At 68.0% G+C, this 54,540-nt stretch carries 65 protein-coding genes and 3 tRNA genes (1 of these 68 only partly in view); 62 read left to right on the top strand and 6 right to left on the bottom strand.

Going from position 1 to position 54,540, the window contains the following annotated elements:
• The first annotated feature begins 179 nt into the window (after nt 1-179).
• The 7 genes from ACFXMF_RS18600 to ACFXMF_RS18630 all read left to right on the top strand — a co-directional run bounded on the left by ACFXMF_RS18600 (nt 180) and on the right by ACFXMF_RS18630 (nt 3,625).
• Nucleotides 180-1,031, top strand: coding sequence for a hypothetical protein (locus ACFXMF_RS18600; protein ID WP_380020691.1), 852 nt, complete (start codon nt 180-182; stop codon nt 1,029-1,031).
• A 65-nt stretch (nt 1,032-1,096) separates the two neighbouring features.
• Nucleotides 1,097-1,169, top strand: a tRNA-Thr gene (locus ACFXMF_RS18605).
• Between the two features lie 45 nt (nt 1,170-1,214).
• Nucleotides 1,215-1,290 (top strand) — tRNA-Met (locus tag ACFXMF_RS18610).
• A gap of 76 nt (nt 1,291-1,366) precedes the next feature.
• On the top strand, nt 1,367-1,531 hold the full coding sequence (gene rpmG, locus ACFXMF_RS18615) for a 50S ribosomal protein L33 (RefSeq protein ID WP_004571794.1): 165 nt from the start codon (nt 1,367-1,369) through the stop codon (nt 1,529-1,531).
• A 115-nt stretch (nt 1,532-1,646) separates the two neighbouring features.
• Nucleotides 1,647-2,108: a MaoC family dehydratase N-terminal domain-containing protein gene (locus ACFXMF_RS18620; RefSeq protein WP_360308722.1), complete on the top strand. Its 462-nt coding sequence runs from the start codon at nt 1,647-1,649 to the stop codon at nt 2,106-2,108.
• Nucleotides 2,109-2,110: 2 nt separating this feature from the next.
• Nucleotides 2,111-2,539 (top strand): MaoC family dehydratase, encoded by a 429-nt coding sequence (locus ACFXMF_RS18625; RefSeq protein ID WP_360308725.1) that lies wholly within the window; start codon nt 2,111-2,113, stop codon nt 2,537-2,539.
• A 33-nt stretch (nt 2,540-2,572) separates the two neighbouring features.
• On the top strand, nt 2,573-3,625 hold the full coding sequence (locus tag ACFXMF_RS18630; RefSeq protein WP_379991920.1) for a UDP-N-acetylmuramate dehydrogenase: 1,053 nt from the start codon (nt 2,573-2,575) through the stop codon (nt 3,623-3,625).
• A gap of 24 nt (nt 3,626-3,649) precedes the next feature.
• Here ACFXMF_RS18630 and ACFXMF_RS18635 read toward each other — a convergent pair whose 3' ends face one another.
• Both ACFXMF_RS18635 and ACFXMF_RS18640 read right to left on the bottom strand, forming a co-directional pair.
• Complete coding sequence (locus tag ACFXMF_RS18635) at nt 3,650-4,723, bottom strand: adenosine deaminase (RefSeq protein WP_360308731.1); 1,074 nt, start codon at nt 4,721-4,723, stop codon at nt 3,650-3,652.
• Nucleotides 4,724-4,836: 113 nt separating this feature from the next.
• Nucleotides 4,837-6,081 (bottom strand): pyridoxal phosphate-dependent aminotransferase, encoded by a 1,245-nt coding sequence (locus ACFXMF_RS18640; protein WP_379991921.1) that lies wholly within the window; start codon nt 6,079-6,081, stop codon nt 4,837-4,839.
• 205 nt (nt 6,082-6,286) lie between these two features.
• On the opposite strand from ACFXMF_RS18640, the gene ACFXMF_RS18645 reads away from it, so the two are divergent.
• The 48 genes from ACFXMF_RS18645 (at nt 6,287) to truA (ending at nt 43,867) form a co-directional block, all read left to right on the top strand.
• Nucleotides 6,287-6,359: transfer RNA gene (locus ACFXMF_RS18645), tRNA-Trp, on the top strand.
• A 35-nt stretch (nt 6,360-6,394) separates the two neighbouring features.
• Nucleotides 6,395-6,805, top strand: coding sequence for a preprotein translocase subunit SecE (secE, locus tag ACFXMF_RS18650; RefSeq protein ID WP_380017837.1), 411 nt, complete (start codon nt 6,395-6,397; stop codon nt 6,803-6,805).
• 67 nt (nt 6,806-6,872) lie between these two features.
• The gene (nusG, locus tag ACFXMF_RS18655; protein WP_379991923.1) at nt 6,873-7,727 is read left to right on the top strand and encodes a transcription termination/antitermination protein NusG; all 855 of its coding nucleotides are present in this window, start codon (nt 6,873-6,875) and stop codon (nt 7,725-7,727) included.
• A 172-nt stretch (nt 7,728-7,899) separates the two neighbouring features.
• Nucleotides 7,900-8,334: a 50S ribosomal protein L11 gene (gene rplK / locus ACFXMF_RS18660; RefSeq protein WP_020549250.1), complete on the top strand. Its 435-nt coding sequence runs from the start codon at nt 7,900-7,902 to the stop codon at nt 8,332-8,334.
• Between the two features lie 130 nt (nt 8,335-8,464).
• Entirely contained in the window at nt 8,465-9,181 is a 717-nt protein-coding gene (rplA, locus tag ACFXMF_RS18665; protein ID WP_360308740.1) for a 50S ribosomal protein L1, read from the top strand.
• A gap of 412 nt (nt 9,182-9,593) precedes the next feature.
• Nucleotides 9,594-10,157: a 50S ribosomal protein L10 gene (rplJ, locus tag ACFXMF_RS18670; protein ID WP_360308743.1), complete on the top strand. Its 564-nt coding sequence runs from the start codon at nt 9,594-9,596 to the stop codon at nt 10,155-10,157.
• Nucleotides 10,158-10,250: 93 nt separating this feature from the next.
• Nucleotides 10,251-10,628: a 50S ribosomal protein L7/L12 gene (gene rplL, locus ACFXMF_RS18675; RefSeq protein ID WP_380017838.1), complete on the top strand. Its 378-nt coding sequence runs from the start codon at nt 10,251-10,253 to the stop codon at nt 10,626-10,628.
• Nucleotides 10,629-11,300: 672 nt separating this feature from the next.
• Nucleotides 11,301-14,780: a DNA-directed RNA polymerase subunit beta gene (rpoB, locus tag ACFXMF_RS18680; protein ID WP_360308749.1), complete on the top strand. Its 3,480-nt coding sequence runs from the start codon at nt 11,301-11,303 to the stop codon at nt 14,778-14,780.
• A 138-nt stretch (nt 14,781-14,918) separates the two neighbouring features.
• Nucleotides 14,919-18,794 carry a DNA-directed RNA polymerase subunit beta' gene (locus ACFXMF_RS18685; RefSeq protein WP_360308752.1) on the top strand — a complete coding sequence of 1,292 codons (3,876 nt, stop codon included), beginning with the start codon at nt 14,919-14,921 and terminating at the stop codon, nt 18,792-18,794.
• Between the two features lie 148 nt (nt 18,795-18,942).
• Nucleotides 18,943-19,443 carry a DUF4190 domain-containing protein gene (locus ACFXMF_RS18690; protein WP_379988893.1) on the top strand — a complete coding sequence of 167 codons (501 nt, stop codon included), beginning with the start codon at nt 18,943-18,945 and terminating at the stop codon, nt 19,441-19,443.
• Between the two features lie 448 nt (nt 19,444-19,891).
• A complete protein-coding gene (gene rpsL, locus ACFXMF_RS18695; protein WP_020549242.1) occupies nt 19,892-20,266 on the top strand; it encodes a 30S ribosomal protein S12 in 375 nt (124 codons plus the stop codon).
• A complete protein-coding gene (gene rpsG / locus ACFXMF_RS18700) occupies nt 20,266-20,736 on the top strand; it encodes a 30S ribosomal protein S7 (RefSeq protein ID WP_161360661.1) in 471 nt (156 codons plus the stop codon). Before rpsL ends, rpsG begins: the two co-directional genes overlap by 1 nt.
• Nucleotides 20,737-20,778: 42 nt before the next feature.
• Nucleotides 20,779-22,908 carry an elongation factor G gene (fusA, locus tag ACFXMF_RS18705; RefSeq protein WP_360308760.1) on the top strand — a complete coding sequence of 710 codons (2,130 nt, stop codon included), beginning with the start codon at nt 20,779-20,781 and terminating at the stop codon, nt 22,906-22,908.
• Nucleotides 22,909-23,037: 129 nt separating this feature from the next.
• Nucleotides 23,038-24,231: an elongation factor Tu gene (gene tuf / locus ACFXMF_RS18710; RefSeq protein ID WP_360308763.1), complete on the top strand. Its 1,194-nt coding sequence runs from the start codon at nt 23,038-23,040 to the stop codon at nt 24,229-24,231.
• Between the two features lie 524 nt (nt 24,232-24,755).
• A complete protein-coding gene (gene rpsJ / locus ACFXMF_RS18715) occupies nt 24,756-25,064 on the top strand; it encodes a 30S ribosomal protein S10 (RefSeq protein WP_020549238.1) in 309 nt (102 codons plus the stop codon).
• A gap of 13 nt (nt 25,065-25,077) precedes the next feature.
• Complete coding sequence (rplC, locus tag ACFXMF_RS18720) at nt 25,078-25,722, top strand: 50S ribosomal protein L3 (RefSeq protein ID WP_360308767.1); 645 nt, start codon at nt 25,078-25,080, stop codon at nt 25,720-25,722.
• Between the two features lie 5 nt (nt 25,723-25,727).
• The gene (gene rplD / locus ACFXMF_RS18725) at nt 25,728-26,405 is read left to right on the top strand and encodes a 50S ribosomal protein L4 (protein WP_360308905.1); all 678 of its coding nucleotides are present in this window, start codon (nt 25,728-25,730) and stop codon (nt 26,403-26,405) included.
• Entirely contained in the window at nt 26,402-26,743 is a 342-nt protein-coding gene (gene rplW, locus ACFXMF_RS18730) for a 50S ribosomal protein L23 (protein ID WP_020549235.1), read from the top strand. Before rplD ends, rplW begins: the two co-directional genes overlap by 4 nt.
• A 34-nt stretch (nt 26,744-26,777) precedes the next feature.
• Nucleotides 26,778-27,614 carry a 50S ribosomal protein L2 gene (rplB, locus tag ACFXMF_RS18735; RefSeq protein ID WP_355532991.1) on the top strand — a complete coding sequence of 279 codons (837 nt, stop codon included), beginning with the start codon at nt 26,778-26,780 and terminating at the stop codon, nt 27,612-27,614.
• An 11-nt stretch (nt 27,615-27,625) separates the two neighbouring features.
• Nucleotides 27,626-27,907: a 30S ribosomal protein S19 gene (gene rpsS, locus ACFXMF_RS18740; RefSeq protein WP_020549233.1), complete on the top strand. Its 282-nt coding sequence runs from the start codon at nt 27,626-27,628 to the stop codon at nt 27,905-27,907.
• A gap of 43 nt (nt 27,908-27,950) precedes the next feature.
• Entirely contained in the window at nt 27,951-28,295 is a 345-nt protein-coding gene (gene rplV, locus ACFXMF_RS18745; protein WP_026217944.1) for a 50S ribosomal protein L22, read from the top strand.
• Nucleotides 28,295-29,170 carry a 30S ribosomal protein S3 gene (gene rpsC / locus ACFXMF_RS18750; RefSeq protein WP_355532993.1) on the top strand — a complete coding sequence of 292 codons (876 nt, stop codon included), beginning with the start codon at nt 28,295-28,297 and terminating at the stop codon, nt 29,168-29,170. Before rplV ends, rpsC begins: the two co-directional genes overlap by 1 nt.
• Before the next feature lie 5 nt (nt 29,171-29,175).
• Nucleotides 29,176-29,595, top strand: a complete 420-nt coding sequence (gene rplP, locus ACFXMF_RS18755; RefSeq protein WP_020549230.1) for a 50S ribosomal protein L16 — start codon at nt 29,176-29,178, stop codon at nt 29,593-29,595.
• Nucleotides 29,595-29,828 (top strand): 50S ribosomal protein L29, encoded by a 234-nt coding sequence (gene rpmC / locus ACFXMF_RS18760; RefSeq protein WP_020549229.1) that lies wholly within the window; start codon nt 29,595-29,597, stop codon nt 29,826-29,828. The genes rplP and rpmC overlap by 1 nt, the downstream gene beginning before the upstream one ends.
• Nucleotides 29,825-30,106, top strand: a complete 282-nt coding sequence (gene rpsQ, locus ACFXMF_RS18765; protein WP_355532996.1) for a 30S ribosomal protein S17 — start codon at nt 29,825-29,827, stop codon at nt 30,104-30,106. Before rpmC ends, rpsQ begins: the two co-directional genes overlap by 4 nt.
• Nucleotides 30,107-30,168: 62 nt before the next feature.
• Nucleotides 30,169-30,537: a 50S ribosomal protein L14 gene (rplN, locus tag ACFXMF_RS18770; RefSeq protein ID WP_078975728.1), complete on the top strand. Its 369-nt coding sequence runs from the start codon at nt 30,169-30,171 to the stop codon at nt 30,535-30,537.
• Nucleotides 30,538-30,552: 15 nt separating this feature from the next.
• Nucleotides 30,553-30,876 carry a 50S ribosomal protein L24 gene (rplX, locus tag ACFXMF_RS18775; RefSeq protein WP_355533077.1) on the top strand — a complete coding sequence of 108 codons (324 nt, stop codon included), beginning with the start codon at nt 30,553-30,555 and terminating at the stop codon, nt 30,874-30,876.
• The gene (gene rplE, locus ACFXMF_RS18780; protein WP_020549225.1) at nt 30,876-31,445 is read left to right on the top strand and encodes a 50S ribosomal protein L5; all 570 of its coding nucleotides are present in this window, start codon (nt 30,876-30,878) and stop codon (nt 31,443-31,445) included. The genes rplX and rplE overlap by 1 nt, the downstream gene beginning before the upstream one ends.
• Before the next feature lie 44 nt (nt 31,446-31,489).
• Entirely contained in the window at nt 31,490-31,675 is a 186-nt protein-coding gene (locus ACFXMF_RS18785) for a type Z 30S ribosomal protein S14 (protein WP_161360669.1), read from the top strand.
• A 188-nt stretch (nt 31,676-31,863) separates the two neighbouring features.
• Nucleotides 31,864-32,262 (top strand): 30S ribosomal protein S8, encoded by a 399-nt coding sequence (gene rpsH, locus ACFXMF_RS18790; protein WP_020549223.1) that lies wholly within the window; start codon nt 31,864-31,866, stop codon nt 32,260-32,262.
• Between the two features lie 18 nt (nt 32,263-32,280).
• Nucleotides 32,281-32,820 (top strand): 50S ribosomal protein L6, encoded by a 540-nt coding sequence (rplF, locus tag ACFXMF_RS18795; RefSeq protein WP_020549222.1) that lies wholly within the window; start codon nt 32,281-32,283, stop codon nt 32,818-32,820.
• Nucleotides 32,821-32,822: 2 nt separating this feature from the next.
• Nucleotides 32,823-33,206, top strand: a complete 384-nt coding sequence (rplR, locus tag ACFXMF_RS18800; protein ID WP_020549221.1) for a 50S ribosomal protein L18 — start codon at nt 32,823-32,825, stop codon at nt 33,204-33,206.
• A gap of 46 nt (nt 33,207-33,252) precedes the next feature.
• Entirely contained in the window at nt 33,253-33,858 is a 606-nt protein-coding gene (rpsE, locus tag ACFXMF_RS18805; RefSeq protein WP_020549220.1) for a 30S ribosomal protein S5, read from the top strand.
• Nucleotides 33,858-34,040, top strand: coding sequence for a 50S ribosomal protein L30 (gene rpmD, locus ACFXMF_RS18810; protein ID WP_020549219.1), 183 nt, complete (start codon nt 33,858-33,860; stop codon nt 34,038-34,040). The genes rpsE and rpmD overlap by 1 nt, the downstream gene beginning before the upstream one ends.
• A gap of 1 nt (nt 34,041) precedes the next feature.
• Nucleotides 34,042-34,500: a 50S ribosomal protein L15 gene (gene rplO / locus ACFXMF_RS18815; protein ID WP_355533000.1), complete on the top strand. Its 459-nt coding sequence runs from the start codon at nt 34,042-34,044 to the stop codon at nt 34,498-34,500.
• A 356-nt stretch (nt 34,501-34,856) separates the two neighbouring features.
• A complete protein-coding gene (gene secY, locus ACFXMF_RS18820) occupies nt 34,857-36,179 on the top strand; it encodes a preprotein translocase subunit SecY (RefSeq protein WP_360308780.1) in 1,323 nt (440 codons plus the stop codon).
• Entirely contained in the window at nt 36,180-36,833 is a 654-nt protein-coding gene (locus tag ACFXMF_RS18825) for an adenylate kinase (RefSeq protein WP_360308783.1), read from the top strand.
• 122 nt (nt 36,834-36,955) lie between these two features.
• Entirely contained in the window at nt 36,956-37,723 is a 768-nt protein-coding gene (gene map / locus ACFXMF_RS18830; RefSeq protein WP_379988888.1) for a type I methionyl aminopeptidase, read from the top strand.
• A gap of 70 nt (nt 37,724-37,793) precedes the next feature.
• Nucleotides 37,794-38,411 (top strand): DUF1707 domain-containing protein, encoded by a 618-nt coding sequence (locus ACFXMF_RS18835; RefSeq protein ID WP_379988887.1) that lies wholly within the window; start codon nt 37,794-37,796, stop codon nt 38,409-38,411.
• Nucleotides 38,412-38,459: 48 nt separating this feature from the next.
• Entirely contained in the window at nt 38,460-38,840 is a 381-nt protein-coding gene (locus ACFXMF_RS18840) for a DUF1707 domain-containing protein (RefSeq protein WP_360308791.1), read from the top strand.
• A 195-nt stretch (nt 38,841-39,035) separates the two neighbouring features.
• A complete protein-coding gene (gene infA / locus ACFXMF_RS18845) occupies nt 39,036-39,257 on the top strand; it encodes a translation initiation factor IF-1 (RefSeq protein WP_018382544.1) in 222 nt (73 codons plus the stop codon).
• Between the two features lie 116 nt (nt 39,258-39,373).
• Nucleotides 39,374-39,487, top strand: coding sequence for a 50S ribosomal protein L36 (gene rpmJ, locus ACFXMF_RS18850; RefSeq protein ID WP_009740505.1), 114 nt, complete (start codon nt 39,374-39,376; stop codon nt 39,485-39,487).
• A 182-nt stretch (nt 39,488-39,669) separates the two neighbouring features.
• Nucleotides 39,670-40,050 carry a 30S ribosomal protein S13 gene (rpsM, locus tag ACFXMF_RS18855; RefSeq protein WP_360308795.1) on the top strand — a complete coding sequence of 127 codons (381 nt, stop codon included), beginning with the start codon at nt 39,670-39,672 and terminating at the stop codon, nt 40,048-40,050.
• Between the two features lie 67 nt (nt 40,051-40,117).
• Nucleotides 40,118-40,519, top strand: coding sequence for a 30S ribosomal protein S11 (rpsK, locus tag ACFXMF_RS18860; RefSeq protein ID WP_020549211.1), 402 nt, complete (start codon nt 40,118-40,120; stop codon nt 40,517-40,519).
• A gap of 28 nt (nt 40,520-40,547) precedes the next feature.
• On the top strand, nt 40,548-41,174 hold the full coding sequence (gene rpsD / locus ACFXMF_RS18865) for a 30S ribosomal protein S4 (RefSeq protein WP_020549210.1): 627 nt from the start codon (nt 40,548-40,550) through the stop codon (nt 41,172-41,174).
• A gap of 113 nt (nt 41,175-41,287) precedes the next feature.
• Nucleotides 41,288-42,304: a DNA-directed RNA polymerase subunit alpha gene (locus ACFXMF_RS18870; RefSeq protein ID WP_020549209.1), complete on the top strand. Its 1,017-nt coding sequence runs from the start codon at nt 41,288-41,290 to the stop codon at nt 42,302-42,304.
• 98 nt (nt 42,305-42,402) lie between these two features.
• Nucleotides 42,403-42,924, top strand: coding sequence for a 50S ribosomal protein L17 (gene rplQ, locus ACFXMF_RS18875; protein ID WP_360308800.1), 522 nt, complete (start codon nt 42,403-42,405; stop codon nt 42,922-42,924).
• A 100-nt stretch (nt 42,925-43,024) separates the two neighbouring features.
• Nucleotides 43,025-43,867, top strand: a complete 843-nt coding sequence (gene truA, locus ACFXMF_RS18880) for a tRNA pseudouridine(38-40) synthase TruA (protein ID WP_360308803.1) — start codon at nt 43,025-43,027, stop codon at nt 43,865-43,867.
• Nucleotides 43,868-43,891: 24 nt separating this feature from the next.
• Here truA and ACFXMF_RS18885 read toward each other — a convergent pair whose 3' ends face one another.
• On the bottom strand, nt 43,892-44,947 hold the full coding sequence (locus ACFXMF_RS18885; RefSeq protein WP_360308806.1) for a hypothetical protein: 1,056 nt from the start codon (nt 44,945-44,947) through the stop codon (nt 43,892-43,894).
• A 358-nt stretch (nt 44,948-45,305) separates the two neighbouring features.
• On the opposite strand from ACFXMF_RS18885, the gene rplM reads away from it, so the two are divergent.
• The 3 genes from rplM (at nt 45,306) to glmM (ending at nt 47,805) form a co-directional block, all read left to right on the top strand.
• Entirely contained in the window at nt 45,306-45,749 is a 444-nt protein-coding gene (gene rplM / locus ACFXMF_RS18890) for a 50S ribosomal protein L13 (protein WP_360308809.1), read from the top strand.
• A gap of 41 nt (nt 45,750-45,790) precedes the next feature.
• A complete protein-coding gene (gene rpsI, locus ACFXMF_RS18895) occupies nt 45,791-46,276 on the top strand; it encodes a 30S ribosomal protein S9 (protein ID WP_020549204.1) in 486 nt (161 codons plus the stop codon).
• A gap of 161 nt (nt 46,277-46,437) precedes the next feature.
• Nucleotides 46,438-47,805 carry a phosphoglucosamine mutase gene (glmM, locus tag ACFXMF_RS18900; RefSeq protein WP_360308813.1) on the top strand — a complete coding sequence of 456 codons (1,368 nt, stop codon included), beginning with the start codon at nt 46,438-46,440 and terminating at the stop codon, nt 47,803-47,805.
• Between the two features lie 39 nt (nt 47,806-47,844).
• Here the strand turns inward: glmM and ACFXMF_RS18905 are convergent, their stop codons facing one another.
• Both ACFXMF_RS18905 and coaA read right to left on the bottom strand, forming a co-directional pair.
• The gene (locus ACFXMF_RS18905) at nt 47,845-48,819 is read right to left on the bottom strand and encodes a DUF389 domain-containing protein (protein ID WP_360308816.1); all 975 of its coding nucleotides are present in this window, start codon (nt 48,817-48,819) and stop codon (nt 47,845-47,847) included.
• Between the two features lie 34 nt (nt 48,820-48,853).
• Nucleotides 48,854-49,822: a type I pantothenate kinase gene (gene coaA / locus ACFXMF_RS18910; protein ID WP_360308819.1), complete on the bottom strand. Its 969-nt coding sequence runs from the start codon at nt 49,820-49,822 to the stop codon at nt 48,854-48,856.
• Nucleotides 49,823-49,915: 93 nt separating this feature from the next.
• Between coaA and glmS the strand changes: the two genes are divergently transcribed.
• Nucleotides 49,916-51,766, top strand: coding sequence for a glutamine--fructose-6-phosphate transaminase (isomerizing) (glmS, locus tag ACFXMF_RS18915; protein ID WP_360308822.1), 1,851 nt, complete (start codon nt 49,916-49,918; stop codon nt 51,764-51,766).
• Nucleotides 51,767-51,864: 98 nt separating this feature from the next.
• Here glmS and ACFXMF_RS18920 read toward each other — a convergent pair whose 3' ends face one another.
• Complete coding sequence (locus ACFXMF_RS18920; RefSeq protein WP_360308825.1) at nt 51,865-52,404, bottom strand: MarR family transcriptional regulator; 540 nt, start codon at nt 52,402-52,404, stop codon at nt 51,865-51,867.
• A gap of 112 nt (nt 52,405-52,516) precedes the next feature.
• Here ACFXMF_RS18920 and ACFXMF_RS18925 point away from each other — a divergent pair, with 112 nt between their 5' ends.
• From ACFXMF_RS18925 to ACFXMF_RS18935, 3 genes are all read left to right on the top strand, one after another.
• Nucleotides 52,517-53,488, top strand: a complete 972-nt coding sequence (locus tag ACFXMF_RS18925) for an EamA family transporter (RefSeq protein WP_379991123.1) — start codon at nt 52,517-52,519, stop codon at nt 53,486-53,488.
• Between the two features lie 128 nt (nt 53,489-53,616).
• A complete protein-coding gene (locus tag ACFXMF_RS18930) occupies nt 53,617-53,985 on the top strand; it encodes a holo-ACP synthase (protein ID WP_360308831.1) in 369 nt (122 codons plus the stop codon).
• A gap of 11 nt (nt 53,986-53,996) precedes the next feature.
• Nucleotides 53,997-54,540: the 5' portion of an NAD(P)H-hydrate dehydratase gene (locus tag ACFXMF_RS18935; RefSeq protein WP_360308834.1), read on the top strand. 920 nt of this gene lie beyond the right edge of the window; only the first 544 of its 1,464 coding nucleotides appear in the window; it begins with the start codon at nt 53,997-53,999; the stop codon falls past the right edge of the window.

Consider the following 54,540-nt stretch of genomic DNA (forward strand, 5'->3'; position numbering starts at 1 on the left):
CTTTTTGGGGGGCTTGCTACTTTTTTTTAAACCCCACCCCCCGCCCCACCTGGGGCGCCGGCCCCCCCGGCGCCCCCCCCCGGGGGGGCGCCCCCGCGACCCGCGCGATCCGGGTCGGCGACACCTCCATCGACCCGGTCGCGCTCACCCGCGCCGGCCTGGTCGTCTCCGGCGCCACCGTGTCCGCCGGCGGCCGGCTCGGCGCCGGCCAGGGGGTCCGCGCGGCCCGGGCCGGTGGCGCGGCCTGGACCGACGAGCCGCTCGGCGCGCTGTGGGACGTGCCGCCGGCCACCCAGGTCGACCGCGTCGTCGGCCACCGCGATCGGCCCGCCGACGACCGCCCCGCAGGCGCCGACCTGGTCTTCCTCGACGTCACCGTGCTCGGCCCGACCCCCGGCGCCCGGGACCGGGTCCACGCAGTCTGCGCCGGATTCGATGTGCACCTGCTCGTCGCGCACGCCGACCCCGCCTTCGCCTACCGCGACAACCTGCGCCTGCTGGCGACCTGTCCGGGCCTGCGCTTGCGGCTGATCGGCCGCCTCGAACCCGGCGCCGACCGTGCCGTGCGGGTGCTCGCGGTCGGCGTCCCGCTGGGCGAGGGACCGACACTGCGACTGGCCGAGGACCGGCTGGGCCGGGTCGACCTGGGCCTGGACCGGCTGCACCGCGCCGACCTCCCGGCCGCCGCGTCGACCCCCGCCGTGACCGTCGCGGCCGAGGAACTCCCGGCCGGCCCGCTGTACCTGATGCACCGTCACGTAGAGCGAGCGATCAGCGGCGGTCGGCCGGTGCTCGCGCTGGCCGGTTCCACCGCCGCCGACACCGCCCGACTGCGCCGGGTCGGGCTGGCCACGGGAGCGACCCTGGTCGAGCGCCTCGGGCAGGTCGCGGCGGGCCGCGAACGGGATGTTTTCGGGCGTCTTCGCGCGGGCGACAACGACCTTTTGTCCGCCGCGTGGCTGGCCGCCGCCGTCTACTCGCAAACCGTCGAAGGTGCTCTGACCAGGGCTGTTTGGTCCGCCGAGCAGTAGAGCCGGGGGCGTTGCGCCAATCGATTTCCGATCGGTGACGGGCAGCGTGTATGGTTTTCCTGCTCGCCCCAATAGCTCAGTCGGTAGAGCGTCTCCATGGTAAGGAGAAGGTCTACGGTTCGATTCCGTATTGGGGCTCAGACGATGGGATCCCCGCCTGGAAACAGGCGGGGGCCTCGTTGAGGCGGCGTAGCTCAGACGGTAGAGCAAGCGGCTCATAATCGCTGTGTCACCGGTTCAAGTCCGGTCGCCGCTACCAAGCGAGCCGATTCGGGGGAGACTCCGCATCGGCTGCTTTTGCTGTATTCACCCCTGACCGCAAGGAAGGCACTCCAGTGGCTGCCACCGACGTCCGCCCGAAGATCACGCTGGCCTGCGTGGAGTGCAAGGAGCGGAACTACATCACCAAGAAGAACCGGCGTAACGACCCGGACCGTCTTGAGATGAAGAAGCACTGCCCCCGCTGCAACGCGCACACCGCGCACCGCGAAACCCGCTAGGCGGTTCGCACCACGACACCGACGAGGCCACTCCCCATCAGGGGGGTGGCCTCGTTGTCGTATTCTCCGCAGCGTTGCCCACACCGGCCCGCCACCCACCAGGGAGAACCGCTACATGCCGCTGGACGCGAAGTTCATCGGGCGGACGTATCCGCCCACCGAGCCGTACGAGGTGGGTCGGGAGAAGATCCGCGAGTTCGCCGCCGCGATCGGCGACCCCGATCCCGCGTACAACGACCCCGAGGCGGCCAAGGCGCTCGGCCACCCGGACGTGATCGCGCCGCCGACCTTCGCGATCGTGGTCACCATGCGCGCCGCGGACCAGGTGGTCTACGACCCCGAGCTGGGCCTGGACTACTCGCGCGTCGTGCACGGCGACCAGAAGTTCACCTACACCCGCCCGGTCCGCGCCGGCGACCGGCTGACCGTGGTGACCACCGTGGACAACATCAAGTCCCTCGCGGGCAACGACATCCTCACCACGCGCGCCGAGGTGACCACCGTGGAGGGCGAGCACATCGTCACCGCGCTCTCGACCCTGGTGGCCCGCGCCGCGGCCGACGACTCGGAGGGCTGACCATGACCGCCAAGATCTCCTTCGACGACGTCGCGGTCGGCACCGAACTGCCCGCCCGCAGTTTCCCGGTCACCCGGGAGACCCTGGTCCGCTACGCGGGCGCCTCGGGCGACTTCAACCCGATCCACTGGAACGGCCGGTTCGCCACCGAGGTCGGCCTGCCGGACGTGATCGCGCACGGCATGTTCACCATGGCCGAGGCCGCGCGGGTGGTCACCGAGTGGCTCGGCGACCCGGGCGCGCTGATCGAGTTCGGCGTGCGCTTCACCAAGCCGGTCGTGGTCGCGGACACCGTCGAGGGCGCGACCATCGAGGTCACCGGCAAGGTCGCGGTGCTCCTGGACGATCGCCGGGCCCGGGTGGACCTGGTGGTCACCGCCGGCGGTGCCAAGGTCCTGGGTGTGCCCAGGGCCGTGGTCCAGCTCGCCTGAGTCCCGCCCCGGCCGGGATGCGAGAATCCAACGGTGCAGCCTGAAACCGACGCGCCTCTCGCCTCCCTGACCACCCTCCGCCTCGGCGGTCCGGCCCGTCGGCTCCACACGGCCACGACCACCGACGCGGTGCCGGCGATCGTTCGTGCCGCCGACGAGCAGGGCATCGCGTTGCTCGTGCTCGGCGGCGGCAGCAACCTGGTCGTCGGCGACGACGGATTCCCGGGGGACGTACTGCGGATCGCCACCACCGGGCTGCACCTGGCCGGCACCGACCTGAGCGTCGAGGCCGGCGTGCCGTGGGACGACGTGGTCACCGCCGCCGTCGCCGCGGGCCTGTCCGGCATCGAATGCCTCGCGGGCATCCCGGGCAGTGCCGGCGCGACGCCGGTGCAGAACGTCGGGGCGTACGGCCAGGAGGTCGCCGAGACGATCACCGCGGTCGAGGTCTACGACCGGACCGAGCGCGCCCTGCGCACGTTGACCGCCGCCGAATGCCGCTTCACCTACCGGCACAGCGTCTTCAAGGGCGACGACCGCTTCGTGGTGTTGCGAGTGCGCTTCCGGCTGCGCGACGACGCGGGCCGCTCGGCGCCGATCCGGTACGCCGAACTGGCTCGTACGCTCGGCGTCGAGCCGGGCGAGCAGGTCCCGGTCGAGGCGGCCCGGACGGCGGTGCTGAGCCTGCGGCGCGGCAAGGGCATGGTGCTGGACCCGGCCGACCACGACACCTGGAGCGCGGGCTCGTTCTTCACCAACCCGATCCTCACCCACGACGCCTTCGCCGAGCTGACCACCCGAACCTCGCGGCACCTGGGCCCCGACGTCACCCCGCCGCGCTACCCCTCCGGCGCCGACCACGTGAAGACCTCCGCGGCCTGGCTGATCGAGCGGGCCGGCTTCACCAAGGGCTACGGACAGGGCCGGGCGCGCATCTCCACCAAGCACACGCTGGCCCTGACCAACCGCGGCGAGGCCAGCACCGAGGACCTGCTCACCCTGGCCCGCGAGGTGCGCGACGGCGTGCACGAGGTGTTCGGCGTGACCCTGATCAACGAACCGGTCCTGATCAACGCCGAGCTCTGACCCGGGGCCGGCCGCGCCCTTCGGTCACCGAGCCGGCGGCCGGGCGGGCAGCAGATCCGCCCGCGCCGCGACACCGGGCGCCGCCAGCCACCCGTCCACCCCGTCCAGCAGCGCGCGCTGTACGTGCGCCGGCGCCACCGAGCCCAGGATCGACTGCCGGGCCAGCTCGGCCAACTCCGCGTCGTCGAAACCGTGATCGTCGCGAGCCGACTCGTACTGCGCGGCCAACCGCGAACCGAACAACAACGGATCGTCGGCGCCCAACGCGATCGGCACCCCCGCGTCGAACAACCTCCGCAGCGGCACATCCGCGGCCTTGTCGTAGACGCCGAGCGCGACGTTGGACGCCGGGCACACCTCGCACACGATCCGCCGCCGCGCGAGCAGCGCCATCAACTCGGGATCCTCCACCACCCGGATCCCGTGCCCGAGCCGGCGCGCGCCCAATATGTCCACGCACTCGCGGATGCTGCGCGGCCCGTCCAACTCGCCGCCGTGCGGGTTCGCGAACAGCCCGGCGTGCCGGGCGATCTCGAAGGCCCGCTCGAACGCGGGCGCCCGCCCCCGCCGCTCGTCGTTGGACAGCCCGAAGCCGACCACACCCCGGTCGGTGTACTGCGCGGCGAGCCGGGCCAGCGTGCGCGCCTCCAACTGGTGCTTGGTGCGATTCGCCGCGATCACCACGGCGATCCCGATCCCGGTCGCCTCCCGGGCGGCCTCCACCGCGTCGAGCACGATCTCGACCGCCGGCGTCAACCCGCCCAGGCGCGGCGCGTACGAGGTCGGATCCACCTGGATCTCCAACCAGCCCGAACCCTCGGACCGGTCGTCCTCCGCCGCCTCGCGGACCAGCCGGTGCATGTCGTCCGGCGTGCGCACACACGAGCGGGCGATGTCGTACAACCGCTGGAACCGGAACCAGCCCCGCTCGTCGGTGGCCCGCAATCGTGGTGGTCGACCCGAGGTCAGCGAGTCGGGCAGCCGCACTCCGTGCAGATCCGCCAGTTCCAACAGGGTTTGCGACCGCATGGATCCCGTGAAGTGCAGGTGGAGATGAGCCTTCGGGAGGGTGCGGACATCGCGTGCGGGACGATCCATCCACAGATCATGGACCACCGGCCCCTCGCACGTGAGGGGTACTGCGGATGATCCCCTGAAGGAGAGCCGAAACTTCGGCGGCCGGCACGTGAACGACCGCGCCGGCGCCGCGCCTACCGCTTCGCCTCGCCCAACAGCCGGGCGATCCGCTCGATCCCCTCGACCAGGTCCTCGTCCCCGAGCGCGTAGGACAGCCGCAGATAGCCCTGGGTGCCGAACGCCTCGCCCGGCACCACGGCCACCTCGACCTCGTCCAGGATCAGGGCCGCCAACTCGGCCGAGGTCGCCGGCCGCACCCCCCGGATCTCCTTGCCCAGCACCCCCTTGACCGACGGGTAGACGTAGAACGCGCCCTTGGGCTCGGGGCACCGCACGCCCGGGATCTCGTTCAGCATCCGCACGATCGTGCGCCGGCGCCGGTCGAAGGCGACCTTCATCGTCTCCACCGCGGCCGGATCGCCGGTCAGCGCGGCGAGCGCGGCGGCCTGCGCGATGTTGCACACGTTCGAGGTGGCGTGCGACTGGAAGTTGGTGGCCGCCTTGATCACGTCCTCGGGAGCGATGATCCAACCGACCCGCCAGCCGGTCATCGCATACGTCTTGGCGACCCCGTTGACGATCACGCAGCGGTCCGCGAGCTCGGGCACCAGCACCGGCATCGACACGAATTCGGCGTCGTCGTAGACCAGGTGCTCGTAGATCTCGTCGGTCAACACCCACAGCCCGTGTTCGAGGGCCCAGCGCCCGATCGCCTCGGTCTGCTCCCGCGAGTACACCGCGCCGGTCGGGTTCGACGGCGAGACGAACACCAGCACCTTGGTGCGCTCGGTGCGCGCCGCCTCCAACTGCTCGAGGGACACCAGGTAGTCGGTGCCCTCGTCGGCGACCACGGCCACCGGGACCCCGCCCGCGAGCTTGATCGACTCCGGGTAGGTGGTCCAGTACGGCGCCGGCACGAGCACCTCGTCGCCCGGGTCCAGGACGGCCGCGAACGCCTCGTGGATCGCCTGCTTGCCGCCGTTGGTCACCAGGACCCGGGCCGGGTCCACCACCAGGCCCGAGTCACGCAGCGTCTTGGCCACGATCGCGGCCTTCAGCTCGGGCAGCCCGCCGGCCGGCGTGTAGCGGTGGAACCTCGGCTCGCGACAGGCCGCGACCGCCGCCTCCACGATGTGCTCGGGCGTGGGGAAATCCGGCTCGCCCGCGCCGAAGCCGACCACGGGTCGACCGGCGGCCTTGAGCGCCTTGGCCTTGGCGTCGACCGCGAGCGTCGCGGACTCGGCGATGGCACCGACGAGGGCCGAGACCCGGCGCTTGGCGGTGGGCCCGGACGGGGAGCTGGGGGTGGGAGCCGTCATGCCGGCCATGGTCGCATTTCCGCCTCGGCGCGGGCCTGTCGATTTCGCGCCGGCGCGTCGATCCGGCGGACCCGCGCGGCACGGGTTCGACCTGACGCACCGGACCCCGTACACTCGACGCTTGGCGGTCCCAACCTGCATGCTGCCGCGCCCGAAAATGTTGTGTTCTCGGGTCGGTGTCTCCGCTAGGTTGATGACCACGTGAAGGGCACTAGCTCAATTGGCAGAGCACCGGTCTCCAAAACCGGGGGTTGGGGGTTCAAGTCCCTCGTGCCCTGCGATGTGCGAACCGCTGTCGATCCTCGGATCGGCCGTGGCTCGTACGCAGTCAGCGCAAACTGTCGGCGCCGACAACCCCGTCGGTGATCACGGTCGGACCGGATCAGGTGAGGACGAGTTGACGGAGGCCCACGGCTCCACGGCTACGCCTGAGCACAGCAGCTCTGATGGCCGCGGCTCCGACGACGAGCCCCCCGGCGGTCGCCGGGCGAACCGCCCGAAGGGTTCTTCGGGCAAGCCGGAGCAGAAGAAGAAGAACCTGTTCGCGCGGGCGGCTCTTTTCTACCGGCAAATCATCGCCGAGCTGCGCAAGGTCGTTTGGCCGACCCGCAACGAGCTGAGCACGTACACCACGGTGGTCATCGTGTTCTGCCTGATGATCATCGGCATCGTCTACGGACTCGACCTCGGCTTCGCGAAGGCCGCGCTCGCCATCTTCGGCTGAGCCTCACCCCTTTTCGCAGCGCGCCTGCAACGACCGTTCGACCCCCAGCCAGGAAGAAGTACCCAACGTGTCTGACCCGAACCTGTCCGCCGACAACTCCGCCGACGAGACGGTGGCCCTGTCGGAGCAGGCGGAGGCCGCAGCTTTCGAGGACGCAGACCTCGAAGACGCGGCCGAGGCCCCGGCCGTCTCCACCGATGACGAAGTGGAAGACACCGAGGCCACCGAGGACGACGACGCCGAGGACGCGGACGACGAGTTCGAGGACGACGCCGAAGCCGCCGAGGCCGAGGACGACGACGCCGAGCTCGAGGACGCCCCCGAGGGCGACCCGGTCGAGGACTTCAAGGACGCGCTCCGCCGCGCCCCGGGCGAGTGGTACGTCATCCACTCGTACGCGGGCTACGAGAACCGCGTGAAGGCCAACCTCGAGTCCCGCACCACCTCGCTCAACATGGAGGAGTACATCTTCCAGGTCGAGGTGCCGCAGGAAGAGGTCGTCGAGATCAAGAACGGCCAGCGCAAGACCGTCAAGCGCAACAAGTTCCCCGGCTACGTGCTGGTCCGGATGGACCTGACGAACGAGTCGTGGGGCGCGGTCCGGAACACCCCCGGGGTGACCGGCTTCGTCGGGAACGCGCACGAGCCCTTCCCGCTCACCCTCGACGAGGTCGTCAAGATCCTCGCCCCCGAGGAGGAGAAGGCGGCCGGCGGCGGCAGCGGTGCCAAGAGCACGACCGAGGTCAAGGTGCTCGACTTCGAGGTCGGCGACTCGGTCACCGTCATCGACGGTCCCTTCGCGACGCTGCAGGCGACGATCAACGAGATCAACGCCGACTCGCAGAAGGTCAAGGGTCTGGTGGAGATCTTCGGGCGCGAGACGCCGGTCGAGCTCTCGTTCAGCCAGATCCAGAAGAACTGATACTTCCCCCAGGTGGGACCCCGTTTCGCCGGGGTCGCATCCGGGTGGTGGACAAGGCGCCCTCACAACGGTGGTTATCGTTGAGGGGGCGCCGCACCGCGTGGCGGGCCCGAACACGTCCGCGCTCCGCGTGGTGATCGGGACGTACATCTCGTCGAAGGACCCGGAAAAAATGCCTCCCAAGAAGAAGAAGCTGTCAGCGATCATCAAGCTGCAGATCAAGGCCGGCGCAGCCACGCCGGCCCCGCCGGTCGGTCCCGCTCTGGGCCAGCACGGCGTCAACATCATGGAGTTCTGCAAGGCGTACAACGCGGCGACCGAGTCGCAGCGTGGCGACATCGTCCCGGTGGAGATCTCGGTCTACGAAGACCGTTCCTTCACCTTCGTGACGAAGACGCCGCCGGCCGCGCGCCTGATCCTCAAGGCCGCCGGTGTCGAGAAGGGCTCGGGCGAGCCGCACAAGACCAAGGTCGCCAAGGTCACCCGCGAGCAGATCCGCGGCATCGCGCAGACCAAGATGGCCGACCTGAACGCCAACGACATCGACGCCGCGGAGAAGATCATCTCCGGCACCGCGCGTTCGATGGGCATCACGGTCGAGGGCTGATCGAGCCCCGCAGTCCGGCAGTACCAGAACCGACGCGAGGACGTGCGCGAAAGCCCACGACCTGGCGGAGTGGAAGGGTCCGCGCGACCCGCTCCCACCACAACTCCTTTCGGAATTTCAGGAGCTTTCAGTGAAGCGCAGCAAGTCCTACCGCGAGGCCGACACCAAGGTCGACCACGACCGGCTCTACTCGCCGCTCGAGGCCGTTCGCCTGGCCAAGGAGACCTCGCCCTCCAAGTTCGCCGGCACCGTCGAGGTGGCCATGCGCCTGGGCGTCGACCCGCGCAAGGCCGACCAGATGGTCCGCAGCACCGTCATCCTCCCGCACGGCACCGGCAAGACCGCCCGGGTCCTGGTCTTCGCGACCGGTGACCGTGCCGAGGCTGCCAAGGCCGCCGGCGCCGACATCGTCGGCTCCGACGAGCTGATCGACGAGGTCGCGAAGGGTCGGCTCGACTTCGACGCCGTCGTCGCCACCCCGGACCTGATGGGCAAGGTCGGCCGCCTGGGCCGCGTGCTCGGCCCGCGTGGCCTCATGCCCAACCCGAAGACCGGCACGGTCACGCCCGACGTGGCGAAGGCCGTGAACGAGATCAAGGGCGGCAAGATCGAGTTCCGCGTCGACAAGCACTCGAACCTGCACTTCATCATCGGCAAGACGACGTTCGACGACACCCAGCTCGTCGAGAACTACGCCGCCGCCCTCGAAGAGGTGCTCCGCGCGAAGCCGTCGGCCGCCAAGGGTCGCTACATCAAGAAGGTCGGCGTCTCGACCACGATGGGCCCCGGCATCCAGGTCGACCCGAACCGCGTCCGCAACCTCCTGGTGGAGGAAGAGGCGGTCTGATCCGCCCGCACGCGAACGAGGCCCGGCACACCCCACGGTGTGCCGGGCCTCGGCACGTTCGCCGTCGGCCCGCGCCGCGCCAGCCCTTCCTCCGCGAACCGATTTGCTCCGAACGAGTGCCATCGCGTACCTTGGCACCGAGCCAAAGACCGTCGGTCGTTGTCGTCGTGCCGTAAGGCAGGGTCGGCAAACGAAGGTTCCGCATTGCGGACGGCCTGCGCAGGTGTGAACGTGAGACGTTGCCCCCGAGACCCGCGGACTCCGCGTGTTTCGAGGATGTACGCCCCGTGCGCCTGCGCCGGGGCGTTTTTGTATGTGGACCCCTTCCGCCCTGCGGACCGGCGTATTCATCCGGCACACGATCGACCGCCACGGTCGATCGGCAATCGCATCGCGGAAGGAGGCCAGCCCTATGGCGAGGCCCGACAAGGCGGCCGCGGTCGCCGAGCTCACGGAGCAGTTCCGTGACTCGAACGCCGCAGTGCTGACCGAGTACCGCGGACTCACCGTCGCGCAGCTCAAGGAGCTGCGTCGTTCGCTCGGTGAGAACGCGCAGTACGCCGTGGTGAAGAACACGCTGACCAAGATCGCCGCCAACCAGGCGGGCATCGCTCAGTTGGACGACCTCTTCGAAGGCCCGTCCGCGATCGCGTTCGTCACGGGTGACCCCGTGGAGGCCGCGAAGAGCCTGCGTGACTTCGCCAAGGCGAACCCCCTTCTCGTCATCAAGGGCGGCGTCCTTGAGGGCAAGGCGCTCAGCGCCGACGAGATCAAGAAGCTCGCGGACCTCGAGTCCCGCGAGGTGCTGCTGTCCAAGCTGGCGGGCGCCATGAAGGGAACCATGGCCAAGGCCGCGGCGACCTTCCAGGCTCCGCTCACGGAGTTCGTCCGCACTGCGGACGCGCTGCGCGCGAAGGTCGAGCAGGGCGGTGCCGGCGAGCCGGCTCCCGCCGCCGAGGCCGAGACCGCCGAGTAGTTCGGCAGTCGCGACCTTGGTCGCCGGGGGCAGCGCCCCCGCCATCCCACACCACCCGGCACCAGCCGAATTGATCAGGAAGGACCGCCGATCATGGCGAAGCTCAGCAACGACGAGCTGCTTGCGTCGTTCAAGGAAATGACCCTCATCGAGCTCTCGGACTTCGTGAAGCTCTTCGAGGAGACCTTCGACGTCAAGGCTGCCGCCCCGGCCGCCGTCGCCGTCGGCCCGGTCGCCGTCGCGGAAGCGCCCGAGGAGCAGGACGAGTTCGACGTCATCCTCACGGGTGCCGGCGAGAAGAAGATCCAGGTCATCAAGGAGGTGCGCGCGCTCACGAGCCTCGGTCTGAAGGAGGCCAAGGACCTCGTGGACTCCGCCCCCAAGGCGCTCCTGGAGAAGGTCTCGAAGGAGGCCGCCGAGAAGGCGAAGGCTGCCCTCGAAGGCGCCGGCGCCTCGGTCGAGGTCAAGTAATTCGACGCCGCCCCTTCGGGCGGCATCACCGAAGGCGATCGTCCGTCAGGGCGATCGCCTTCGGGCTTTTCCGGACCGGATCACGGACCGTTCGACGGCGCCGGGCGACCCCCGCGGCGAGCCGCCCAGAGTCGGACATACCTCTCTCGGCCTCGCTCGAAAGGGTGATACTCCCAACACTCTCGGCGTCCGCCGAACCCGCTCGTACCAGGCCCGTCGCGCCTCGCCGAGGGCGCGCGCCAGGGCGCGCGGACCCTCTCGTGAGCCGCCGGATCCGGTCGTTGTCGGACGGGCGGTCTACCGTGTTTTCCAGGCTTCCCGAGGCTCCTCGCGAACCCGGTCGGCCGATGTGACGAGACTCTCGTCGCAGGCCGCAGGATCGGGACCTCCGTCCGGTTTTCCCGGGGCGCGGAAGGGTTCCGTCGGCTCTGAGGGGGAAAGCAACCCCTTGACGAACGGATCGGGGCGCGCAATTCTTCGGACGCACCCCTGAAGCACGGTTGCCGGATGGTTTCTGAATCCGGGTGGTGGACCGGCCCTTCGTAGGGGCTGGACAGCGGTGTGCCTTGTGGCTACACTGACCCTTTGCGCTGCCTATCGACTTCTCCCGGTGTATGAACCCGGGCCGTCTTGTATGCGCATAGTGAGTCCGAGCCCTCGGAAGGACCCCTCTTGGCCGCCTCGCGCACCGCCTCCGCTACCAACCCCGGCGCCGCCACTGCCCCGCTCCGCATCTCCTTCGCCAAGATCAGGGAACCCCTGGAGGTTCCGAACCTTCTCGCGTTGCAGACCGAGAGCTTCGACTGGCTGCTCGGCAACAGTGCGTGGAAGGCACGGGTCGAGGCCGCCCTCGCGGGCGGACAGGATGTGCCCACCAAGTCCGGCCTCGAAGAGATCTTCGAAGAGATCTCTCCGATCGAGGACTTCTCCGGTTCGATGTCCCTGACGTTCCGGGACCACCGGTTCGAGCCTCCGAAGAACTCCATCGAGGAGTGCAAGGAGCGCGACTTCACGTACTCGGCGCCGCTGTTCGTCACGGCCGAGTTCACCAACAACGAGACCGGCGAGATCAAGAGCCAGACGGTCTTCATGGGCGACTTCCCGCTCATGACGAACAAGGGCACCTTCATCATCAACGGCACCGAGCGTGTCGTGGTGTCCCAGCTCGTGCGCTCCCCGGGTGTCTACTTCGACAGCCAGGTCGACAAGACGTCCGACAAGGACATCTTCAGCGCGAAGGTCATTCCCTCGCGTGGTGCCTGGCTGGAGCTGGAGATCGACAAGCGCGACACCGTCGGTGTCCGCATCGACCGCAAGCGCAAGCAGAGCGTCACCGTGCTGCTGAAGGCGCTCGGCTGGACCGACTCCCAGATCCTCGAGGAGTTCGGCCAGTACGAGTCGATGCGGCAGACCCTGGAGAAGGACCACACCCAGGGCCAGGACGACGCGCTGCTGGACATCTACCGCAAGCTGCGTCCGGGGGAGCCGCCGACCCGCGAGGCCGCGCAGACCCTGCTCGAGAACCTCTACTTCAACCCGAAGCGTTACGACCTCGCCAAGGTCGGCCGCTACAAGGTGAACAAGAAGCTCGGGGTCGAGCAGGCGCTGGACGCCGGCGTCATGACCGTCGAAGACGTCATCGCGACCATCAAGTACCTGGTCAAGCTGCACGCCGGCGAAGAGGCCATGGAAGGCGCGTCGGGCCAGGAGATCGTGGTCGAGGTCGACGACATCGACCACTTCGGCAACCGTCGCCTGCGCAACGTCGGCGAGCTCATCCAGAACCAGGTCCGGACCGGCCTGGCCCGGATGGAGCGCGTCGTCCGCGAGCGGATGACCACCCAGGACGTCGAGGCGATCACGCCGCAGACCCTGATCAACATCCGGCCGGTCGTCGCCTCCATCAAGGAGTTCTTCGGCACCAGCCAGCTCTCCCAGTTCATGGACCAGACGAACCCGCTGTCGGGCCTGACCCACAAGCGTCGTCTCTCCGCCCTGGGCCCCGGTGGCCTCTCGCGTGAGCGGGCCGGCTTCGAGGTCCGTGACGTGCACCCGTCGCACTACGGCCGGATGTGCCCGATCGAGACCCCCGAAGGCCCGAACATCGGCCTGATCGGCTCGCTCGCGTCCTACGGTCGGGTCAACGCGTTCGGCTTCGTGGAGACCCCGTACCGCAAGGTGATCGAGGGCCGGGTCACCGACGGCATCGACTACCTGACGGCCGACGAGGAAGACCGCTTCGTCATCGCCCAGGCGAACGCGCCGCTCAAGGAAGACGACGTCTTCGCCGAGGCCCGTGTGCTCGTGCGTCGCCGCGGCGGCGAGATCGACTACATCCCCGGCGACGAAGTCGACTACATGGACGTCTCGCCGCGCCAGATGGTGTCGGTCGCGACCGCGATGATCCCCTTCCTCGAGCACGACGACGCGAACCGCGCGCTCATGGGCTCGAACATGATGCGCCAGGCCGTGCCGCTGCTGAAGGCGGAGTCCCCGCTGGTGGGCACCGGCATGGAGTACCGCGCCGCGGTCGACGCCGCCGACGTGATCACCGCCGAGAAGCCGGGTGTGGTCCAGGACGTCTCGGCCGACTACATCACCGTGATGAACGACGACGCGACGTACACCACGTACCGCGTGCAGAAGTTCATGCGCTCGAACCAGGGCACGTCCTTCAACCAGAAGGTCGTCGTCGACGAGGGCGCGCGGGTCGAGGCCGGCCAGGTGCTGGCCGACGGTCCGTGCACCGAAGAGGGCGAGATGGCCCTCGGCAAGAACCTGCTCGTGGCGTTCATGCCGTGGGAGGGTCACAACTACGAAGACGCGATCATCCTGTCGCAGCGTCTGGTGCAGGACGACGTGCTCTCCTCGATTCACATCGAGGAGCACGAGGTCGACGCCCGGGACACCAAGCTCGGCCCGGAGGAGATCACCCGGGACATCCCGAACGTCTCCGAAGAGGTCCTCGCGGACCTGGACGAGCGCGGCATCATCCGGATCGGCGCCGACGTCGTACCCGGCGACATCCTGGTCGGCAAGGTCACGCCCAAGGGTGAGACCGAGCTGACCCCGGAGGAGCGTCTGCTCCGTGCGATCTTCGGCGAGAAGGCGCGCGAGGTGCGCGACACCTCGCTCAAGGTCCCGCACGGCGAGTCCGGCAAGGTCATCGGCGTGCGCGTCTTCGACCGCGAGGCCGGCGACGAGCTGCCGCCGGGCGTGAACCAGCTGGTCCGCGTCTACGTCGCGCAGAAGCGCAAGATCACCGACGGTGACAAGCTCGCCGGTCGACACGGCAACAAGGGCGTCATCTCGAAGATCCTGCCGGTCGAGGACATGCCGTTCCTGGAGGACGGCACCCCGGTCGACATCATCCTCAACCCGCTCGGTGTCCCGTCCCGCATGAACCCGGGTCAGGTCCTGGAGACGCACCTCGGCTGGATCGCCAAGACCGGCTGGAGCGTCGAGGGCGACGACGAGGACTGGAAGGGTCGCCTCCGGGCGATCGCGGCCGACCAGGGTGCCCCCGGCACCAACGTCGCCACCCCGGTCTTCGACGGTGCGCGCGAGGAGGAGATCACCGGTCTCCTCGACTCGACCAACAAGACCCGCGACGGTGTCCGTCTGATCGACGGCACCGGCAAGGCGAAGATGTACGACGGCCGCTCCGGCGAGCCGTTCCCGCACCCGGTGTCGGTCGGGTACATGTACATCCTCAAGCTGCACCACCTGGTCGACGACAAGCTGCACGCCCGGTCGACCGGTCCCTACTCGATGATCACCCAGCAGCCGCTGGGTGGTAAGGCCCAGTTCGGTGGCCAGCGCTTCGGTGAGATGGAGGTGTGGGCACTCGAGGCATACGGTGCCGCCTACGCGCTCCAGGAGCTGCTGACCATCAAGTCCGACGACGTCCTCGGCCGAGTCAAGGTCTACGAGGCGATCGTCAAGGGCGAGAACATCCCGGAGCCGGGCATCCCCGAGTCCTTCAAGGTGCTCATCAAGGAGATGCAGTCGCTCTGCCTCAACGTGGAGGTCCTCTCCAGCGACGGTATGTCGATCGAGATGCGCGACACCGACGAGGACGTCTTCCGCGCTGCGGAGGAGCTTGGTATCGACCTGTCGCGGCGTGAGCCGAGCAGCGTCGAAGAGGTCTGAGGCTCCCTCCCGGGTCCGGCCGTGAGGCCGGCCCCGGGATTTCGACCCCAGTCCTGATGAAGACACACACTGGTGAGCACGGCACAGCCCCAGCCGTGACCGCCGGGACCAAACCCCGAAAGAGGGATTGACGAAACAGTGCTCGACGTCAACTTCTTCGACGAGCTGCGTATCGGCCTCGCTACCGCAGACGACATCCGCCAGTGGTCGCACGGTGAAGTCAAGAAGCCCGAGACCATCAACTACCGCACCCTGAAGCCGGAAAAGGACGGGCTCTTCTGCGAGAAGATCTTCGGTCCGACCCGGGACTGGGAGTGCTACTGCGGCAAGTACAAGCGCGTCCGCTTCAAGGGCATCATTTGTGAGCGCTGCGGCGTCGAGGTCACTCGCGCCAAGGTGCGTCGTGAGCGCATGGGCCACATCGAGCTCGCCGCGCCCGTCACGCACATCTGGTACTTCAAGGGCGTGCCCAGCCGCCTCGGCTACCTGCTCGACCTCGCCCCGAAGGACCTCGAAAAGGTCATCTACTTCGCGGCGTACATGATCACGTACGTCGACGACGAGCGTCGCCAGCGCGACCTGCCGTCCCTCGACGCCAAGATCTCGGTCGAGCGTCAGCAGATCGAGCAGCGTCGTGACGCCAGCGTCGAAGAGCGCCAGAAGAAGCTCGAGACCGACCTCGCCGAGCTGGAGGCCGAGGGCGCCAAGTCCGACGTCCGCCGCAAGGTGCGCGAAGGTGCCGAGCGTGAGATGAAGCAGCTTCGCGACCGCAACCAGCGCGAGCTCGACCGTCTCGACGACGTCTGGACCCGGTTCAAGAACCTCAAGGTCCAGGACCTCGAAGGCGACGAGATCCTCTTCCGTGAGATGCGTGACCGTTTCGGCACGTACTTCATGGGCGGCATGGGCGCGCAGGCGCTCCAGCGTCGGCTGGAGTCGTTCGACCTCGACGCCGAGGCCGAGAAGCTGCGCGAGATCATCCGCACCGGCAAGGGCCAGAAGAAGACCCGCGCGCTCAAGCGCCTCAAGGTCGTCTCCGCGTTCCAGCAGACCCGGAACAGCCCCAACGGCATGGTCCTGGACTGCGTCCCGGTGATCCCGCCGGACCTGCGTCCGATGGTGCAGCTGGACGGTGGCCGCTTCGCGACCTCCGACCTGAACGACCTGTACCGCCGCGTGATCAACCGCAACAACCGGTTGAAGCGTCTGCTCGACCTCGGTGCCCCCGAGATCATCGTGAACAACGAGAAGCGGATGCTCCAGGAGGCCGTCGACGCGCTGTTCGACAACGGCCGCCGCGGTCGTCCGGTGACCGGCCCGGGCAACCGGCCGCTCAAGTCGCTGTCCGACATGCTCAAGGGCAAGCAGGGTCGTTTCCGTCAGAACCTGCTCGGCAAGCGCGTGGACTACTCCGCGCGTTCGGTCATCGTCGTCGGCCCGCAGCTCAAGCTGCACCAGTGCGGTCTGCCGAAGGCCATGGCGCTCGAGCTGTTCAAGCCGTTCGTGATGAAGCGCCTGGTGGACCTCAACCACGCGCAGAACATCAAGTCGGCCAAGCGCATGGTCGAGCGCGCCCGCCCCGTGGTGTGGGACGTGCTCGAAGAGGTCATCGCCGAGCACCCGGTGCTGCTCAACCGGGCACCGACGCTGCACCGTCTGGGCATCCAGGCGTTCGAGCCGCAGCTCGTCGAGGGCAAGGCCATCCAGATCCACCCGCTCGTGTGCACCGCGTTCAACGCGGACTTCGACGGTGACCAGATGGCCGTTCACCTGCCGCTCTCCGCGGAGGCGCAGGCCGAGGCCCGCATCCTCATGCTGTCCAGCAACAACATCCTGAAGCCGGCCGACGGTCGCCCCGTCACCATGCCGACCCAGGACATGGTGCTCGGGCTGTTCTTCCTGACCTCCGAGCGGGAGATCACCAAGGGCGACGGGCGCGTCTTCGCGTCCACGGCCGAGGCGATCATGGCGTTCGACGCCCGTGAGCTCGACCTGCAGGCGAAGATCGAGCTGCGGCTGCCGGCGGGTACCGTCCCGTCGCGCGGCTGGGTCGCGCCCGAGGGCTGGGAGCCCGGTTCGCCGCTGCGCGTGCGCACCTCGCTCGGTCGCGCGTTGTTCAACGAGCTCCTGCCGGCGGACTACCCGTTCGTCGACGAGGAGATCGGCAAGAAGACGCTGTCGATCATCGTGAACGACCTGGCGGAGCGGTACCCGAAGGTGGTCGTGGCGGCAACGCTGGACAACCTGAAGGAGGCCGGCTTCCACTGGGCCACCCGTTCCGGTGTCACCGTCTCCATCTCCGACGTCGTCGTGCCGCCGGCGAAGAAGGAGATCCTGGAGCGTTTCGAGGCCCAGGCCGAGAAGGTGCAGAAGCAGTACGAGCGCGGCCTGATCACCAAGGACGAGCGTCAGCAGGAGCAGATTCAGATCTGGACCAAGGCGACCAACGAGGTTGCCGAGGCGATGAACCTGAACTTCCCCAAGACGAACCCCATCTTCATGATGGTCGACTCGGGTGCCCGCGGAAACATGATGCAGATGCGTCAGATCGCGGGTATGCGTGGTCTGGTGTCGAACGCCAAGAACGAGACGATTCCCCGTCCCATCAAGGCGTCCTTCCGTGAGGGTCTGTCCGTCCTCGAGTACTTCATCTCGACGCACGGTGCCCGTAAGGGTCTGGCCGACACCGCGCTGCGTACCGCCGACTCGGGTTACCTGACCCGTCGTCTGGTGGACGTGTCGCAGGACGTGATCGTGCGCGAGGAGGACTGCGGCACCGACCGCGGCCTCGTCCTGTCGATCGCCACCCGCGGCGCCGACGGCGTGCTCCGCAAGGACGACGACGTCGAGACCAGCGTGTACGCCCGCAACCTGGCCGAGGACGTCGTCGTCGACGGCAAGGTGCTGGCCCCGGCCAACGCCGACCTCGGCGACGTGATCATCAACCACCTCGTCGCCGAAGGCGTCGAGTCGGTGAAGACGCGTTCGGTCCTGACCTGTGAGTCCAAGGTCGGCACCTGCGCCATGTGCTACGGCCGCTCCCTGGCGACCGGCAAGCTCGTGGACATCGGCGAGGCGGTCGGCATCATCGCCGCCCAGTCGATCGGTGAGCCCGGCACCCAGCTCACGATGCGTACCTTCCACACCGGTGGTGTGGCGGGTGACGACATCACGCAGGGTCTGCCGCGTGTCGTCGAGCTCTTCGAGGCGCGCACCCCCAAGGGTGTCGCCCCGATCAGCGAGGCGGCCGGTCGGGTGCGCATCGAGGACACCGAGAAGACCCGCAAGGTCGTGGTGGTCCCGGACGACGGTTCCGAGGAACTGGCGTACGCGGTCAGCAAGCGCTCGCGCCTGCTGGTCGACGAGGGCGACCACGTCGACGTCGGTCAGAAGATGCTCGTCGGCGCGGTCAACCCGCACGACGTGCTGCGCATCCTCGGCCAGCGTGCCGTGCAGATCCACCTCGTGGCGGAGGTCCAGCAGGTCTACCGCTCGCAGGGTGTGTCGATCCACGACAAGCACATCGAGATCATCATTCGGCAGATGCTCCGCCGCGTGACGATCATCGAGTCGGGCGACGCCGAGCTGCTTCCGGGCGAGCTCGTCGAGCGTGGCCGGTTCGAGACCGAGAACCGTCGGGTGATGTCCGAGAGCGGGCACCCGGCCTCGGGTCGTCCGCAGCTCATGGGCATCACGAAGGCGTCGCTGGCCACCGAGTCGTGGCTGTCGGCGGCCTCCTTCCAGGAGACCACCCGGGTGCTGACCGACGCGGCGATCCACGCCAAGTCGGACCCGCTGCTGGGCCTGAAGGAGAACGTGATCCTCGGCAAGCTCATCCCGGCCGGTACGGGCATGCCCCGCTACCGCAACATCCGGGTCGAGCCCACCGAAGAGGCCAAGGCCGCGATGTACTCGATGTCCGGGTACGACGAGGCGGACTACTCCGCGTTCGGTTCCGGCTCCGGCCAGGCCGTCCCGCTGGAGGAGTACGACTTCGGCGGCTACCAGGGCTGATCAGCCCCCGGTCGACGCACAGGGCCGCCATCCTTCGGGGTGGCGGCCCTGTCGCATATCCATACCTTCGGTACGCGGACCCTCTCCACCGCGCGACGATCGGTGCGACGATACCGGCGACGCGTCGTCCCACCCCGGGAGAACCTCCATGAGCACCCCTGGCGGGTCCGAGTACGGGCCCTATCGAGAGCAGCCGTACGGCGACGCGCAGAACCCGTACGGCGAGCCGTACCCGCCCTACGGATACGGCTACGGACCGGGGGAGTCGCCCGCGCCCTACGGCTACGGCCAGGCGCCGCAGTACGGGCAGCAGCCGCCGTACGGATACGGCTACCCCCAGCACTCCGGCTACGGCGGCTACCTGCCCCAGCCGGGCACCAACGGCCTGGCCATCGCGTCGATGATCCTGGGCATCCTGTGGCTCTACTGGCTGGGCAGCCTGCTCGCGGTGATCTTCGGACACATAGCGCTGGCCCAGACCGCTCGTACCGGCCAGCAGGGTCGGGGCATGGCGATCGCCGGCGTGGTGCTGGGCTGGATCGGCATGGCCCTGCTGGCGCTGACCATCGTGGTCTTGGTCCTGGATTCGAACAATGACGACTATTCGGACTACCTGCATCTGTTCGGCGCACTGCGCGCGGTGTGCTGAGTCACGTTCGCGCCCCCGGTGGGGAACCGGGCGCGCGCTCGTTCGCCTCGGGCCGCAATGCCGGGTACGGTGGGGCTCGGAGGGTGATGTACCGCCCTGAACGATTCGGTGCTCCACCACGGTGAGAGCACCGAATTCCATGTCGTGGCGGGGGTCTTTCTTTTCGCTTTGACCTCTGCTGCTGTGGTAGGTAGTCTCTCTCCTTGTGCCTGGGGTGTCCCCGGGCTCTTGTGGCTGCGCTCACCGCGATCCCGACGGGATCTGTGCGTGAGAGGCCCGAGAGACCGACCCACAGCCTCCTAAGCAAGCACACTCCCAAGACCGGGCGACACGCCCGACCGCGGGGGTCGGACTTGCGGTTGGCTCCGGCGTCGACCGGGATGCAGGCCGATTCAGACATTGCAGTCGCTTCAAAAAGACCGCTCGGCACGAAGAAGACGGAGACGCGGTGCCCACGATCCAGCAGCTGGTCCGAAAGGGCCGCCAGGACAAGGTCGACAAGGCCAAGACTCCGGCGCTCAAGGGGAGCCCGCAGCGTCGCGGCGTGTGCACCCGTGTTTACACGACGACGCCGAAGAAGCCGAACTCGGCGCTTCGCAAGGTCGCGCGTGTGCGCCTCACGAGTGGCATCGAAGTGACGGCCTACATTCCCGGTGAGGGTCACAACCTCCAGGAGCACTCGATCGTGCTCGTTCGTGGTGGTCGTGTGAAGGACCTCCCCGGTGTCCGCTACAAGATCATTCGTGGTTCGCTCGACACCCAGGGTGTCAAGAACCGCAAGCAGGCGCGCAGCCGCTACGGCGCGAAGAAGGAGAAGAGCTAATGCCGCGTAAGGGCCCTGCCCCCAAGCGACCGGTCATCATCGACCCGGTTTACAACTCGCCGTTGGTCACCTCGCTGGTGAACAAGGTCCTGTCGCACGGTAAGCGCTCCGTCGCCGAGAAGATCGTCTACGGCGCTCTCGAAGGTTGCCGCGAGAAGACCGGTACCGACCCGGTCATCACGCTCAAGCGTGCCCTCGAGAACGTGAAGCCGACCCTCGAGGTCCGCAGCCGCCGCGTCGGTGGCGCGACCTACCAGGTGCCGGTCGAGGTCCGTCCGGGCCGCTCCACGACCCTCGCTCTCCGCTGGCTCGTCGGCTACTCCCGCGCTCGTCGCGAGAAGACGATGACCGAGCGTCTGATGAACGAGCTGCTGGACGCGAGCAACGGTCTCGGTGCCGCGGTCAAGCGCCGCGAGGACACTCACAAGATGGCCGAGTCCAACAAGGCCTTCGCGCACTACCGCTGGTAGTTCCACCCGCAACGACGAGAAGCCGAGAGAAGACAAGCCACGATGGCTACCACTGCTCTTGATCTGGCCAAGGTCCGAAACATCGGCATCATGGCCCACATCGACGCGGGCAAGACCACCACCACCGAGCGGATCCTGTTCTACACAGGCGTCAACTACAAAATCGGTGAGGTTCATGAGGGCGCTGCCACCATGGACTGGATGGAACAGGAGCAGGAGCGCGGCATCACCATCACGTCTGCCGCGACGACCTGTCACTGGACGCTCGAAGACGTCGATCACACGATCAACATCATCGACACCCCTGGCCACGTCGACTTCACCGTCGAGGTGGAGCGTTCGCTGCGCGTGCTCGACGGCGCCGTCACCGTCTTCGACGGTGTCGCCGGCGTGGAGCCGCAGTCCGAGACCGTTTGGCGTCAGGCCGACCGGTACGGCGTGCCGCGCATCTGCTTCGTGAACAAGCTCGACCGCACCGGCGCCGAGTTCCACCGCTGTGTCGACATGATCGACGAGCGGCTGGGCGCGGTTCCGCTGGTCATGCAGCTTCCGATCGGCACCGAGATGGACTTCCAGGGCGTAGTCGACCTGGTCGCCATGAAGGCTCTGGTCTGGTCGGCCGAGGCTGCCAAGGGCGAGATGTACGACGTCGTCGACATCCCCGCCACGCACACCGAGGCCGCCGCCGAGTACCGCGGCAAGCTGCTCGAGACGATCGCCGAATTCGACGACGAGATGATGGAGCTGTACCTGGAGGGCACCGAGCCCACCACGGAGCAGCTCATGGCCGCGATCCGTCGCGCCACCATCGCCTCGACGCTGGGTGACAACAAGGACAAGCCGACGTTCACCCCGGTGTTCTGCGGTACCGCGTTCAAGAACAAGGGCGTTCAGCCCCTGCTCGACGCGGTCGTTCGTTACCTGCCGTCGCCGCTCGACATCTCGGGCATCGAGGGCCACGACGTCAACGACGCCGAGAAGTCCATCGTTCGCCAGCCGAGCGACGCCGAGCCCTTCGCCGGTCTCGCGTTCAAGATCATGCGCGACCCGCACCTCGGGAAGCTCACCTTCGTCCGGGTCTACTCGGGTGTCCTGGAAGCCGGCAGCTTCGTGCTGAACTCGGTCAAGGGCAAGAAGGAGCGCATCGGCAAGATCTACCGGATGCACGCGAACAAGCGTGAGGAGATCCCGTCGGTCGGCGCGGGCGACATCATCGCCGTGATGGGTCTCAAGGACACCACCACCGGTGAGACGCTCTGCGACCCGGCGAACCCGGTGATCCTGGAGTCGATGACCTTCCCGGCTCCGGTCATCCAGGTCGCGATCGAGCCGAAGTCCAAGGGTGCGCAGGAGAAGCTGGGTGTCGCCATCCAGTCCCTCGCGGCCGAGGACCCCTCGTTCCAGGTGCACACCGACGAGGAGACCGGCCAGACCATCATCGGTGGCATGGGCGAGCTGCACCTCGAGGTGCTGGTCGACCGGATGCGCCGTGAGTTCGGTGTCGAGGCCAACGTCGGCAAGCCGCAGGTGGCCTACCGCGAGACGATCCGCAAGGTCGTCGAGCGCGTGGACTACACGCACAAGAAGCAGACCGGTGGTACCGGTCAGTTCGCCAAGGTGCAGATCGCGCTCGAGCCGCTCGAGGGTGACGCGTACGAGTTCGTCAACAAGGTCACCGGTGGCCGTATCCCCAGGGAGTACATCCCCTCGGTGGACGCGGGTGCGCAGGAGGCCATGCAGTACGGCGTTCTCGCCGGCTACCCGATGGTCGGCGTGCGTCTGACGCTGATCGACGGTGGCTACCACGAGGTCGACTCGTCCGAACTCGCGTTCAAGATCGCCGGTTCGCAGGCGTTCAAGGAAGCGGCTCGGCAGGCCAGTCCGGCTCTTCTGGAGCCGATGATGGCCGTCGAGGTCACCACGCCCGAGGACTACATGGGCGATGTGATCGGCGACCTCAACTCGCGTCGCGGCCAGATCCAGGCCATGGACGAGCGCTTTGGTGCGCGCGTCGTCAAGGCCTTGGTCCCGCTGTCGGAGATGTTCGGCTATGTCGGCGACCTCCGCAGCAAGACCTCGGGTCGCGCGAGCTACTCCATGCAGTTCGACTCCTACGCCGAGGTTCCGAGGAACGTCGCCGAGGAGATCATCGCCAAGTCGCGCGGCGAGTAATCACCGCCACCGCGGCACCAGCGATACCAGGGGGACCCGGAGTCCACAGGACTCCGGTGCCCCCGCCCCGGCTCACCCCCGATACCCGACGTCGTACGGCGTAAAGAACCAGTCCACAGGAGGACCCCAGTGGCGAAGGCTAAGTTCGAGCGGACTAAGCCGCACGTCAACATCGGCACCATTGGTCACATCGACCACGGTAAGACGACGCTGACCGCGGCGATTACCAAGGTGCTGCACGACGCGTACCCGGACCTGAACCCCTTCACGCCGTTCGACCAGATCGACAAGGCGCCGGAGGAGCGGCAGCGCGGTATCACGATCTCGATCGCGCACGTCGAGTACCAGACGGAGAACCGTCACTACGCGCACGTCGACTGCCCCGGGCACGCCGACTACATCAAGAACATGATCACCGGTGCCGCGCAGATGGACGGCGCGATCCTCGTGGTCGCCGCCACCGACGGCCCGATGCCGCAGACCAAGGAGCACGTGCTCCTGGCCCGCCAGGTCGGCGTTCCGTACATCGTGGTCGCGCTGAACAAGGCCGACATGGTGGACGACGAGGAGATCCTGGAGCTCGTCGAGCTCGAGGTGCGCGAGCTCCTCTCGGAGTACGAGTTCCCGGGCGACGACCTTCCGGTCGTGCGGGTCTCGGCGCTCAAGGCGCTCGAGGGCGACAAGGAGTGGGGCGAGAAGCTTCTCGGTCTCATGGCCGCCGTCGACGAGTCGATCCCGACGCCGCCGCGTGACACCGACATGCCGTTCCTGATGCCCGTCGAGGACGTCTTCACGATCACCGGTCGTGGCACCGTCGTCACCGGCCGCATCGAGCGTGGCATCGTCAAGGTCAACGAGACCGTCGACATCATCGGTATCAAGCTGGAGAAGACCACCACCACGGTCACCGGCATCGAGATGTTCCGCAAGCTGCTCGACGAGGGCCAGGCGGGCGAGAACGTCGGTCTGCTCCTCCGCGGCATCAAGCGCGAGGACGTCGAGCGCGGCCAGGTCATCATCAAGCCGGGTTCGGTCACGCCGCACACCGACTTCGAGGCCCAGGTCTACATCCTGTCGAAGGACGAGGGTGGCCGTCACACCCCCTTCTTCAACAACTACCGGCCGCAGTTCTACTTCCGTACGACGGACGTGACCGGCGTGGTGACCCTCCCCGAGGGCACCGAGATGGTCATGCCGGGTGACAACACCGGCATGGACGTCGCGCTGATCCAGCCGATCGCCATGGAAGAGGGCCTGCGTTTCGCCATCCGCGAGGGTGGCCGCACCGTGGGCGCCGGCCAGGTCGTCAAGATCAAGAAGTGATGAAATCCCGCCCGCCGGTCCACCTGGGTCGGCGGGCGGGGCTTTGTCCGGATCGATTCCACCCCCAAGGTGGGACCGGATATCCACTGCTCGGTGGCTCCCTCAAACCTGGGAGAGCCGCTCGATTGGCCAAGCCCGCCATTCGTGGGGCATACTAGCCAAGTTGCTCGGATAGACAACGGGCTGCGCCGTGCCTGTCGCACAGACGGGATCGGGCGCCGGCCCAGTTGACTCCGAGCAATCGGTGGACTTCTGTCCTGCCACCCATGCAGCCGGCGTCGTCGCTTAGCGACCTCGTGTCGTCCTTTCGCTTGCCGCAGCGAAGGTGACGCCGAGAGTACGTTGCCCAGGCCCCCAGGCCGCCCGTAAGGGTTTCCAAGGGGTGCTTGTGAGCAACAGAGCGACACGCCCGACCGCGGGGGTCGGCGGGGAAGGGAAACCCCAACGGGTTTTCAGCCCAAGTCTTCTCCCCGTGTCAGCGGGGGTGATCCGCAGCGGTACGAGAGAAGGAATTCGAAGCAGCCATGGCGGGACAGAAGATCCGCATCAGGCTCAAGGCCTACGACCACGAGGTCATCGACAGTTCGGCGAAGAAGATCGTCGAGACGGTGACGCGTACTGGTGCGCAGGTTGCGGGACCGGTGCCGCTGCCGACCGAGAAGAACGTGTACTGCGTCATCCGCTCGCCGCACAAGTACAAGGACTCGCGCGAGCACTTCGAGATGCGCACTCACAAGCGGCTCATCGACATCCTCGACCCCACGCCGAAGACGGTCGACTCGCTTATGCGTCTCGACCTGCCGGCCGGCGTCGACATCGAGATCAAGCTCTGAGGACGCACCGACGATGACGAAGCAGATGAAGGGCATTCTGGGCAAGAAGCTCGGCATGACCCAGGTCTGGGACGAGAACAACCGCGTCGTTCCAGTGACTGTGGTCGAGGCCGGGCCCTGCGTCGTGACCCAGGTCCGCAACGCCGAGGTCGACGGCTACTCGGCCGTCCAGATCGCGTTCGGCGCGATCGACCCGCGCAAGGTGAACAAGCCGCTCGCCGGCCACTTCGCCAAGGCCGGGGTGACCCCGCGTCGCCACCTGATCGAGCTCCGCACCTCCGACGCCGGCGAGTACACGCTGGCGCAGGAGATCACCGCCGAGGTGTTCGAGGCCGGCCAGAAGGTCGACGTCATGGGCACCTCGAAGGGCAAGGGCACGGCCGGTGTCATGAAGCGACACGGCTTCAAGGGTCTCGGCAGCTCGCACGGTACGCAGCGCAAGCACCGCTCGCCCGGCTCGATCGGTGGCTGCGCCACCCCGGGTCGTGTGTTCAAGGGCGTGCGCATGGCAGGCCGCATGGGTAACGAGCGCGTCTCCACCCAGAACCTGACCGTGCACGCTGTGGACGCGGAGAAGGGCCTGCTCCTGATCAAGGGCGCGGTCCCCGGTCCCAACGGCGGCCTGGTTCTGGTGCGCACTGCTGCGAAGGGTGTGTGAATTTCATGACCAGCATTGACGTTCTTTCGCCCGCCGGCGAGAAGTCCGGGACGATCGAGCTCCCCGCGGGGCTGTTCGACGTCCAGGTGAGCATCCCGACGATCCACCAGGTCGTCGTGGCGCAGCTCGCCGCGGCTCGTCAGGGCACGCACAAGACCAAGACTCGTGGCGAGGTCCGCGGTGGTGGGCGCAAGCCGTACCGCCAGAAGGGCACCGGTCGCGCCCGTCAGGGCTCGACCCGCGCGCCGCAGTTCGCCGGTGGTGGCGTCGTGCACGGTCCCGTGCCGCGTGACTACGAGCAGCGGACCCCGAAGAAGATGAAGGCGTCCGCCCTGCGCGGTGCCCTCTCCGACCGGGCGCGTCACGAGCGCATCCACTGCGTTTCCGCGCTGATCGAGGGCGACAAGCCGTCGGTCAAGGCGGCGAAGACGCTGCTCGGCAAGATCAGTGAGCGCAAGCACGTGCTCCTGGTCGTCGAGAAGTCCGACACCACTGCCTGGCTGAGCGCCCGCAACCTTCCGCAGGTGCACTTGCTCGAGGTCGGGCAGCTGAACACCTACGACGTGCTCGTCTCCGACGACGTGGTCTTCACGAAGGCCGCTCTGGAGCGCTTCATCGCCGGACCGGCCCAGGCCGCCTCGGCGGTCGCGAGCTCCGACGAGCTCGAAGGGAGCCACGCGTGAGCACCGACACCGTCGAGAGCACGACGAAGGTCACCAGCAAGACCTACACCGACCCGCGCGACGTGCTGCTGAAGCCGGTGATCTCGGAGAAGAGCTACGGGCTCATCGACGAGAACAAGTACACGTTCATCGTGCACCCCGACGCCAACAAGACTCAGATCAAGCAGGCCGTCATCGCGGTCTTCGGGGTCAAGGTCGAGAGCGTCAACACGATCAACCGCGTCGGTAAGCGCAAGCGCACCAAGACCGGTTTCGGCAAGCGCAAGGACACGAAGCGCGCGATCGTCACCCTTGCAGAGGGCGAGCGGATCGACATCTTCGGTGGACCCGTCGGCTGACGGCCGCTGATACGGACGAGGACTAAGAGAAGCCATGGGCATCCGCAAGTACAAGCCGACGACGCCGGGCCGTCGTGGCGCCAGCGTCGCCGACTTCGTCGAGATCACGCGGTCCGAGCCGGAGAAGTCGCTGGTCCGCCCTCTGCACAGCAAGGGTGGTCGTAACAACCACGGCCGTGTGACTGCTCGCCACCAGGGTGGCGGACACAAGCGCGCGTACCGACTGATCGACTTCCGGCGCAACGACAAGGACGGCGTTCCGGCGAAGGTCGCTCACATCGAGTACGACCCGAACCGCACCGCGCGCATCGCTCTTCTGCACTACGCGGACGGCGAGAAGCGCTACATCCTGTGCCCGAACAAGCTGAAGCAGGGCGACCGGATCGAGAACGGTCCGGGCGCCGACATCAAGCCGGGCAACAACATGCCGCTCCGGAACATCCCGGTCGGTACGGTCATCCACGCCATCGAGCTTCGGCCCGGTGGCGGCGCGAAGATCGCCCGTTCCGCGGGTGTCAGCGTGCAGCTGCTGGCGAAGGAGGGCGCTCACGCGACCCTCCGCATGCCCTCGGGCGAAATTCGCCTGGTGGACGTGCGCTGCCGGGCGACGATCGGCGAGATCGGCAATGCCGAGCAGTCGAACATCAACTGGGGCAAGGCCGGTCGCATGCGCTGGAAGGGCAAGCGCCCGACCGTCCGCGGTGTGGCGATGAACCCCATCGACCACCCACACGGTGGTGGTGAGGGTAAGACCTCTGGTGGTCGCCACCCGGTGAGCCCCTGGGGTAAGCCCGAGGGTCGTACTCGCCGGCCGAAGAAGGCCAGCGACAAGCTCATCATCCGCCGCCGCAAGACGAACAAGAAGCGCTAGGAGCAGTCTCGATGCCGCGCAGTCTCAAGAAGGGACCCTTCGTCGACGGCCACCTCATCAAGAAGGTGGACGTACAGAACGACAAGGGAACCAAGAACGTCATCAAGACCTGGTCCCGTCGCTCGATGATCGTCCCGGCGATGTTGGGCCACACGATCGCGGTGCACGACGGCCGTAAGCACGTCCCGGTGTTCGTGACCGAGTCGATGGTCGGCCACAAGCTCGGCGAGTTCGCGCCGACTCGGACCTTCCGCGGTCACGAGAAGGACGACCGGAAGTCGCGTCGTCGCTGACGCGGCGAATCGCATGGATATCGAGATGAGCAAGGGGACGTCGATGGAAGCCAGGGCTCAGGCGCGGTACATCCGCGTCACGCCCATGAAGGCCCGCCGTGTGGTGGACCTCATCCGTGGCATGAACGCCGCGGAGGCCCAGGCGGTCCTGCGATTCGCTCCGCAGGCCGCGAGTGAGCCGGTCGGCAAGGTGCTGGACAGCGCCATTGCCAACGCCGGTCACAACCACAACTTGGACACGAACATCCTGTACGTGTCCGCCGCCTACGTGGACGAGGGTCCGACCCTCAAGCGTTTCCGTCCGCGGGCACAGGGCCGGGCGTACCGCATCCGCAAGCGCACCAGCCACATCACCGTGGTTGTCGCCGAGAAGGAGAGGACCCGCTAGTGGGCCAGAAGGTTAACCCGCACGGGTTCCGTCTCGGCATCACCACGGACTTCAAGTCCCGGTGGTACGCCGACAAGCTTTACAAGGACTACGTCGGCGAGGACGTCAAGATTCGTCAGATGATGACGAAGGGCATGGAGCGCGCCGGGATCTCGAAGGTCGAGATCGAGCGCACCCGTGAGCGCGTCCGCGTCGACATCCACACCGCCCGGCCGGGCATCGTCATCGGCCGTCGTGGTGCGGAGGCCGACCGCATCCGCGGTGAGCTCGAGAAGCTCACCGGCAAGCAGGTTCAGCTCAACATCCTCGAGGTCAAGAACCCCGAGGTGGACGCTCAGCTTGTGGCGCAGGGTGTGGCCGAGCAGCTCTCGAGCCGCGTGTCCTTCCGCCGCGCGATGCGCAAGGCGATGCAGAGCTCCATGAAGGCCGGGGCCAAGGGCATCAAGATCCAGTGCGGTGGTCGTCTGGGTGGGGCCGAAATGTCCCGCTCGGAGTTCTACCGTGAGGGTCGCGTGCCGCTGCACACGCTGCGCGCCAACGTCGACTACGGCTTCTTCGAGGCCCGTACGACGTTCGGTCGCATCGGTGTGAAGGTGTGGATCTACAAGGGCGACGTGAAGAACATCGCCGAGGTTCGCGCCGAGAACGCTGCGGCTCGTGCCAGCAACCGTCCCGCCCGCGGCGGCGCTCCCGAGCGTCCCCGTCGTGGTGGCGAGGGTGGCGGCGGCGGTCGTGGCGGCGAGCGCGGTGGCCGTGGTGGCCGCGGCGGACGTCCGCAGCAGAACGACGCGCAGGCCACCGGTTCCTCGGACACCGGCTCCGCGCCGGCGGCCGAGGCTGTGAACTCGGCGCCCGAATCCGGATCGGAGGCCTGACCCCGATGCTGATCCCCCGCAGGGTCAAGCACCGCAAGCAGCACCACCCCAAGCGTGGTGGCCGCGCCAAGGGCGGTACGGAACTGGCGTTCGGCGAGTACGGCATCCAGGCCCTGGGCCAGGCGTACGTGACCAACCGTCAGATCGAGTCCGCTCGTATTGCCATCACCCGGCACATTCGCCGTGGTGGCAAGGTGTGGATCAACATCTACCCCGACCGTCCGCTGACCAAGAAGCCTGCCGAGACCCGCATGGGTTCCGGTAAGGGCTCGCCCGAGTGGTGGGTCGCGAACGTCAAGCCCGGTCGGGTGATGTTCGAACTGTCGTACCCGAACGAGAAGGTGGCTCGTGAGGCGCTTACCCGCGCCGTGCACAAGCTGCCGATGAAGTGCCGGATCGTCCGGCGCGAGGCTGGTGAGGCGTGATGGCGGCCGTTACCAAGGCGTCCGAGCTCCGCGAACTCGGTGACGAGGAAATCGTCGCCAAGCTCCGCGAAGCCAAGGAGGAGCTGTTCAACCTCCGTTTCCAGGCGGCGACCGGGCAGCTCGAGAATCACGGGCGGCTCAAGGCTGTCCGTAAGGACATCGCCCGGATCTACACGCTGATGCGCGAGCGCGAGCTGGGCATCGACGTGCAGGAGACCGGAGGCGCGGCGTGAGCGAGAAGACTGAGATGACTGAAGCAACCCGGGGATTCCGCAAGACCCGTGAGGGCCTCGTCGTCAGCGACAAGATGGACAAGACCGTCGTCGTCGCCGTCGAGGACCGCGTGAAGCACCCGATGTACGGCAAGGTCATCCGCCGCACGAACAAGCTGAAGGCTCACGACGAGCAGAACGCCTGTGGCGTCGGTGACCGTGTCGTCCTCATGGAGACTCGGCCGCTGTCCGCCAGCAAGCGCTGGCGCATCGTCGAGATCCTCGAAAAGGCCAAGTAGCGAGCGCCGGTCGCCCCACCAACCGTGGGTCGTGACCGCGACGTGACGATCAGGAGTTAGACGTGATCCAGCAGGAGTCGCGACTGCGAGTCGCCGACAACACGGGTGCGAAGGAGATTCTCTGCATCCGTGTGCTCGGTGGCTCCGGCCGGCGCTACGCGGGCATCGGGGACGTCATCGTTGCCACCGTCAAGGACGCGATCCCCGGTGGCAACGTGAAGAAGGGCGACGTCATCAAGGCAGTCGTCGTGCGGACGGTCAAGGAGCGCCGGCGTGTCGACGGCTCCTACATCCGCTTCGACGAGAACGCCGCCGTTGTCCTGAAGAACGATGGCGAACCCCGAGGCACCCGTATTTTCGGTCCGGTCGGCCGTGAGCTTCGTGAGAAGAAGTTCATGAAGATCATCTCGCTCGCGCCGGAGGTGCTCTAACCAATGGCGAAGGCGATGAAGATCAAGAAGGGTGACCTGGTACAGGTCATCACGGGCAAGGACAAGGGCAAGCAGGGCAAGGTCATCGCGGCCTTCCCGCCGAAGGAGCGCGTCCTGGTCGAGGGCGTCAACCGGATCAAGAAGCACACCAAGGTGGGTCAGTCCGCCAAGGGTGCCAAGACCGGTGGCATCATCACCCAGGAAGCCTCCATCCACGTCAGCAACGTGATGCTGGTGGTGGAGAAGGACGGAAAGAAGGTCCCGACGCGGACCGGCTTCCGGTTCGATGACGAGGGCAACAAGATCCGGTACGCCAAGCGGACCGGTGAGGACATCTGATGACGGTCACCACTGAGGCGCGCGAACTGCCGCGTCTGAAGCAGCGTTACCGCGAGGAGATCCTCGGCAAGCTGCGTGAGGAGTTCTCGTTCGAGAACGTCATGCAGGTTCCGGGCGTCACCAAGATCGTGGTCAACATGGGTGTGGGCGACGCCGCCCGCGACTCGAAGCTGATCGACGGCGCGATCAAGGACCTGATGGCCATCACCGGCCAGAAGCCCCAGGTCACGAAGGCCCGCAAGTCCATCGCGCAGTTCAAGCTGCGTGAAGGTCAGCCGATCGGCGCGCACGTTACACTGCGCGGCGACCGCATGTGGGAGTTCCTCGACCGTCTGCTGTCGATCGCTCTGCCGCGTATCCGCGACTTCCGCGGCCTCTCGCCGAAGCAGTTCGACGGCCGCGGCAACTACACCTTCGGTCTCACGGAGCAGTCGATGTTCCACGAGATCGACCAGGACAAGATCGACCGCGTTCGCGGCATGGACATCACTGTGGTGACCAGCGCCAAGAACGACGACGAGGGCCGCGCTCTGCTGCGTCTCCTCGGCTTCCCGTTCAAGGAAGCGTGAGCAGTCGGCTCGCCGACTGAGGAACGCAACAAGGAGACTGAGACGTGGCGAAGAAGGCCCTGATCGCAAAGGCCGCCCGCAAGCCGAAGTTCGAGGTTCGTGGCTACACGCGCTGCCAGCGCTGTGGCCGTCCTCACTCGGTGTACCGCAAGTTCGGCCTGTGCCGCGTGTGCCTGCGCATGATGGCGCACGCCGGCGAGCTGCCGGGCGTCACCAAGAGCAGCTGGTAGTTCGCGACGGTCGCCTCGGCGACCGACGCGGCACCCGCAAATCGATCGTCCCGTGGGGACGAACGAGAACAGTAACGACGTCGTAGGTCCCGCACCGCAGTCGTCGCCTCGCCGCTCTCCCTCGGGAGGGCGGCGGGGCGAGGGATCGCACGCCGGGAAACCACGGCGAGAAAGGCCTTGAGGCCGTCATGACCATGACCGACCCCATCGCAGACATGTTGACTCGTCTGCGGAACGCCAACTCGGCTTATCACGACGACGTCGTGATGCCGTTCAGCAAGATCAAGTCGCACATCGCGGAGATCCTCCAGCAGGAGGGTTACATCCAGGGCTGGCGCGTCGAGGACGCGGAGGTGGGCAAGAAGCTCACCGTCGTCCTCAAGTACGGCCCGAACCGCGAGCGCTCGATCGCCGGCGTCCGCCGTGTGTCGAAGCCCGGTCTGCGGGTGTACGCAAAGTCCACGAACCTGCCGAAGGTGCTCGGTGGCCTCGGCGTCGCGATTATCTCGACGTCGACCGGTCTCCTCACCGACAAGCAGGCGGCCAAGAAGGGCGTGGGCGGGGAAGTCCTCGCCTTCGTCTGGTAAGGGAAGGGAAGGAGAGCAATGTCGCGCATCGGACGTCTCCCCATCCCGGTTCCCACCGGTGTGGACGTCACCATCAATGGCCGCGAGGTTGTCGTGAAGGGCCCCAAGGGTTCCCTGTCGCACACCATCGCCGCCCCGATCGAGATCGCGAAGTCGGACGACGGCACCCTCGCGGTGACCCGTCCCGACGACGAGCGTCGCTCGAAGGCCCTGCATGGGCTGTCCCGGACGCTGGTGGCGAACATGATCACTGGTGTGACCCAGGGATACATCAAGAAGCTTGAGATCAGCGGCGTCGGTTACCGCGTCCAGGCGAAGGGCTCCTCGCTGGAGTTCGCGCTCGGATTCAGCCACCCCGTCGTCGTCGAGGCCCCGGAGGGCATCACCTTCGTGGTCGAGGCCCCGACCCGTTTCTCGGTCGAGGGCATCGACAAGCAGAAGGTCGGTGAGATCGCGGCGAACATTCGCAAGCTGCGTAAGCCCGACCCGTACAAGGCCAAGGGCGTCAAGTACGCCGGCGAGGTCATCCGCCGCAAGGTCGGAAAGGCTGGTAAGTAGGCATGGCTGTCGGCGTGAAGACCGGCAAGGGCGTTGCGAAGAAGTCTGTCGCACGCAAGCGCCGGCACATCCGGGTGCGGAAGAAGGTTTCCGGCACCCCGCTGCGGCCCCGTCTCGTCGTGAGCCGCTCCACCCGTCACATGGTGGCGCAGGTTATCGACGACATCGCCGGCCACACTCTCGCTTCGGCCTCCACGATGGACCCGTCCATCCGTGGTGGCGAGGGCGACAAGACCGCCCAGGCTCGCAAGGTCGGCGAATTGGTCGCCGAGCGTGCGAAGGCTGCCGGTGTCGAGGCCGTCGTGTTCGACCGTGGTGGCAACAAGTACCACGGCCGGATCGCCGCTCTCGCGGATGCCGCACGCGGTAACGGGCTGACCTTCTGAGCCCGCTCCGGGACAAGCTTCGAACGACAGATGTGAGGACATTCTGATGGCTGGACCCCAGCGCCGCGGTGGCGGCGCCGGCGGCGGCGAGCGGCGGGACCGGCGGGATCGACGTGATGGTGGCGCAGCCGCCGAGAAGACCGCTTACGTCGAGCGCGTGGTCGCGATCAATCGCGTCGCCAAGGTCGTGAAGGGTGGTCGTCGCTTCAGCTTCACCGCGCTGGTCGTGGTCGGCGATGGCGATGGCACCGTAGGTGTCGGTTACGGCAAGGCCAAGGAGGTGCCGGCCGCGATCGCCAAGGGTGTTGAAGAGGCCAAGAAGCACTTCTTCAAGGTCCCCCGTATCCAGGGCACCATCCCGCACCCGATCCAGGGTGAGAAGGCTGCCGGCGTCGTGCTCCTGAAGCCGGCTTCGCCGGGTACCGGCGTCATCGCCGGTGGCCCCGTGCGCGCCGTGCTCGAGTGCGCCGGCATCCACGACGTGCTGAGCAAGTCGCTCGGTTCGTCGAACCCGATCAACATCGTGCACGCGACCGTCGCGGCGCTCCAGGGGCTCGTTCGCCCCGAGGAGATCGCGGCTCGTCGTGGCCTGCCTCTGGAGGACGTGGCCCCGGCCGCGCTTCTGCGGGCCCGCGCGGGGGTTGGTGCGTAATGGCACGTCTCAAGGTCACGCAGACCCGATCGAAGATCGGTGGCAGGCAGAACCAGCGGGACACTCTCCGTTCGCTCGGTCTCAAGCGCGTCCACGACGTGGTCGTCAAGGAAGACCGCCCGGAGATCCGCGGCATGATCGCGACGGTGTCGCACCTCGTCACCGTCGAGGAGGTCGACTGACATGGGTGCTGACAACCCGCTGAAGGTGCACCACCTGCGGCCCGCCCCGGGCGCCAAGACCGCCAAGACCCGCGTGGGTCGTGGCGAGGGCTCCAAGGGTAAGACCGCCGGTCGTGGCACCAAGGGCACGAAGGCTCGTTACCAGGTTCCGGCCCGTTTCGAGGGTGGGCAGATGCCGCTGCACATGCGGCTGCCCAAGCTCAAGGGCTTCAAGAACCCGTTCCGGGTCGAGTTCCAGGTCGTGAACCTGGACAAGATCGAGTCCCTGTACCCCAACGGTGGCGAAGTCACCGTCGAGGGTCTGATCGAGAAGGGCGCGGTTCGCAAGAACCTGCCCGTCAAGATCCTGGGCACCGGCGAGATCTCGGTTGCCGTCCAGGTGAAGGTGCACGCCTTCTCCGGCTCGGCGAAGACCAAGATTGCCGCCGCGGGTGGCTCGGCCGACGAACTGTCGGTCTGACGCTCGCGCGTACCGGATTGATCGTTTGACCGTCATGGCCCGTTCGGATCGGTACCGAACGGGCCTTGACGTCGTTGAGGGCTATAGCGCAGGGGCGCCACGCCGGTAAGGTGGTGGCGCCCCTGTGGTTTGCTGTGTCGTGGGGGCGGATTCATTGCACCGCTCTCTCACATGACTTGCTCTGTTTTTACCGTGTGTTGTGTCATGTCGCAGGAACGTCGGACCGGGGCGATACTTCCGGGCCGTCGGCGCTGTTATTGTCCGTGAGGTTCCCTGTGCGGGACCTGACCAGTGGTCCTACCGGACCGACGACTCGATCGACTCGCCCCTAAGACGGGCGGGGCGCAGGAGGCAGTGTGCTCACCGCGTTCGCCAGGGCGTTCCGCACGCCCGACCTGCGCAAGAAGCTGCTGTTCACGTTGGCGATCATCGTCCTCTTTCGGATCGGGTCGCATATCCCGGTGCCGGGCGTCTCGTTCGAGATGGTGCGCTCTTGCGTAGAGGACTCCAACCGGAACAGCCTGTTCGGACTCGTGAACATGTTCAGCGGCGGTGCGCTGCTGCAACTCACGATCTTCGCGCTGGGGATCATGCCGTACATCACGGCGAGCATCATCCTGCAGCTTCTGACCGTGGTGATCCCGAGGCTGGAGGCCCTCAAGAAGGAGGGCCAGTCCGGCACCGCGAAGATCACCCAGTACACCCGGTACCTGACCATCGCGCTGTCGATTCTGCAGTCGACCGCGCTGATCGCCACCGCCCGCAGCGGCGCGCTGTTCTCCAGCGCCCGCAGCCAGACCTGCGACCCGCAGGGCATCGTGCCGGACGACTCGCTCTTCCGGGTGATCGTCATGGTCGCGGTGATGACCGCCGGTACCTCCACGATCATGTGGCTGGGTGAGCTGATCACCGACCGCGGCATCGGCAACGGCATGTCGATCCTGATGTTCGTCTCGGTCGCCGCCGGTTTCCCGGCCGCGCTGTGGACCATCAAGGAGCAGGGCACCATCGGCGGCGGCTGGGTGCCGTTCTTCACCGTCATCGCCATCGGCCTCGTGATGGTCGGCCTGGTGGTCTTCGTGGAACAGGCGCAGCGCCGGATCCCGGTGCAGTACGCCAAGCGCATGATCGGGCGTCGCGCCTACGGCGGGACCTCGACCTACATCCCGCTCAAGGTGAACCAGGCGGGCATCATCCCCGTCATCTTCGCCTCGTCGCTGCTGTACATCCCGGCCCTCATCGCCCAGTTCAGCGGTGGGAAATCGGACTGGGCGGTGTGGATCGAACGCCACTTCGTCAAGGGCGACCACCCGCTGTACATGATCACGTACTTCTTGCTGATCGTCTTCTTCGCGTTCTTCTACGTGGCCATCACGTTCAACCCCGAAGAAGTAGCCGACAACATGAAGAAGTATGGTGGCTTCATTCCGGGGATCCGCGCCGGCAGACCGACTGCGGAATACCTGAACTACATCCTCACCAGGATCACGTGGCCCGGATCGTTGTACCTGGGCATGATCGCGCTGGTACCCAGCATCGCGCTCGTGCTCTTCAACGCCAACCAGAACTTCCCGTTCGGCGGCACGAGCATCCTGATCATCGTGGGAGTGGGTCTGGAAACCGTGAAGCAGATCGAGAGTCAGCTCCAGCAGCGCAACTACGAAGGCTTCCTCCGCTAAATGCGTATCGTTCTCGTGGGGCCTCCCGGCGCGGGTAAGGGAACCCAGGCCCAGTACATCGCCGCCAACCTGTCGATTCCCGCCGTCTCGACCGGTGACATCTTCCGCGCCAACGTGAGTCAGGGCACCCCGCTCGGCCGCGAGGCGAAGACCTACATGGACGCGGGCAACCTCGTACCCGACGAGGTGACCATAGGCATGGTCCGGGAGCGCCTCGCGCAGCCGGACGTCGCCGCCGGTTTCCTCCTCGACGGGTTCCCGCGCAACACCGCTCAGGCCAAGGTGCTCGACGAGATCCTCGCCGAGAACGACACCGAGCTCGACGTGGTGCTCGAACTCAAGGTCGACGACTCGGAGATCATTCAGCGCATCTCCGGCCGCCGGCAGTGCCGGGCCAGTGGGCACGTCTGCCACATCCTGACCGACCCGCCGAAGGTGCCGGGCGTCTGCGACGAGTGCGGCAGCGAGTTGTACCAGCGTGACGACGACCGCGAGGAGACCGTCCGGCACCGCCTGGACGTGTACAAGGAGCAGACCGAACCCTTGGTCGGCTATTACTCCGAGCGCAACCTCCTGCTGCCGATCCAGGCGACGGGTCCGGTCAAGGAGGTCACCGGGCGCGCGATGACCGCGCTTCGGGAGTTCGGCGCCTGATCCGGGCGTCGACCGCGACAGACATCACACATGGGCGATCCGGGGAAACCCCGGATCGCCCATCGTGCTTTCCAGGCGATACACAGACGAGGACGGCCATGCCGGTGTTCAGGAAGCGCCACATGCGAATCGAGCGCAAGACGCCCGAGCAGATCGAGAAGATGCGTCGGGCCGGGGCCGTGGTGGCGAACACGCTGGAGCTGCTGCGCGAGGCGGCGAAGCCCGGGGTGACCACGGCCGATCTGGACACGATCGCCGAGCGGTCGATCCGGGCGGCGGGTGCGATCCCCTCGTTCAAGGGCTATCACGGCTTCCCGGCGTCGATCTGCGCGTCGGTCAACGACGTGGTGGTGCACGGGATCCCGGACGAGACGCCGTTGTGCGACGGGGACATCATCTCGATCGACTGCGGTGCGATCCTGGACGGCTGGCACGGCGACTCGGCGATCACCGTGCCGATCGGCACGGTGCGGCCCGAGGTGCTCGAACTGAGCCGGGTGTGCGAGCAGTCGATGTGGGCGGGCATCGAGGCCGCGGTGGCCGGCGGTCGGCTGACCGACATCAGCCACGCGGTGGAGAAGTCGATCCGGTCCAACCCGCTGCCCGGCGGTGCCAAGTACGGCATCGTCGAGGACTACGGCGGCCACGGCATCGGTACCGAGATGCACCAGGACCCGCACGTGCTCAACTACGGCCCCGGCGGCCGGGGTCCGCGCCTGGAGGTCGGCGTGTGCCTGGCGATCGAGCCGATGGTCACGCTGGGCAAGCCGGACACGTACACGCTGCCGGACGAGTGGACGGTCAAGACCACGGCGGGCGGCCACGCGGCGCACTGGGAGCACTCGATCGCGATCACCGAGAACGGGCCCGTGGTGCTGACCCGACCCTGAGGCCAGACCCCCGTCGATGGTGGGGCTGGCACCATGTACGCGGCCGGGGCGCCTGCCTAGTGTCGAAGGCATGGTGAGGCATCCGACCATGCGGGCATCCGACGTCGACCGTGAAGCGGCGGTGACGCTTCTGCGCGACCACCATGCGGTCGGACGGCTGACGCTCGCAGAGTTCAACGAACGTATGGGGGCCGCCTTCGGGGCGGTCACGCTGGGGGATCTGGCCCGGCTGATCGCCGATCTGCCGCCGCCCGAACATCTGGAGGCGGACGTCGAGGTGATCCGCGCGCGGATGGCCTACGAGGCGGCGCGCACCCGGGCCGCGCCGGCTCGGCCGGTCGTGCCGGAGTCGTCGGCGCTCGGGATGCCCGCGCCTACGGCGCCGACGTGGCTCGCCGCCGTACCGCCCCCGCCGCCGGTCGCGGCCCGGAGGTACCGGGACGTGGACCCGGTGCCGCAGGAGCCGAGGGAGCGGGACGGGTGGGCCACCGGGGCGCGGGTCCTGCGGGCGGCCTGGACCACGCTGAACGCGATCACCGCGTTGAACGTGGTGATCTGGCTCCTGGTCGCGGTGGCCGGCACCGGCGTCGTGTACTTCTGGCCGGTGTGGGTCTACGGTCCGGCCGCGGCGGTGTTGGGCTCGATCCAGATGTGCCTGCGGCGACACGGGCAGCCCTCGTCCGGATGACCGGGCGCCGCGCTGCCCGGGTGCCCGAACAGGGCCTACGCTCGTGGTATGGACCGTGATCCGAACGCCCCCGCGACCCCTGCGGACCGCGAACGTGTGACCGCCGAGCTGCGTGAACACCTCGCTTCCGGCCGTCTGGCGCTGTCCGAATACCGGGCGCGCCTGGACGCGGTCCGCCGAGCCGGTACGGTGGGGGAGCTCGACGCGGTTTCGGCGCAGTTGCCGGGCCGCGAGGATCGGGACGACGCGGCGGGTGCGACGCCGCCGCAGGAGTACCACCGACATGTCGACGCGCCTTCGCGAGCCGGTGCCTATGGGCCGGCGAAGGAGCGGCGTCCGCGGGTTTCCAACGCGACGTTGAACAAGGTCTGGTTGGTCGTGATGTCACTCGGTGTGCTGATCTGGGCGCTGGTCTACTTCGTGAGGTAGATCCGTCCGCCCCGGCGGGAACGGAACCTGCGGTTCCGGGCCCGGTTTCGCTTTCACCGACCGAGTGCCTTAGACTGACTCGTCGGCTCACATGTAGCCAGGTTTGGCGCGCCCGTCATCTGGGCGCCAAAAATTTGAGCTTCGTCATGTGGCCGGGTAACGGTAGCTGATCCCGAGATACGAAGCGCGGAGGACATGCCCAAGAAGCAAGGGGCCATCGAAATCGAGGGCACCGTCATCGAGTCGCTCCCCAACGCCATGTTTCGCGTGGAGCTTCAGAACGGGCACAAAGTCCTCGCGCACATCAGTGGGAAGATGCGGATGCACTACATCCGAATTCTTCCGGACGACCGGGTCGTCGTCGAGTTGAGCCCGTACGACCTGACCCGCGGCCGGATCGTCTACCGCTACAAGTAGGCGAGCCCCAGCCCCGCCCACGCCGTGCGTGACGCGTGGGGCTTGGACGCAAACCGATAACCGACTCGGCGACGGCGGCGTGCCCGCACGCCTTCGTCACACGTACCGGAGAAATCATGAAGGTCAAGCCGAGCGTCAAGAAGATCTGCGACAAGTGCAAGGTGATCCGCCGTCACGGCCGGGTCATGGTGATCTGCGAGAACCTGCGCCACAAGCAGCGCCAGGGCTGAGCAGCACCCCCCTCGCACAACGAGCGATCGACGCGCGACGCACCACGTAAGAGCCGCAGCACCCGACCCCCGCCTCGTGCGGGACGCCACCCTCGGCCGGAGGCCGAGGACCGAGGACATCTCCAGCAGGTGTACCGGACCGGTGCTGGGCCAGACCTCCGACTAAACCAGGAGCCACACATATGGCACGCCTCGTCGGCGTCGACCTCCCCCGTGAGAAGCGGGTCGAGGTCGCTCTGACCTACATCTTCGGCGTCGGGCGCACTCGTGCGCTGGACACGCTGAAGAACACCGGTGTCAACCCTGACACCCGCGTCCGCGATCTCGCCGAGGACGACCTGATCAAGCTTCGCGACTGGATCGAGGCGAACTACCGCGTCGAGGGTGACCTCCGCCGCGAAGTCGCCGCCGACATCCGCCGCAAGGTCGAGATCGGTTGCTACGAAGGTCTGCGTCACCGTCGCGGTCTTCCCGTCCGCGGTCAGCGCACCCACACCAACGCGCGTACCCGCAAGGGCCCGCGTCGCGCGATCGCCGGCAAGAAGAAGCCGGGCAAGAAGTAGTCCGCGTACGACGGATCACGCGGTCCTCAATTCGTAGCGGACCGACGACCTCAGGAGTTTCCAGCAGATGCCTCCCAAGAGCCGCGCGGGCGCCAAGAAGGTGCGCCGCAAGGAAAAGAAGAACGTCGCTCACGGGCACGCCCACATCAAGAGCACGTTCAACAACACCATCGTGTCGATCACGGACCCCAGCGGCAACGTGATCTCGTGGGCCTCCGCGGGCCACGTCGGCTTCAAGGGTTCGCGCAAGTCGACCCCCTTCGCCGCGCAGATGGCCGCCGAGTCCGCCGCGCGTCGTGCCCAGGAGCACGGCATGCGCAAGGTCGACGTTTTCGTCAAGGGCCCGGGTTCCGGTCGTGAGACCGCCATTCGTTCGCTGCAGGCCACCGGCCTGGAGGTCGGCTCCATTCAGGACGTCACCCCCGTGCCGCACAACGGCTGCCGCCCCCCCAAGCGCCGCCGCGTCTGACCAGCAGCTGACTAGGAGTTAAAGAACAATGGCGCGTTACACCGGCGCGGACTGCAAGCGCTGCCGTCGCGAGAAGATGAAGCTGTTCCTCAAGGGCAGCAAGTGCGAGGGCCCGAAGTGCCCGATCGAGATTCGGCCTTACCCGCCGGGCGAGCACGGTCGTGGCCGTACCAAGGACAGCGAGTACCTGCTGCAGATGCGCGAGAAGCAGAAGTGCGCGCGCATCTACGGTGTGCTCGAGAAGCAGTTCAAGGGCTACTACGAGGAAGCGAACCGTCGCCAGGGCAAGACCGGCGAGAACCTGCTTCGCATCCTCGAGTCGCGCCTGGACAACGTGGTCTACCGCGCGGGCTTCGCCAAGTCGCGTGACCACGCCCGTCAGCTCGTTCGCCACGGTCACATCGTGGTCAACGGCGTCAAGACGGACATCCCGTCGTTCCGGGTCTCCGACAACGACATCATCGAGGTCCGCAAGGACTCGGTCGAGCTGACCCCGTTCGTGGTCGCTCGCGCCGAGGCCGGCGAGCGCACCGTCCCGGCCTGGCTCGAGGTCATCCCGGGCAAGATGCGCATCCTCGTGCACTCCCTCCCCGCGCGTCAGGTCATCGACACGCAGGTGCAGGAGCAGCTCATCGTCGAGCTCTACTCCAAGTAGCAGCTCAACGGGATCGGGCGGATCGAGCCGGGTTTTCAACTCGGCGTCGGTCCGCCCGTATCCTTGTTTCCACTGGCGTCAAATAGCGGGCGCCATGATCAGGAGGCATCCACATGCTTATCGCTCAGCGGCCCACCCTTACCGAGGACGTCGTCGACGAATACCGTTCGCGGTTCGTCATCGAGCCCCTCGAGCCGGGCTTCGGCTACACGCTCGGCAACTCGCTCCGTCGTACGCTCCTCTCCTCGATCCCGGGCGCGGCTGTCACCAGCATCCGGATCGACGGTGTCCTGCACGAGTTCACCACCGTGCCGGGCGTCAAGGAGGACGTCACCGACCTCATCCTGAACATCAAGCAGCTCGTCGTCTCCTCGGAGCACGACGAGCCGGTCGTGATGTACCTGCGCAAGCAGGGTCCGGGTGTGGTCACCGCCGGCGACATCGCGCCGCCGGCCGGGGTCGAGGTGCACAACCCCGACCTGGTCCTGGCGACGCTGAACGCCAAGGGCAAGCTGGAGATGGAGCTGACCGTCGAGCGCGGTCGCGGCTACGTCTCCGCGGTGCAGAACAAGCAGGCGGGCCAGGAGATCGGCCGCGTGCCGGTCGACTCGATCTACTCGCCGGTGCTCAAGGTCACGTACAAGGTCGAGGCCACCCGTGTCGAGCAGCGCACGGACTTCGACAAGCTGATCGTCGACGTCGAGACCAAGCAGTCCATGCGTCCGCGTGACGCGATGGCCTCCGCGGGCAAGACGCTGGTCGAGCTGTTCGGTCTCGCGCGCGAGCTGAACATCGACGCCGAGGGCATCGACATGGGCCCGTCGCCGACCGACGCCGCGCTCGCGGCCGATCTGGCGCTGCCGATCGAGGAGCTCGAGCTCACGGTCCGCTCCTACAACTGCCTCAAGCGCGAGGGCATCCACACCGTGGGTGAACTGGTCGCGCGCAGCGAGGCCGACCTGTTGGACATCCGCAACTTCGGTGCGAAGTCCATCGACGAGGTCAAGGCGAAGCTCAACGGGATGGGCCTGGCCCTCAAGGACAGCCCGCCCGGGTTCGACCCGACCGCCGCCGCGGACAGCTTCGGCGACGAGGACGACCACGGCTTCGCGGAGACCGAGCAGTACTGAGCTTCGCCGCAAGGCGTTGCCACCACCCGGGCCGACCGGCCCGGGTGGACTGACGCCGGTACCTGACACGGCCGGCGCAGGAATATCTAGGAGAAAACATGCCCAGGCCCACCAAGGGTCCGCGCCTCGGCGGCGGCCCGTCCCACGAGCGGCTGATCCTGGCCGGTCTCGCGACGGCGCTGTTCGAGCACGGTCGGATCACCACGACCGAGGCCAAGGCGCGTCGGCTGCGTCCCGTCGCCGAGCGGCTGATCACCAAGGCGAAGAAGGGCGACCTGCACAACCGTCGCCAGGTGCTCACGATCGTTCGTGACAAGAGCGTCGTGCACTCGCTGTTCGAGGAGATCGCTCCCCGGTACGAGAACCGCCCGGGCGGTTACACGCGCATCACCAAGATCGGCAACCGCAAGGGCGACAACGCGCCCATGGCGGTCATCGAGCTGGTCGAGGCGCTGACCGTGGCGCAGACCGCGGTCGGCGAGGCCGAGGCCGCCACGAAGCGCTCGGTCAAGGAGCAGGAGACCGCCAAGGTCGAGACGACGAAGGTCGTCGAGACCGAGGAGGCGCCCGCCGCCGAGGCCGAGCAGGCCGAGGAGAGCAAGGACGCCGACAAGGCCTGACGGTCTCGTCGCATGCTCCACGCGTTCTGAATCACAGTGCGAGCCCGTTCCCCGTATTCGTACGGGGGACGGGCTCGCGCCATGCCCGGAGGTGGTTGAGGTGGTGCGCTTGCGCATCGATCTGTCGTACGACGGCACCGAGTTCGCGGGCTGGGCCCGCCAGCGCGAGTTGCGCACCGTGCAGGGCACGCTGGAGAGCGCCCTGACCACCGTGCTGCGGCTGGCCGAGCCGGCCCAGCTCACCGTGGCCGGCCGGACCGACGCGGGGGTGCACGCGCGGGGCCAGGTGGCCCATCTCGACGTGCCCGACGACGTCTGGGCCGCGATGGGCGAGGTGGCCCTGCGTCGGGTCACCGGGGCGCTGCCGCGCGATCTGCGGGTGCGGGACATCACCGTGGCGCCCGAGGGCTTCGACGCGCGGTTCGGCGCGATCTGGCGGCGCTACGCGTACCGGGTGTGCGACGCGCCGGGCGGGGTGGATCCGCTGCGGCGGGGCAGCGTGGTGTGGCACGACCGGCCGCTGGACGAGACCCGGATGAACGCGGCGGCGCAGCGGTTGTTGGGCGAGCACGACTTCGCGTCGTTCTGCCGCAGGCGCGAGGGGGCCACGACGGTGCGCTGCCTCCAGGACTTCTCCTGGGCGCGCGAGAGGCCGAGCGGGGCCGATCTGGGTCCGGCGTTTCGGCCGGTGATCGTGGCCACCGTGCGGGCGGACGCGTTCTGCCACAACATGGTGCGTTCGCTGGTCGGCGCGATGCTGGCGGTGGGTACCGGGCGCAAGCCGGTGGACTGGCCGCTGGAGGTGCTCGGGCGCGCGGTGCGCGACTCGGGCGTGCACGTCGCGCCCGCGCACGGGCTCACCCTGGAGGAGGTGGCCTACCCGGCGGACGAACTGCTCGCCGATCGGGTCACCGCGACCCGGCGGCGGCGCGACGGAAGCTGAGTCGGTGTCGCGACCGGGGCCGGGTCAACCCTGGATCTGTTCCAGGGCCTTGCGCCGGTTCTCCTCGTCGATCTGCTTGGACCTGGCCTCGCCGCGCGCGGTGAGCGAGTTCCACAGGAACTTGTCCACGTCGTCCTGGGCCTGGGCCATCGGCTTGTCGTCGCCCACCGGGTCCTTGCCGTTGGCGTACCAGTCCAGGGTGAACAACGCGTAGCGGCCGACCGAGTTGCGCAGCTTGCCGTGCTTTTGCTTCTTGGTGTCCAACACCTTGACGCCGGGGCCCGCCAGCGGCAGGAGTTCGCCGCCGTCCTTGCCGTTCTTGATCGCGCTCGCCTTGTCCGCGGACGGGAACGAGGCGACCGCGGCGGTGGAGACGATGCCGTCCGGGCCGACCACCGCGAGCCGGATGAGCTGGGTGCACTGCTGGTTGCGCGCGGCCGGGCCGAGCTTGGCGTCGGTGGCGTCCGAACAGGTGCTGTCCAGCTTGCTCGCGACCACCGAGTACTGCCGCCCGTTGACGGTGAACTTCGAATTGGGGAACAACGATTCGACCGTGAACGGCGCGTTGTCCAGGGTCGGGTCGGCGAGCACCGCCTGGGCCGGAGGCGGCGGCGGGACGGTGGGGGCGGGCCGGAAGGTCGGCTTGGCCGGCGCGAAGGACTCGGCGGAGGGGCCGGACGAGGAGCCGGGTCCGGCCTTCTTCTTGTCGTCGCCGCCGGACATCGCCATGGCCGCGGCGACCACGCCGCCGACCAGCGCGAGGCCGAGCACCGTGCCGCCGACGGTGAACAGCAGTCGGCGGCGCCGGGCCGCGGAGTCCCGCTGTTCCGCCAGCGCGCCCCAGTCGGGCCCGGCGGAACCGGCGAACTGCTGTTGCTGCGTTGGCTGTTCGGGTACGGGACGAGACTGCGCGAAGGGCTGCGCGGGCTCCTGGTGCGGTTGTTGCCCGTGCGGGTCGTGCGCGTGCGAGGGGAACGGGTCCCAGGCGTGCTGCGGCTGCCCGGGCGTGCCGGGCCCACCCGGGCGCACGCTCCACGGCTGCTGCCCGTCGTCTCCCGGTGGTGTACCGACCCCCGACATACCCGCCCCCTGCAAGGAATGACCCGCCCCGGCTCCCCATGCGCCGACGCTCCAGTCGTTCGGCGCATCGTACCTATCCGCCGATCCGGTGACGGCCGGCGTGGCATGGTAGGAGCACCCGTGCCGATGGCTTACGCTGGGGAGGGGCATGAGCAGATCATTGCCCCATTGCTCGTTTTGACCGGCACCCCCTTGACCCGGTATTGTGCCGGTTCGTTGTGCGTATTGGCTTGCTTGAGTGGAGTCGGTACGCCGGGCCGCCGGCCACCGGAGTCCGCATTCGGTTCGGAATCATCTCCCGGACAGCCAAGTCGGCATCCGTAAGCACACACTCACGAAGAAGCGAAGGCTATCGACCGTGCGCACGTACAGCCCCAAGCCCGGCGACGTCCAGCGTCAGTGGCACGTCATCGACGCGACCGATGTCGTGCTCGGCCGTCTGTCCACCCAGGCTGCTGCCCTGCTCCGGGGTAAGCACAAGCCGGTGTACGCGCCGCACGTCGACACCGGCGATTTCGTCATCATTGTGAACGCCGACAAGGTGCACCTGTCGGGCAACAAGCGCAGCCAGAAGATGGCGTACCGCCACTCCGGCTACCCGGGTGGCCTCCGCGCCGTCCGCTACGACGAGCTGCTGGACAAGAACCCCGAGAAGGCCGTGGAGAAGGCCATCAAGGGCATGCTCCCGAAGAACACCCTGGGTCGGCAGATGTTGTCGAAGCTCAAGGTGTACCGCGGTTCCGAGCACCCGCACTCGGCGCAGCAGCCGGTTCCGTTCGAGATCACCCAGGTCGCGCAGTAGTCACGGCCACCGCCTGACGAACGAATAGTTTGAGGAGAACAGTGGCCGAGACCATTGCAGAAACCCCGATCGAGGAGACCGAGGGTCTTCCGCTCGAAAGCTACACGTCCGAGTCGCTCGCCTCGCGTTTCAGCGAGCCGCAGGCGGGTTCGGCCACCGGCCGCCGCAAGGAAGCCGTCGCGCGCGTCCGCATCGTGCCGGGCACGGGCAAGTGGAAGATCAACGGGCGCACGCTCGAGGAGTACTTCCCGAACAAGGTGCACCAGCAGCTGGTCAACGAGCCCTTCAAGGTGCTCGAGCTGGACGACCGCTACGACGTGCACGCCCGTATCCACGGTGGCGGCGTCTCCGGCCAGGCCGGCGCGCTGCGTCTGGGTGTGGCCCGTTCGCTGAACGAGGCCGACGTCGAGGCGAACCGCCCGGCGCTCAAGAAGGCCGGCTTCCTGACCCGTGACCCGCGTGCCACGGAGCGCAAGAAGTACGGTCTGAAGAAGGCGCGCAAGGCGCCTCAGTACAGCAAGCGCTAAACAGCCTCGCAGCACCCTCTGCGGCTGTTCGCAGCGTCATCAGGCCCCGGGGGCACGGTTCGTGCCCCCGGGGCCTGATGCGTTTTCCGGCGCTACTCCTGCGGGAGTGGCGCCGCGAGGTAGTGTCCGAGACATCCGGAATGTATGCGGGAGATCCAACTGTGGGACGACTCTTCGGTACGGACGGCGTACGTGGCCTGGCGAATGGCCGGCTGACGGCGGAACTGGCGCTCGATCTGGCGGTCGCCGCCGCGCGGGTGCTGGGATCACGCGGTCGGGACGGGATTCCGCCATCGGGGCACGGTCGCCGCCCGTTCGCCGTGGTGGGTCGCGACCCCCGGGCGTCCGGAGAGTTCCTGGAGGCCGCCGTGGTCGCGGGCCTGGCGGGGGCGGGCGTGGACGTCTACCGCGCCGGGGTGCTGCCGACGCCGGCGATCGCCCATCTGACCGGGCTGCTCGGCGCGGACATGGGCGTGATGCTCTCGGCGAGCCACAACGCGATGCCGGACAACGGGATCAAGTTCTTCACGCGCGGCGGGCACAAGCTGCCGGACGACGTGGAGAACGAGATCGAGGCGCTGCTGGGCACCGCGTGGGAGCGGCCCACCGGATCCGGGGTCGGCCGGGTGCAGGACCACCCCGAGGGCCACGAGCGTTACGTCGAACACCTGTTGGCCTCGCTGCCGCATCGCCTGGACGGGCTCAAGATCGTGGTGGACTGCGCGAACGGCGCCTCCTCCGCGGTGGCACCGGACGCGCTGCGCCGGGCCGGGGCCGAGGTGATCGCGATCCACGCGGAGCCGGACGGCCTCAACATCAACGACAACTGCGGTTCCACGCATATGGACGCGCTCGCGGCCGCGGTGGTCGAGCACGGCGCGGATGCGGGGATCGCGCACGACGGCGACGCGGACCGGTGCCTGGCGGTGGACGCGCGCGGCGAGTTGGTCGACGGCGACGCGATCCTGGCGGTGCTCGCGCTGGCGATGCGCGACGCCGGGCAACTGGTGGAGAACACGCTGGTGGCCACCGTGATGTCCAACCTCGGGCTCAAGCTGGCCATGCAGGCCGCGGGCATCAAGATGGTGGAGACCGCGGTCGGCGACCGCTACGTCCTGGAGGCGATGCAGGCGTCCGGCCTGTCGCTGGGCGGCGAACAGTCCGGCCACGTGGTGTTGTTGGACCACGCCACCACGGGCGACGGCACGCTGACCGCGCTGCGGCTGCTGGCGCGCGTCGCGGAGACCGGCAAGCCGCTGCACGAGCTGGCCTCGGTGATGACCCGACTGCCGCAGATGTTGATCAACGTCGCCGGCGTGGACCGCACCCGGGTGCACACCACGCCCGAACTGGCGGGCGCCGTCGCACTGGTGGAGGAACGCCTGGGCGACACCGGGCGGGTGTTGTTGCGCCCCTCGGGTACCGAGCCGCTGGTCCGGGTGATGGTCGAGGCGCAGACGCACGACCAGGCGCACGACGAGGCGACGGGTCTGGCCGAGGTCGTGCGGACCCTGCTCGCGCTGGATTAGCCCGGCCGGGTTCTCGCGGGTTCACGAAGACCCGCGGGTTCACGAAGACTTGGCGGCCCCTGTCGATCCGGACGGGGGCCGCCGCTTGTTTCGGCCGGCCTGGCGGTGCCACAGGGCGCGTTGTACGAGCAGGGTCGCGGTGCCCGCGAACACGATGCCGGCCAGGTTCAGGCCGAGTTGGCCCAGCGAACCGGCCGCCTGGCGGTAGTCGCTGTAGCGGATCGCCACCGCGGCGTTCGCGGCGGCGGGCACGGTGGTGACCGAGATCAGTACCCCGATCAGCGCACCGGACTTGGCGCTGGTCAGCGAGAGCATGCCCGCGACGCCGGCGAGCAGCGCGACCCAGAACGAGAGCCAGTCCGGCTGGTAGATGAACTCGGTGAGCGGGCGCGGGCGTTCGAGCATGTCGCGGTCGAACAGGCCGAGCAGGTCCAGGAGTCCGGTGAACCCCATGGTGGCCACCACCGCCACCGGGAAGCCGACCAGCAGGGCCAGTGCGGACCGGGCGGCGAGTCGGGGCCGGCGCTGCACCGCGGCCACGCACAGGCCGGCGAGCGGGCCGAATTCCGGGCCCACCACCATCGCGCCGACGACCAGGATCGGGTTGTCGAGCAGCACGCCGCACGCCGCGATCATGGTGGCGACGGCCAGGAAGGCCAGGAACGTCACGGAGAGCGTGGACTCCTCGGAGGTGGCCTCCTCGATCTCCTCCCACACCACGGAGTCGGCGCCCTCGCCCGGCGCGTCCCGCTCGGCCTGGTCGGCGGAGCGGGACAACAGCACGTCCAGGTCCTCGAGCGCGATCGAGCCGTCCTGTTCCAGGCCCAGCGCGCGCAGGTCGGCGAGCACCGTACTGGTGGCCTCGCGCGCGAGATCGCAGGCGATCACGTCGCCCGCGGGCTGCACCGCGGCCCCCGGCCAGACCACCAGGTGGGTGGCGCCGGGTTCGACGAGCAGCAGATCGCGCACGGCGGCGCTGCGGTCGGTGGGAACGATCAGGCGCAGATGGAACATTGTGCGACCGTACCCAAGGTCACGACGCCCGGGGTCACAACTTGCGCAGCCGCAGCCTGCTCACCGCGTGGTCGGCGTCCTTCTGCAACACCAGGGTGGCCCGGGCCCGGGTGGGCCGGATGTTCTGCACCAGGTTGGTCTCGTTGATGGTGGCCCAGGTGTTCTCCGCGTAGCGCAGCGCGTCCTCGGGGGTCATCACCGCGTACTTGCGAAAGTAGGAGGCCGGGTCGCGGAACGCGGTCTGGCGCAGCTTGACGAAGCGTTCCAGGTACCACCGGCGGATGTCCTGGGTGCGGGCGTCCACGTAGACGCTGAAGTCGAAGAAGTCGGACAGCGCGAGTCGGGGTCGGCCGTCGGGGGTGGGCGAGGCGGGTTGCAGGACGTTGAGGCCCTCGACGATGAGGATGTCGGGCCGGTGGATGGTCAGCCGCTCGTTCGGCAGGATGTTGTAGGTCAGGTGCGAGTAGACCGGCGCGGAGACCTCGGGCTTGCCCGCCTTGACGTCCGCCACGAAGCGGACCAGGGCACGTCGGTCGTAGGACTCGGGGAAGCCCTTGCGATGCATGATCCCGCGGCGTTCCAGTTCCTCGTTGGGGTAGAGGAAGCCGTCGGTGGTCAGCAGTTCGACGTGCGGGTGGTCGGGCCAGCGGGCGAGCAGTTCGCGCAGGATGCGCGCGGTGGTGCTCTTGCCCACGGCGACGCTGCCCGCGACGCCGATCACGAACGGTATCCCGGGGTTCTCGCCGTTGCCCAGGAACGTGGTCAGCGCGCGGCCGAGGCCGCGGGTGGCGCCGACGTAGAGGTTCAGCAGCCGGGACAGCGGCAGGTAGACGTCGGAGACCTCGTCGAGGTCGACCACGTCGCCCAGGCCGCGCAGGCGTTCGAGTTCGTCGGCGGTCAGCGGAAGCGGCGTCCCGGCCCGTAGCCGGGTCCAGGCGGCGCGGTCGAGTTCGACGAAGGGGGACAGGTCGCGAGCCGGCCCCTGAGCCGCGAAGGATTGCACACGCCTATTGTCCCGAGTGTGTGCCCGCGTCCCGTCGGCGGGCCGTCGAACGCGTTTCCGCCGGCTCGACGGCGACCCCTTAGGCTGGCCCCCATGTGCGGGATTGTGGGATATGTGGGCGCTCAATCGGCGCTGGACGTGGTCATTGGTGGGCTCAAGCGGCTGGAGTACCGCGGTTACGACTCGGCCGGGGTGGCCGTGCTCTCCGCCGGTGCGCTGGTGAGCGAGAAGCGTGCCGGGAAGCTGGCGAACCTGGTGGGCGCGCTGGCCGAGTCGCCGCTGCCGGTGGGGACGTGCGGCATCGGCCACACACGGTGGGCCACGCACGGTGCGCCCAACGATGCGAACGCGCATCCGCACCTGGACAACGCGGGCCGGGTCGCCGTCGTACACAACGGGATCATCGAGAACTTCGCCGCGCTGCGAGCCGAGTTGGCCGAGCGTGGGCACAAGTTGAGCTCCGAGACGGACACCGAGGTGGTCGCGCACCTGCTGGCCGAGGAGTTCCCGGGCGCCGGCGAGGACCTGGCCGAGGCGATGCGCCGGGTGTGTCGCCGACTGGAGGGTGCGTTCACCCTGGTCGCGGCGCACGCGGACGCTCCCGACGTGGTGGTCGGCGCGCGCCGCAACTCGCCGCTGGTGGTCGGTCGTGGGGTGGGTGAGAACTTCCTCGCCTCGGACGTCGCCGCGTTCATCGAGCACACCCGCGAGGCGATCGAGCTGGGCCAGGACCAGGTGGTCGAGCTGCGCCGGGACACGATCACGGTGACCGACTTCGACGGTGCGCCGGCGGAGTTCCGCGAGTACCACGTGGACTGGGACGTCTCCGCCGCCGAGAAGGACGGCTACGACTACTTCATGCTCAAGGAGATCGCCGAGCAGCCCAAGGCGGTCGCCGACACGCTGCTGGGCCGGATCGGTACCGACGGGAGCCTGGTGCTCGACGAGGTGCGGATCGCCGACGAGGTGCTGCGCGAGATCGACAAGGTGGTGATCATCGCCTGCGGTACCTCCTTCCACGCCGGGCTGATCGCCAAGTACGCGATCGAGCACTGGACGCGGGTGCCCTGCGAAGTCGAACTGGCCAGCGAGTTCCGCTACCGCGACCCGATCCTGGACCGGCAGACGCTGGTGGTGACCATCTCGCAGTCCGGCGAGACGATGGACACCCTGATGGCCCAGCGGCACGCCCGCGAGCAGGGCGCCAAGGTGCTGGTCATCTGCAACACCAACGGCTCGACCATGCCGCGCGAGGCGGACGCCGTGTTGTACACGCACGCCGGCCCCGAGGTCGCGGTCGCCTCGACCAAGGCGTTCCTGACCCAGCTCGTCGCGTGTTACCTGGTCGCGCTCTACCTGGGCCAGGTGCGCGGCACCAAGTGGGGCGACGAGATCACCGAGGTGATCGAGCAGCTCGCGGCGATGCCGGAGATGGTGGAGAAGGTCCTGGACACCATGGAGCCGGTGCGCGAGCTGGCGCGTTCGCTCAGCGACGCCGGTTCGGTGTTGTTCCTGGGTCGGCACGTGGGCTACCCGGTGGCCCTGGAGGGTGCGCTCAAGCTCAAGGAGCTGGCGTACATGCACGCCGAGGGCTTCGCGGCGGGCGAGCTCAAGCACGGCCCGATCGCGCTGATCGAGGAGGGTCTGCCGGTCGTGGTGGTGGTTCCGTCGCCGCGCGGGCGCTCGGTGCTGCACGACAAGATCGTGTCCAACATCCAGGAGATCCGGGCGCGCGGCGCGCGCACCATCGTGATCGCCGAGGAGGGCGACGAGGCGGTCGTGCCGTACGCCGACCACCTGGTGCGCATCCCGGTCACGCCGGTGTTGCTCCAGCCGTTGGTGTCCACCGTGCCGCTCCAGGTGTTCGCCTGCGAGCTGGCCACGGCCAAGGGCCACGAGGTGGACCAGCCGCGCAACCTGGCCAAGTCGGTCACGGTCGAGTAGTTCGACCCGGCTCGTCGGCCGCCCCGTGCCTCCTCGAACGAGGGGGCGCGGGGCGGTTTCGCGTTGTGGGGCGGGACTGCTCGGGTCGTTCGTTTGGATCAGCCCAGGTGGGTGTCGCCCTGGGCGATCAGCAGTTTGCGCAGCAGGCCGTTGAGCTGGTCGCGCTCGGCGGCGTCGAGCACGGCGAGGAAACGGCTCTCGTTCTCCAGGTGGCCGAGCAGGATGTCGTCCACGAGCCGGATGCCCTCGGGGGTCAGCTTGACCAGGACCGAGCGCCGGTCCTCGGCGCTGACCGAGCGCTCGACCAGGCCCTTCGCGGTGAGCTTGTCCACCCGGTTGGTGATCGCGCCGGAGGTGACCATCGCCGAGCGCAGCAGGGTGCCGGCGCTGACCCCCTCGACGCCGCCGGAGCGGCGCAGGGTGGCCAGTACGTCGAACTCGGAGAAGTCGAGCCCGTACCGGGCGAAGTAGGTGCGCAGCGTCTGGTCGATGTAGCGGCGCAGGCGGTTCATCCGACCCACGGCCGCCATCACGTCCAGGTCGGCCGGATCGATGTCGGGGCGCTCGTGGCGCCATTGGTCCCATACGTCGTCGATGGCGTCGCGGGTGTCCACGTCGCGGGTGTCGCGTTCGGTCATGCCGCCAATTTATCTCAACGCTCATCTACTTGACGCTCGCAGATCGAGGGTATTTACTTATCTCAACGTTCAGATAGTCAGTGCTCGCAAAACTAGCGTTGAGGTGAATGGCATGGCGGTTCAGGGTGGTAGCAAGGGGCTCGGTCGCGTGGGGATGCTCCTGGCGACGGCCGTGGCCCCGGCCACGTGGGGGACCACCTACCTGGTCACCACGGAGATGCTCCCGGCGGACCGGCCGCTGCTCGCCGCCGGCGTGCGGGCGTTGCCCGCGGGTCTGCTCCTGGTCGCCCTCTCCAGACGGCTGCCGACCGGGGTGTGGTGGTGGCGGTCGTTCGTCCTGGGGATGCTCAACGTGGGGCTGTTCTTCCCGCTGATCTTCGCCGGCGCCTACCGCCTGCCCGGCGGGGTCGCGGCCACCATCGGTTCGGTGTCGCCGCTGATCGTCGCGGGCCTGTCGTTCCTGATCCTCAAGGTGCGGACGCAACCGCGGGTGTTGCTCGCGGGCGTCGGCGGCGTGGTCGGGGTCGCGCTGCTCGTGCTCAGTTCGAAGGCCGAGATCGACCCGATCGGCGTCGGCCTGATGTTGCTGGCCACCACCTTGATGGCGATGGGCGTGGTGATGTCGGCGCGCTGGGGCCGGCCCGAGGGTGTCTCGCTGTTGGCCACCACCGGTTGGCAGCTCACCGCCGGCGGCCTGGTGATCGTCCCGCTGATGTTCGCGATCGAGGGCATGCCGCCGGTGCCCACCGGCCGCAACCTGCTCGGCTTCGGCTACCTGGTCCTGATCGGCACCGCCCTCGCCTACGTGTTGTGGTTCCGCAGCATCGAGCGCCTCGGCGCCGGTGTGACGTCCTTCCTCGGCCTGGTCAACCCGGTGGTCGCCACGCTCGCCGGCCTGGTCGTGCTGGGCCAGACGCTGACCCCGCCGCAAGTGCTCGGGCTGCTGATCGCCCTGGGCGCGATGGTGCTCGGCCAGCGGCAGCCCAAGCGCCGCGCCGTGCGGGTCGACCTGCCGGTCACGCCGGTCGGGAAGGTCGCGGAGACGAAGGAGCGGAACCGGGCCGAGGTCGTCGAGGTCTCCTGAATCCGCCGCACACGCCGCTGAATCCGCCGCACACGCCGCGAGCCCACCGGGCCGCATCCCACGGGGATGCGGCCCGGGCTCGTCCGTGCCCGGGGTCGGGCCGCCCGCGGTGTTTGTAGGCTCGGGACGTGATCATCGGTGTGGGTATCGACGTGGCGGACATCGCGCGGTTCGGGCAGTCCCTGGAGCGGACCCCGGGGTTGACCGATCGGCTCTTCACCGACGGCGAGCGCTGGGTGCGCCCCGGACAGGAACGCGGCGTCGCGTCGCTGGCCGCCCGGTTCGCCGCCAAGGAGGCGCTGGCCAAGGCGCTCGGCGCGCCCACCGGGTTGCACTGGCACGATGCCGAGGTGACCACCGCGGAGTCCGGCCGGCCGCTGCTCGCGGTCCGCGGCACCGTGGCCGCGCGGGCCGCCGAACTGGGCGTGCAGCACTGGCATGTGTCGCTCAGCCACGACGCGGGCATTGCTTCCGCTGTCGTGATCGCCGAGGGCTGAGGGGGCGTCGGATGCGGGCCGCGCACGAAGTCGCACAGGTACGAACCGCGGAGGCCGCGCTGTTGGCCGCGCTGCCCGAGGGCACGCTGATGCGCCGGGCCGCGGCGGGCCTGGCGAACACGTGCGTACGACTGCTCGGCCGGGTCTACGGCGCGCGCGTCGTGTTGCTCGTGGGCAGCGGCGACAACGGCGGGGACACCCTGTACGCGGGCGCCCTGCTGGCCCGACGCGGGGCCAGAGTGGACGCGCTGCTGCTCGCGCCGGAGCGGGCCCACCCCGGCGGCCTGGCCGCGGCACGGCGGGCCGGCGCCCGGGTGTGGGACGCCCGCGAGCCGGCCCGGATCGACCCGGACCTGCTCGGGCGGGCCGACCTGGTGCTCGACGGGATCGTCGGGATCGGCGGGCGCGGCGCGCTGCGCGCGCCCGCTCCCGAACTGCTCGCACGGGTACGGGACGCGATCGTGGTCGCGGTCGACGTGCCCAGCGGGGTGGACGCGGACACCGGGCGGGTCGAGGGTGCCGCGGTGCGCGCCGATGTGACGGTCACCTTCGGCA

The sequence above is a fragment of the Embleya sp. NPDC059213 genome (genome assembly GCF_042754445.1).
Lineage (GTDB): Bacteria > Actinomycetota > Actinomycetes > Streptomycetales > Streptomycetaceae > Embleya.

Bases quoted from the DNA above. Each gene is read 5' to 3' on its own strand.
- ACFXMF_RS18620 (WP_360308722.1), top strand. From the start codon at position 1,647: ATGCCGCTGGACGCGAAGTTCATCGGGCGGACGTATCCGCCCACCGAG.
- ACFXMF_RS18625 (WP_360308725.1), top strand. From the start codon at position 2,111: ATGACCGCCAAGATCTCCTTCGACGACGTCGCGGTCGGCACCGAACTG.
- ACFXMF_RS18635 (WP_360308731.1), bottom strand. From the start codon at position 4,723: ATGGATCGTCCCGCACGCGATGTCCGCACCCTCCCGAAGGCTCATCTC.
- ACFXMF_RS18640 (WP_379991921.1), bottom strand. From the start codon at position 6,081: ATGACGGCTCCCACCCCCAGCTCCCCGTCCGGGCCCACCGCCAAGCGC.
- rplK (WP_020549250.1), top strand. From the start codon at position 7,900: ATGCCTCCCAAGAAGAAGAAGCTGTCAGCGATCATCAAGCTGCAGATC.
- rplJ (WP_360308743.1), top strand. From the start codon at position 9,594: ATGGCGAGGCCCGACAAGGCGGCCGCGGTCGCCGAGCTCACGGAGCAG.
- rplL (WP_380017838.1), top strand. From the start codon at position 10,251: ATGGCGAAGCTCAGCAACGACGAGCTGCTTGCGTCGTTCAAGGAAATG.
- ACFXMF_RS18690 (WP_379988893.1), top strand. From the start codon at position 18,943: ATGAGCACCCCTGGCGGGTCCGAGTACGGGCCCTATCGAGAGCAGCCG.
- rpsG (WP_161360661.1), top strand. From the start codon at position 20,266: ATGCCGCGTAAGGGCCCTGCCCCCAAGCGACCGGTCATCATCGACCCG.
- fusA (WP_360308760.1), top strand. From the start codon at position 20,779: ATGGCTACCACTGCTCTTGATCTGGCCAAGGTCCGAAACATCGGCATC.
- rpsJ (WP_020549238.1), top strand. From the start codon at position 24,756: ATGGCGGGACAGAAGATCCGCATCAGGCTCAAGGCCTACGACCACGAG.
- rplC (WP_360308767.1), top strand. From the start codon at position 25,078: ATGACGAAGCAGATGAAGGGCATTCTGGGCAAGAAGCTCGGCATGACC.
- rplD (WP_360308905.1), top strand. From the start codon at position 25,728: ATGACCAGCATTGACGTTCTTTCGCCCGCCGGCGAGAAGTCCGGGACG.
- rplB (WP_355532991.1), top strand. From the start codon at position 26,778: ATGGGCATCCGCAAGTACAAGCCGACGACGCCGGGCCGTCGTGGCGCC.
- rpsS (WP_020549233.1), top strand. From the start codon at position 27,626: ATGCCGCGCAGTCTCAAGAAGGGACCCTTCGTCGACGGCCACCTCATC.
- rplV (WP_026217944.1), top strand. From the start codon at position 27,951: ATGGAAGCCAGGGCTCAGGCGCGGTACATCCGCGTCACGCCCATGAAG.
- rplP (WP_020549230.1), top strand. From the start codon at position 29,176: ATGCTGATCCCCCGCAGGGTCAAGCACCGCAAGCAGCACCACCCCAAG.
- rpmC (WP_020549229.1), top strand. From the start codon at position 29,595: ATGGCGGCCGTTACCAAGGCGTCCGAGCTCCGCGAACTCGGTGACGAG.
- rplX (WP_355533077.1), top strand. From the start codon at position 30,553: ATGAAGATCAAGAAGGGTGACCTGGTACAGGTCATCACGGGCAAGGAC.
- rplE (WP_020549225.1), top strand. From the start codon at position 30,876: ATGACGGTCACCACTGAGGCGCGCGAACTGCCGCGTCTGAAGCAGCGT.
- rpsH (WP_020549223.1), top strand. From the start codon at position 31,864: ATGACCATGACCGACCCCATCGCAGACATGTTGACTCGTCTGCGGAAC.
- rplF (WP_020549222.1), top strand. From the start codon at position 32,281: ATGTCGCGCATCGGACGTCTCCCCATCCCGGTTCCCACCGGTGTGGAC.
- rplR (WP_020549221.1), top strand. From the start codon at position 32,823: ATGGCTGTCGGCGTGAAGACCGGCAAGGGCGTTGCGAAGAAGTCTGTC.
- rpsE (WP_020549220.1), top strand. From the start codon at position 33,253: ATGGCTGGACCCCAGCGCCGCGGTGGCGGCGCCGGCGGCGGCGAGCGG.
- rpmD (WP_020549219.1), top strand. From the start codon at position 33,858: ATGGCACGTCTCAAGGTCACGCAGACCCGATCGAAGATCGGTGGCAGG.
- rplO (WP_355533000.1), top strand. From the start codon at position 34,042: ATGGGTGCTGACAACCCGCTGAAGGTGCACCACCTGCGGCCCGCCCCG.
- ACFXMF_RS18825 (WP_360308783.1), top strand. From the start codon at position 36,180: ATGCGTATCGTTCTCGTGGGGCCTCCCGGCGCGGGTAAGGGAACCCAG.
- map (WP_379988888.1), top strand. From the start codon at position 36,956: ATGCGAATCGAGCGCAAGACGCCCGAGCAGATCGAGAAGATGCGTCGG.
- ACFXMF_RS18835 (WP_379988887.1), top strand. From the start codon at position 37,794: ATGGTGAGGCATCCGACCATGCGGGCATCCGACGTCGACCGTGAAGCG.
- ACFXMF_RS18840 (WP_360308791.1), top strand. From the start codon at position 38,460: ATGGACCGTGATCCGAACGCCCCCGCGACCCCTGCGGACCGCGAACGT.
- infA (WP_018382544.1), top strand. From the start codon at position 39,036: ATGCCCAAGAAGCAAGGGGCCATCGAAATCGAGGGCACCGTCATCGAG.
- rpmJ (WP_009740505.1), top strand. From the start codon at position 39,374: ATGAAGGTCAAGCCGAGCGTCAAGAAGATCTGCGACAAGTGCAAGGTG.
- rpsM (WP_360308795.1), top strand. From the start codon at position 39,670: ATGGCACGCCTCGTCGGCGTCGACCTCCCCCGTGAGAAGCGGGTCGAG.
- rpsK (WP_020549211.1), top strand. From the start codon at position 40,118: ATGCCTCCCAAGAGCCGCGCGGGCGCCAAGAAGGTGCGCCGCAAGGAA.
- rpsD (WP_020549210.1), top strand. From the start codon at position 40,548: ATGGCGCGTTACACCGGCGCGGACTGCAAGCGCTGCCGTCGCGAGAAG.
- ACFXMF_RS18870 (WP_020549209.1), top strand. From the start codon at position 41,288: ATGCTTATCGCTCAGCGGCCCACCCTTACCGAGGACGTCGTCGACGAA.
- rplQ (WP_360308800.1), top strand. From the start codon at position 42,403: ATGCCCAGGCCCACCAAGGGTCCGCGCCTCGGCGGCGGCCCGTCCCAC.
- ACFXMF_RS18885 (WP_360308806.1), bottom strand. From the start codon at position 44,947: ATGTCGGGGGTCGGTACACCACCGGGAGACGACGGGCAGCAGCCGTGG.
- ACFXMF_RS18905 (WP_360308816.1), bottom strand. From the start codon at position 48,819: ATGTTCCATCTGCGCCTGATCGTTCCCACCGACCGCAGCGCCGCCGTG.
- glmS (WP_360308822.1), top strand. From the start codon at position 49,916: ATGTGCGGGATTGTGGGATATGTGGGCGCTCAATCGGCGCTGGACGTG.
- ACFXMF_RS18920 (WP_360308825.1), bottom strand. From the start codon at position 52,404: ATGACCGAACGCGACACCCGCGACGTGGACACCCGCGACGCCATCGAC.
- ACFXMF_RS18925 (WP_379991123.1), top strand. From the start codon at position 52,517: ATGGCGGTTCAGGGTGGTAGCAAGGGGCTCGGTCGCGTGGGGATGCTC.